This is a genomic window from Lonepinella sp. BR2271, assembly GCF_051851515.1.
In the GTDB taxonomy this organism is placed as follows: domain Bacteria; phylum Pseudomonadota; class Gammaproteobacteria; order Enterobacterales; family Pasteurellaceae; genus Lonepinella.
Map to the genome: position 1 here is coordinate 57,672 of NZ_JBPDVF010000008.1, position 57,671 is coordinate 115,342.

Here is a 57,671-nt window from a genome sequence, read left to right on the forward strand (position 1 = left end):
CCTAAGTGACAAGTGATGACATTCACTTTGTCTTCCGCCACGCCTAAACGTTTAGCGGCTTCACGGCTGACATAGAAGTGGCTAGTGCCGTGAGCACCATAGCGGCGAACGCCATGTTCTTTATAAAGTGAGTATGGCAGGGCGTATAAATAGGCTTCTTCAGGCATAGTGGTGTGGAATGCCGTGTCAAATACCGCCACGTTTTTGTCTTTCAAATGTGGGAAAATTTTGAAGGCTTCTTCAATACCGATAATGTGAGCAGGGTTGTGCAATGGTGCAAATTCAGCCGCTTTTTTGATACCCTCAACCACTTCATCATCAATCACCACGGAGTGGGTGTATTTTTCACCACCGTGTACGATACGATGACCGATTGCAGAGATACTGCTTTTTAATTCTTCATCTAATAAATTGCTCGCAATGAAACTTAACGCTTCGCTATGGGCTGCGCCAGCACCAAGATCGGCATTGCCTTTTTCGCCATGTAATTTCCATTTAATCCGAGCTTCTGGCAGATAGAACGCTTCAGCCAAACCTGATAATTTTTCATCACCAGACACAGGATCTAAGATAGCAAATTTTAAAGATGAGCTACCACAGTTTAAGATAAGAACTAATTTTGACATAAATTAACCTATATTAAGGGTTGAAGTTAGAAGATATTCAGTAAATACTGAACAGACGTTTTAAAAGTCATAATGTGGTATAGAATACACTTTTCTGACGATAAAATAAATTATTAAACAGAGAAAAATTGCATCTTTATCAAAAAAAGTTGAAAGTTTAAACATTTTTTATAAAGTGCGGTGTAAATTTATGGAATTTACCCCTTAAAATTGATATTAATCAATGAATAGGTGAATTAGACTTTTTATTTGTAAGGTTTTTGTATATGATTTCCTCCGTCAAGATGAAACGCTTGATAATTCATAAAGTTCCTAAATAAATATAACTAGATAATAGCTAAACTACTTTCCTACCACCCAAAATTTGGGTGGTTTTTTTTGCCTATAAGGTTGCCATCAAAAGCTGGATAAAAAAGATCAGTGAAATCGCCATTTCAGTTAATCCCACCTGTTTGGTAGAGAGCTTTTTCGTTGGCAATATAATCGCTCTGATTAATGGAATAACAAACGCCTGTGCTAATAAAAATTGTTGAAAAGGCAGAAAAATCATCACGCATGCGGTATGGTGAAGAATAGAAGTAATTAAATAATAAGGATTTTTCCGCTCACGTAATACCGATTTGACATAAAGTGTCACGCCAATAAAAAATAGGCTAGGTAAAACCGCCACCCACCAAATCTGTTGATCAAACTGATTTTCCGCAAAATAATAGGCCATCATTCCCGCTATCGCAAAAATCACAATGGCATTGAGATCATTGAATAAAGCACGTTCATTTTTTTGTTTTGCATAGTAGATACTGATGAAAGTGAATGGAATAAATAAGGTAGCAAAATATAAAATTCTCCAATTATGCAAAAGTGCGGGAATCACAAAAATGAAACAGGCGATAGCGTAAATAAGGGTCCATTTTTTATATAAGGCGAGATTTCTTCCTTTAAACAAATTGAGAAAAGGGTAGCTCATTAGATATAAGGAAAACCAAGCGAGCAGCAGAAAAGCATGTTGCCAAATGGGGTGTGAAAGCAACATACCGTATAAAAAGGGCACTAACGCCATTACAATGGCGCCGTGTTGGTTGGAGATTAATAATTTCATGCTTAAATAATTGATTGACAAAATAAGAAATTTTCGTTTATTTTAGCTTTCCCTTATTTAAAACACAATCCAAAGGAAGTAAACATGACAATTCAACGTTTTCACATTAGCAAGCGTTTATCCGAAGTAACGGTATACAATGGCGTTGCCTATTTGGCGGGACAAATTCCAGCCAATACGCCAAATCAACCTATCTATGAGCAAACGAAAGATGTATTAGCTGAAATTGATCGTTTATTGGCGGAAGTTAATTCCGACAAAAGCCGTATTTTACGGGCTGAAGTGGTATTAGTGGATATGAATGATTATGCCGAAATGAACCGTGCTTGGGACGAATGGGTGGCCGACAATAATGCGCCACCACGAGCGACGATTCAAGCAAAATTAGCCAATGAGGCGTGGAAAATTGAAATTGTGATCACCGCTGCAACAAATTAATCACCCTTAAAAAACAGGTAATGTGCATAACCAATAGCATATTACCTGTTTTTATTTTCAGATAAAAACAAAATAAAATGCTTGCCTTTTAGGCAAAAATGCGTATTATAGCCGTCTATACTTCTAAATGAAAAAATTAAGGAACATTATGTCAAGCTATTTGTTTACTTCTGAAAGTGTATCAGAGGGACATCCTGATAAAATTGCCGATCAGATTTCAGATGCGGTATTAGATGAAATTTTAAAACAAGATCCTAAAGCACGTGTCGCTTGTGAAACCTATGTAAAAACAGGGATGGCTTTGGTGGGCGGTGAAATTACCACTTCTGCTTGGGTAGATATTGAAAACTTAACCCGTCAAGTGATTTGTGAAATTGGTTATGAACATTCTGATATGGGATTTGATGGCCATTCTTGTGCCGTATTAAATGCCATTGGTAAACAATCTTCCGATATTAATCAAGGGGTTGACCGTGATAATCCACTCGATCAAGGGGCGGGTGACCAAGGCATTATGTTTGGTTATGCCACTAACGAAACCGATGTATTAATGCCGGCTGCGATTACTTACGCTCACCGCTTAATGGAACGTCAATCCCAAGTGCGTAAAAATGGTACATTAGATTGGTTGCGTCCCGATGCGAAAAGCCAAGTCACCTTGAAATATGATAATAATAAAATTGTCGGTGTGGATGCTGTGGTACTTTCTACGCAACATAGTGATGCGGTGAGCCAAGCCGATTTAATTGACGGCGTGATGGAAGAAATTATTAAGCCGATTTTGCCAGCAGAATGGTTAAATAAAGACACGAAATATTTTATTAACCCAACAGGACGTTTTGTGATTGGCGGTCCAATGGGCGACTGCGGTTTAACCGGACGTAAAATTATCGTGGATACCTACGGCGGTGCTGCTCGTCACGGTGGCGGTGCATTCTCGGGCAAAGATCCATCTAAAGTCGACCGTTCCGCCGCTTATGCCGCACGTTATGTGGCAAAAAATATTGTGGCTGCCGGGCTGGCAGATCGTTGTGAAATCCAACTTTCTTATGCCATTGGCGTAGCAGATCCCACTTCTATTATGGTGGAAACCTTTGGCACAGGCAAAGTGAGCAATGAATTGTTAGTTAATCTTGTGCGTGAGTTTTTTGATTTACGCCCTTATGGTTTGATTAAAATGTTAGATTTAATTCAACCCATTTATCGCCAAACCGCCGCTTATGGGCACTTTGGACGTGAGCAATTCCCGTGGGAAAAAATTGATCGAGCGGAAGAATTGAGAAAGGCGGCTGGGTTGTAATAATTTTATTAATAAGAAATGGGCTAATTAGCCCATTTTTGTTATATAATTTCACTATAATTTTCTTTCAAAAAAAGACTTACCATGAAAAAACAAAACCTTGTCATTCTCGGCTCAACAGGCTCAATCGGTACCAGTACACTTTCCGTTATCGAACATAACCCCGAACAATATCAAGCATTTGCCTTAGTCGGCGGTCGTAATGTGGAGTTAATGGCTCAACAATGCGTGAAATTTCAACCGCAGTTTGCCGCCTTAGATGATGAAAGTGCGGCGAAAAAATTACGAGAAAAATTAACCGCACTTGGGAGTAAAACGGAAGTATTAAGCGGACAAAAAGCGATTTGTGAATTGGCGGCTCATCCTGATGTGGATCAAGTAATGGCCGCGATTGTGGGGGCGGCAGGATTGTTGCCAACGCTTTCCGCTGTACAAGCCAGTAAAAAAGTGTTGTTAGCCAATAAAGAAAGTTTGGTCACTTGCGGACAGATTTTTATTGACGCGGTGAAAAAATCACAGGCTCGATTATTGCCCGTGGATAGTGAGCATAATGCCATTTTCCAATCTTTACCGCCCGAGGCTCAGCAAAAAATCGGTTTTTGTCCGCTAAAGGAATTGGGTATTAGCAAAATTGTGCTAACAGGTTCTGGCGGTCCTTTCCGTTATACGGATTTAAGTGAATTTGATAGCATTACGCCAGCCCAAGCGGTGGCTCACCCGAATTGGTCGATGGGGAAAAAGATCTCGGTGGACAGTGCCACTATGATGAACAAAGGGCTGGAATATATCGAGGCTCGTTGGTTGTTTAATGCCAGTGCCGATGAAATGGAAGTGATTATTCATCCACAATCTATTATTCATTCTATGGTGCGTTATATTGATGGTTCGGTGATTGCACAAATGGGTAATCCTGATATGCGTACGCCGATTGCGGAAACCATGGCCTATCCAAATCGTATTATTTCAGGGGTTACACCGTTGGATTTTTATCAGCTTAACGGCTTGACCTTTTTAGCGCCTGACTTTAATCGCTATCCGAATTTGAAATTAGCCATGGATGCCTTTGCTGCTGGGCAATATGCCACTACTGCCATGAATGCAGCCAATGAAATCGCGGTGGACGCTTTTCTAAATGGGCAAATTAAATTTACCGATATTGCCAAGGTCAATCAACAGGTGGTGGAAAAAATTCAACCACAACAGATTTTAGCGATTGATGATGTCTTGGAAGTGGATCGCTTGGCTCGGGAATTTGCAAGGAATGTGGTAAAAACTCAATGACATATGGCTTGGAAATATGCTATATTCACGCCCAAATTTTCAATTCACCTTTGTGATTTAGGATTAAATGAAAGAATTAGATCCGCATAATATACCGAAACACGTGGCCATCATTATGGACGGCAATGGGCGTTGGGCGAAAAGCCAAGGTAAAATGCGTATATTTGGGCATACAAATGGGGTAAAAGCGGTACGCCGTGCGGTGTCTTATGCTCGCCAAATCGGGGTGCAATCCTTGACCATGTATGCTTTTAGCAGTGAAAACTGGAATCGTCCTGAGCAGGAAGTGTCGGCCTTGATGACGCTATTTATGCAAGCCTTGGATTCGGAAGTGAAAAAGCTGCATAAAAATAATATTCGGTTAAATATTATCGGCGATACCTCCAAATTCAGTGAAAAATTACAACAAAAAATTATCAACGCAGAAAAATTAACTGAAAAAAACACCGCACTTTGCTTAAATATTGCAGCTAATTATGGTGGCTGTTGGGACATTGTACAAGCCGCACAGAAATTGGCATGGCAAGTGAAAGAGGGAGAACTCGCTGTCGATCAGATTGATGAAAATTTGTTTCAGCAACATTTGGTCACAGCACAGCAACCGCCCGTAGATTTATTAATTCGCACCAGTGGCGAACAGCGGATCAGTAATTTTTTACTCTGGCAAATTGCCTATGCCGAATTATTTTTTTCACCGGTATTATGGCCAGATTTTAGTGAACAAGAATTTAACCAAGCTATTTGGGCTTATCAACAACGAGAACGCCGTTTTGGCGGGGCTTAAAGAGGGAAAACACGTGCTTAAACAACGTATTTTATCGGCAATCGTGATGATTGCACTGGTCTGTGCAGCGTTATTTTTATTCTCGCCATTTTATTTTACTTTGGCGTTGGGCGTGATTGTCACCGCCGGTGTTTGGGAATGGACGCAATTTCCACGTTTAAAAATTGTCTGGCGTTTTGTGGCGACCTCGATTGCTTTGGCAATGTTATTTGTTTGGATTTTTAGTCAAGCGGATTATCTCAATGCTGGGCGTGTGTTTGCGGATTATGCAGAACCTTTATTGTTGGTTGCGGTGATTTGGTGGGCAGTTGCACTGGGTTTGGTGATCACCTATCCGACCTCCGCCAATATTTGGGGTAAATCGGTCATTTTGCAAATTATTTTCGCTTGTGTGACGTTGGTGCCGTTCTTAATTGCGGTGGCTGCCTTACGTTTAGAAAATTACAATGTTGACAGTTTACACGGCATTAAATTATTGCTTTATGTATTTGTGTTAGTCTGGGCGGCCGACAGTGGCGCCTATTTTGCAGGGCGGAAATTTGGTAAACATAAATTAGCCCCGAAAGTGTCGCCGGGGAAAACTTGGCAAGGGGTGATTGGCGGTGTGATTACCGCTGGCGTGTTGTCAGAATTATTTATTTATTTTGTTGGCGATCATTTCTTTATGCACGGAAATACCTTAAGTTTAACCGCACTTTCCATTGCGACCGTAGCGGTTTCGGTGTTAGGCGATTTAACCGAAAGCATGTTTAAACGTCAAAGTGGCATTAAAGACAGCAGTAATTTAATCCCTGGGCATGGTGGTATTTTAGATCGTATTGATAGCTTAACCGCCGCCGCGCCATTTTTTGCGTATTTCTACTTTTTCTGGCTTTAACAGGCGGTATTGATGTCATTTTTGTGGTCGTTGGTTTCGTTTATTATTGTGATTGGTGTACTGGTATCGGTACACGAATATGGGCATTTCTGGGCGGCCAGAAAGTGCGGTATAAAAGTCCATCGTTTTTCCATTGGTTTTGGTAAAGTCTTGTGGTCAAAAAAAGATAAGCAAGGTACCGAGTTTGCCGTTTCCTTAATCCCTTTGGGGGGGTATGTGAAAATGCTAGATGAACGCAATGAAACCGTACCAGCAGAGCTAAAATCACAATCGTTTAACAGTAAAACCGTGTTACAACGCATGTTTGTGATTGTAGCCGGCCCTTTGGCCAATTTTATTTTTGCTATTTTAGCCTATTGGGTGGTGTTTGCCGTGGGGATCCCGAGTGTAAAACCGGTGATTGATAGCGTTAAACCCAACAGCATTGCGGCACAAGCACAACTTGCCCCCCATAGCCAAATTTTGGCGGTAGATGGGACGGAGTCACCAGATTGGGAAACCATTAATATGTTGTTGGCGACCAAGTTAGGCAATGAGCAAGTCACATTAACCGTCACGCCGTTTGGGGAAAATCGTCCACAACAAAAAACCTTGAATATCCAAGCATGGACATTTGATCCCGATAAACAAAGTGCCTTTGGTGCCTTAGGTATTCAACCCGTAGGCAATCAAGTGGAAATGAAAATTGCCAAAGTGGTGGAAAATTCGCCGGCTGAAAAAGCGGGTTTATTGGTTGGCGATGAAATTTATACTGCACTGGGTGAAACCTTTGCATGGCAAGATTTTGTTAAACAAGTGCAACAAGGTTATCCGTTATCGTTGCAAATTCATCGTGATGGGCAAATCTTGGCGGTGACCTTAATCCCAGAACAGCAAGAAAACCGTTATGTGGTAGGGATTGCACCGACCATTCATCCGATGAATGAACAGTATCGTACGGAATTAAAATATGATATGCTTGATGCCTTGTGGAAAGGAGCGGAAAAAACCGCACAACTTTCTTGGCTAACCCTGAAAGTGATCGGCAAATTATTGACTGGCGATTTATCGCTGAATAATTTAAGTGGTCCAATTTCGATTGCCCAAGGTGCGGGGATTTCCTCACAAATCGGTTTCGTGTACTATCTTGGGTTTATGGCGTTAATTAGCGTAAACCTCGGGATGATGAATTTATTTCCGTTGCCCGTGTTAGACGGCGGACATCTGGTCTTTTTGGCAGCGGAAGGCATTAAAGGCAAGCCTGTTTCTGATAAGGTGCAAAATGTGTTTTATCGCATTGGTGCCACCCTTTTATTGATGTTAACAGTCTTTGCTTTGTTTAATGATTTTTTACGTTTATAGAACGTTTTAAAATTTTAGCAGTCTGTATAGATTGTATGGATGTGTATCCTATTTGTAAACGAACGCTTAAGATTTCCAATGTGGACATTTTATTCGCGTTACTTTAATTTAATAAGGTCATTGTAAGATGAAAAAACTTTTAATAGCTAGTTTATTATTCGGTTCTGCGAGTGTTTATGCGGCCCCTTTTGTGGTACAGGATATTCGTGTGGAAGGCGTACAGTCCGGTACAGAAATTAATGTGTTATCAGGATTACCGGTACAAATTGGTAAGCGTGCAACGGATAATGATATTGCTAATGCGGTAAGAACCCTTTATTCCCGTGGGTATGATAATGTCCGCGCGGACAGAGAAGGCAATACCTTAGTCATTTCTGTCACTCAACAGCCGATTATTACTGAAGTGATCTTTGAGGGTAATAGCTCCGTGCCGAGTGAAGCGTTAAAATCGAATTTGGAGGCAAATGGATTTAAATCAGGTGAAACCTTAAATCGTGAGAAATTAGAGGCTTTCCGTCAGAGTTTAGAGGAGCATTATGCCAGTACAGGTCGTTACAACGCCAAAGTAGAAACCATTGTTAACTCGTTGCCAAATAATCGTGCTGAAGTTAAATTACAAATTAAAGAAAATGATGTAGCCTTGTTAAAAGAAGTGACCTTTGAGGGCAATAACCATGTGTCGAGCAGTAAATTAAAAGAACAAATGGAACTGCAAGAAGATTCATGGTGGAAACTCTTTGGTAATAAATTTGCAGCGGAACAATTCAGTAAAGACTTAGGTGCAATCCAAGATTATTATGGTGAAAATGGTTATGCTAAAGCCAAAGTGACCAATACCGACGTGCAAATTAGTGATGATAAAAATGAAGCGCGAGTGAAAATTGTGGTAGATGAGGGTGAGATTTATACTGTCACCAATGCCAGAATTATCGGGGATGTCGGTGGTATGCAAGAGGCGTTAGCCCCTTTACTCAAAAACATTCATCTCAATCAAGAATTTCAACGCAGTGAAGTAAAACGTGTTGAAGATAACATCAAGGACAAACTGGCTGAACAAGGTTACGCCAATGCGCAAGTGAATATTCACCCAGAATTTGATGATACCAATAAAAGCATTGCATTAACCTATATTGTGGACGCGGGGCGCCGTTATTCTGTACGCCAAATTCGTTTTGAAGGTAATACGGTGAGTGCAGACAGAACCTTGCGTCAAGAAATGCGTCAACAAGAGGGAACATGGTTATCTTCCCAATTAGTTGAGCTAGGTAAAATTCGTTTGGAACGTACGGGCTTTTTTGAAACCGTGGAACAGCGTACGGAGAACGTAAAAGGGACGGATGATGAATTAGATGTTATCTATACTGTTAAAGAACGTAATACGGGGAGTATTAACTTTGGTATCGGTTATGGGACAGAGAGTGGTTTCAGCTATCAAGCCAGTGTCAAACAAGATAACTTCTTAGGTATGGGTTCGTCTATTAGCTTGGGCGGTCGTAAAGATGACTATACTACCAGTGTTAATTTAGGTTATACCGAACCCTACTTCACCAAAGACGGTGTCAGTCTTGGTGGAAACGTGTATTATGAAAAATATGATAACTCTGATGATGATACGACAGCCAGTTATGCACGTACCACTTACGGAATCGATTTAACCCTCGGTTTCCCTGTAAATGAAAATAACTCTTACTATTTAGGTGTGGGTTATGCCTATAATAAACTGAAAAATGTGACGTCAGAATATACTCGCCAAAAATATATTGATTCCATGGGGTATAGCGGTACCTCATTTAAGTCACAAGACTTCACTTTTAAAGCGGGTTGGAACTACAACAGTTTAGACCGCGGTTATTTCCCAACCAAAGGGGTAAGAGCGAGTTTAGGTGGTTCCGTGACCATTCCGGGGTCGGATAACAAATTCTATACCTTAAGTGCAGATGCACAAGGTTATTACCCATTAGATCGTAACCGTACATGGGTGCTTTCTGCCCGTGCAGGTGCTGCTTATGCCAATGGCTTTGGCGGTAAAACTTTACCGTTCTACCGTAACTATGCCGCGGGTGGTATTGGCTCCCTACGTGGTTTTGCCTCTGGTGCCGTGGGACCACAAGCGATTTATCTTACCCAAGATGGTCCTCGTTGGGACGACGATATTATCGGTGGTAATGCCATGGTGACGTCCAGTATTGAATTGATTGTGCCAACGCCATTCGTCGCAGATAAAAACCAAAATTCTGTGCGTACCTCTTTATTCCTTGATGCGGGTAGCGTGTGGAATACCAAATGGTCTAACGCAGATAAAGATAAATTTAAGGCCACCTACCCAAATATGCCAGATTACAGCGATCCAAGCCGTATTCGGACTTCTGCGGGGATAGGATTCCAATGGCAATCACCGATTGGGCCATTAGTTTTCTCTTATGCGAAACCGTTGAAAAAATATGAGAACGACGATATTGAACAATTCCAATTTAGTATTGGTGGCTCATTCTAATTTGATTTAGATTGAACTAATAACCATTCATTTCGTCTAAACAATACCTGTGCCAAATAGAGATTATTTGGCACGTAACTAAAATGATAATTAAAAAGGAAATTTATCCCCATGAAAAAAATCGTAAAAGCAACCGCACTTTCTTTAGCCTTAGCTTTCGCCTCATCAGCAGCTATCGCCGCTGAAAACATTGCCTTCATTAATGCCGCTTATTTATTTGATCATCACCCTGATCGTGAGGCAATTACGAAAAAATTAGATTCAGCGTTCAAAAAACAAACTGATGAATTAACGGCAAGCAAAAAATCCATTGATGGCAAGATTGCCGCGTTACAAAAAGAAGCTAAAAATTTACGTAGCGCAGATATTAAAAAACGTGAAGATGAAATCAATAAATTGATGAAAGATCACGATGCCAAAGTGCAAAAATATCAACAAGAAGCACAAAAACAAGAAATGGCAGAACGTGCGAAATTGTTAGAATCTATTCAAAGCGCCACCAATACATTAGCAAAAGAAAAAGGCTATACTTATGTGCTTGACGCCAATTCAGTCGTGTTTGCGGTTGACGGTAAAGACATTAGTGATGAAGTGTTAAAAGCCATTGGTGGTAAAGTGCCAACAGATAATTCTGCGGACAAACCTGCCGACGCTGAAAAGAAAGAAACTAAATAATCTGTTACAGGTTAATTAATTATGCGTTCTTATACATTAAAAGAATTAGCAGAACATATCGGCGGTGTCATGCGTGGCAACGCCGATGTTTTTGTGACGGCCATTGCGCCTTTAGATAAAGCGAGCAAAACCCATCTCACGTTTATTTCCAATGTGAAATATCGTCCTTATTTATCCCTTTCGCAAGCTGGCATTTTGGTTGTGTCAGAGGCAGATGTGGAATTTTGTGCCGAGCAAGCAAACCTTATCATTGTGAAAAATCCTTATGTAGCCTATGCCTTACTGGCTCAATATATGGACAGCACGCCTAAAGCAGCGACAGATATTGCGTCAAGTGCGGTGATTTCTAGCACGGTTTCTTTAGGTAAAAATGTCAGCATTGGCGCAAATGCCGTTATTGAAGATGGGGCGGTGATCGGTGACAATGCGGTGATTGGTGCCGGTTGCTTTATTGGACAACACGCCCAAATTGGTGCGAACACGCAATTATGGGCAAATGTGTCGATTTATCATCATGTGCAAATCGGTGAACATTGTTTAATTCAATCCGGTGCGGTGATTGGGAGTGATGGTTTTGGGTATGCGAACGAACGGGGACGTTGGATCAAAATTCCACAAACGGGAACGGTCGTGATTGGTCACCATGTTGAAATTGGCGCTTGCACTTGTATTGACCGTGGTGCATTAGATAACACGGTGATTGAAGATAATGTGATCATTGATAACCTCTGTCAAATTGCCCACAATGTGCATATTGGGACAGGCACTGCTGTCGCAGGTGGCGTCATCATGGCGGGCAGTCTCACCGTCGGACGTTATTGCCAAATTGGCGGAGCCAGTGTGATCAATGGTCATATGGAAATTTGCGATCAAGCGGTCGTGACGGGGATGAGTATGGTTATGCGACCGATTACTGAACCGGGTGTTTATTCTTCTGGTATTCCATTACAGCCCAATAAAGAATGGCGTAAAACTGCAGCGTTAACCATGGATATTGACAAGATGAATAAACGGCTTAAAGCCTTGGAAAAGAAATTAGCCGACTAAATTAACGCATTTCGATAAGCTCATCTTCATGGTGAGCTTTTTTATGATTAAAAATTGGCTTAAATTTCACCGCACTTTACCTATTCATGAACTCAGCGGATCACTGTTTTATGACGGTTTTACTACAATCTATTTTTTAAATCATGTATAATTAAGCAAGACATATTAAAAATTGAAAAACATTGAAGGTAATTATTGTGACAACAGAAACTAGCCCATCTCGTATTATTGAAACAAAAGAAATTATGACATTATTACCCCACCGCTATCCATTTTTATTAGTGGATCGTGTGTTAGATTTCAAAGAGGGTGTGTGGTTAAAAGCGATTAAAAATGTGAGCGTGAATGAACCTTGTTTTACTGGTCATTTCCCGCAAGAACCGATTTTCCCAGGTGTATTAATTCTCGAAGCGCTCGCACAATCCATGGGCTTGTTAGCCTTTAAAACCCATGAATTACAAGGCGGAGAACTTTTTTATTTTGCCGGAATTGATGACGCTCGCTTTAAACGTCCCGTGTTACCGGGCGATCAACTTGAATTATATGTCGAAGTGATTAGAGAACGTCGTGGTATCACGGCGTTTACAGGGATCGCTAAAGTCGATGGCGAAGTGGCTTGTGAAGCTAAACTCATGTGTGCAAGACGTTAATCATTAAGCATAAGGAGCAGATATGATCCATTCAAGTGCGAAAGTCCATCCCTCTGCCATTGTGGAAGAGGGGGCTAAAATTGGTGAAAATGTGGTAATCGGACCATTTTGTGTGATTGGTTCACAAGTGGACATTGGTAAAGGTACCGTTTTGCATTCACATGTTGTGGTGAATGGTATCACCACGATTGGCGAAGATAATCAGATTTTTCATGGCGCCACCATTGGTGAAGTCAATCAAGATTTAAAATATAATGGCGAACCCACTAAAACCATTATTGGCAACCGTAACCGTATTCGTGAAAATGTCACCATTCACCGTGGTACCGTACAGGGTGGCGGGGTGACACGTATTGGGGATGACAATTTATTTATGGTCAACGCCCATATTGCTCACGATTGCCAAATCAAAAACCGCTGTATTTTAGCCAACAATGCAACGCTTGCTGGTCATGTGGAATTAGATGATTTTGTGATTGTTGGCGGTATGTCTGCCATCCATCAGTTTGTGATTATTGGTGCGCATGTGATGTTAGGTGGCGGTTCCATGGTCAGTCAAGATGTACCACCTTATGTGATGGCACAAGGCAATCATGCTCGTCCATTTGGCGTCAATCTTGAGGGCTTAAAACGCCGTGGTTTTGAAAAGCCGACGTTACACGCCATTCGCAACGTCTATAAATTAATTTATCGGAGCGACCGAACCTTAGAAGAAGTGATGCCAGAAATTGAACATTACGCCAAAACAGAATCGGCGATCAGTTTCTTCTTAGCCTTTTTCAAACGCTCCACACGTGGCATTATTCGCTAGAAAAAAGTCGACGAATTTACACCGCATTTTTGAACATAAAGTGCGGTGATTTTTTATAAAGGACAGTGAAGTGGAAAATCAAGTAAATCCTCCGCAAATTACGCCGACTATTGCCATTGTCGCCGGTGAAGTCTCGGGTGATATTTTGGGGGCGGGGTTAATTCGTGCGTTAAAAAGTCATTACCCACAAGCCAAATTTATCGGGATAGCGGGCAAAAATATGCTCGCTGAGGGCTGTGAAAGCCTGATTGATATGGACGAAATCTCGGTAATGGGATTGGCAGAAATTTTAAAGCACTTGCCTAGACTATTAAAAATCCGCAAGAACACGGTACAAACCTTGTTAGCCCAAAAACCGGATATTTTTATTGGTATTGATTCCCCTGAATTTAATTTATATGTCGAACAAAAACTGAAAAATCAAAGTATTAAAACCATTCATTATGTCAGCCCGTCCGTGTGGGCGTGGCGACAAAAACGGATTTATAAAATTGCCCGAGCGACCGATCTTGTGCTAGCCTTTTTACCGTTTGAAAAAGCCTTTTATGATCGTTTCAATGTGCCTTGTCGTTTTATTGGGCATACCATGGCGGATGCGATTCCGTTAAAGCCAAACCGTACCGAAGTATGCCAACTCCTTAATCTCGATCCAACACAACAATATCTGGCGATTTTAGTCGGAAGTCGGGGTTCAGAAGTTGAGTTTCTCACCGAACCTTTTCTAAAAACCGCCGTATTGTTAAGACAGCAATATCCTCATTTGCAATTTTTAGTGCCTTTAGTCAGTGAAAAACGCCGTGATCAATTTGAACGAATTAAGGCGCAAGTTGCACCTGAACTTGATGTGATTATCTTGGATGGCAACGCTCGCCAAGCCATGATGATCGCACAAGCGACTTTACTTGCGTCAGGTACAGCGGCATTAGAATGTATGCTGTGTAAATCACCTATGGTGGTGGGTTATCGCATGAAACCACTCACTTATTTTTTAGCCAAACGCTTAGTGAAAACACCCTATATTTCCTTACCAAATCTGTTAGCCAATGACATGTTGGTGCCAGAAATGATACAAGCGGATTGTACCCCTGAAAAATTAGCCGAAAAATTATCGGTTTATTTAGACCAATCCGAAAGTGCGGTGCAAAATCGTCAAGTTTTAATTCAGCGTTTTACTGAATTACATCAATTTATTCAATGTGATGCCGATAGCCAAGCCGCCAATGCCGTGATTGATTTATTGGAGGGAAAATAACCATGTCAGATTTTGAATATCCGCAAGGCGTTGAGTTGATTGCGGGCGTGGATGAAGTCGGGCGAGGCCCTTTAGTGGGGGCAGTGGTGACCGCTGCGGTCATTTTAGATCCTCATCAGCCCATTGACGGGTTGGCCGATAGCAAAAAACTGAGTGAGAAAAAACGCTTATTATTAGCGGAAGAAATCAAGCAAAAAGCCTTAGCTTGGGCGTTAGGCCGTGCGGAACCCGAGGAAATTGATGAACTGAATATTTTGCATGCCACCATGCTTGCCATGCAGCGAGCGGTAAAATCCTTGAAAATTCCACCGCAGTTTGTGTTAGTCGACGGTAATCGCATTCCTGATTTACCTATGCCGGCACAAGCCGTAGTGAAAGGGGATAGCCTTGTGGCCGAAATTAGCGCAGCCTCTATTTTGGCCAAAGTGGCACGGGATCAAGAAATGGTGGAACTGGATCGACAATTTCCTCAATATGAATTTGCCAAACACAAAGGGTATCCTACGAAAGCCCATTTAGAAAAGCTAGCGGAATTTGGCGTGTTACCACAATATCGCCGTAGTTTTTCACCGGTGCGTCAAATACTCGAGCAACATACCCTTTGATTTCAGGACATATTGTGATGAATGCTGACTTATTTACTGCGTTACACACCCCATTAACCGCTGTGATCGTTTTGTTATTGGGGGCGATCTTTTTGTTTATTCAAAATAAATTGCGCATGGATACGGTCGCATTGGTGGTCATGCTTGCCTTTTGTCTGAGTGGCATTTTAACCGTTGAAGATGTATTTGCAGGGTTCAGCGATCCCAATATTATTCTCATTGCATTATTGTTTATTGTGGCAGATGGTTTAGTGCGTACCGGCGTGGCCTATCAAGTGAGTGAATGGCTCATGCACGTCGCCAATAACAGTGAAACGAAAGTCCTTATTTTATTAATGTTATCCGTTGCGGGCTTGGGATCCTTTATGAGTTCTACGGGTATTGTAGCGATTTTCATTCCGGTGGTGTTGGTGATTTGTCAGCAAATGCACATTTCACCCAAACGTTTAATGATGCCGTTAAGTATGGCGGGCTTAATTAGTGGCATGATGACCTTGATTGCCACGGCGCCGAATTTGGTGGTAAATGCCGAATTAGTCCGCACACAAGCGGGACGTTTTGATTTCTTTTCGTTTACGCCTATTGGCTTAATTGTGTTGGTGTTAGGCGTATTCTATATGTTATTAGCTCGTCGTTGGTTAGCCTCGCCAGAGCAACATAATCCGCAAGAAACCGCCCGTTATTCTTTTAATGATCTTATTGAAAGTTATCAGTTACACCGCCGAATTAAACGTTTTGTGGTGTTAGCGGATTCCGATTTTATTGGGCAGAATGTCGAAGAATTACATTTACGAGCCAATTATGGTCTAAATATTTTAGCTATTGAGCGTTGGAAACGCTTTCGACCGATTTTTATGGCCGCCTCCCTTGGCAAAGAAGAAATTCGCCATAAAGATTTATTGATGATGGATATTAGTCAGCCAGACTTGGATTTGAGCGAATTTTGCCGTACACATCATTTAGAATTGGCCCCTATTCGTAATGTTCATTTTAGTGAACAAGCTAAATCCATTGGCATGGCAGAAATTACCCCGATTCCCGACGGCAGTGCAGTGGGGAAAAGTGCGGTGCAATTACGCTTTCGATCCCATTATGGGTTGAATATTATTGGGATTAAACGTAACGGCGAGTTATTGCAAGGCAATCTTGCGGAAGAAATATTGAAAGTGGGCGATCTCTTGTTGGTGGTGGGGCAGTGGAAACTGTTACAACAATTACGGGATAAAACCAAATCTTTCTTTTTATTAAGTTATCCCAGTGAAATTGACAAAGCCGTTCCCGCAGCGAGCCAAGCATGGCATGCGATTTTTGCCATTGCGACCATGGTGTTGTTAATGGTCACGGGCGTCGTGCCGAATGTGGTGGCCGCTCTTATCGCTTGTTTAATGCTCGGTAAATTCCGTTGTATTGACGCCAAAAGTGCTTATGCCAGTATTCATTGGCCGAGCTTGATTTTAATCGTTGGCATGATGCCTTTTTCCATTGCGCTACAAAAAACGGGAGGGGTGGACTTAGCCGTGGATTTTATGATTCATACCGTGGGAACCATGGGTAAACACTGGATGTTGATTAGCTTATTTATGCTTTGTGCGGTTGTCGGTTTGTTTATTTCTAATACGGCGACCGCCATTTTAGTGGCACCCATTGCGATTAGTATGGCGCAGCAATTACAGCTTTCGCCCATGCCTTTTGCTATGACCGTAGCTATTGCCTCGTCGGCGGCGTTTATGACCCCAATTTCTTCCCCAGTAAATACCATGGTGTTAGGACCGGGTGGCTATAAATTTGCGGATTTTGTTAAAATCGGTGTGCCATTTACATTGTTAGTCATGTTAGTCACGGTATTTTGTATTCCGTTGTTATTTCCATTTTAAAAATAAGGTAAAAAATGACCGCAGTTGATGAAAAAATTTTAAAAATTGGCTTGGTTTCCGTTTCTGATCGAGCCTCGCAAGGTGTCTATGCCGATCAAGGCATTCCCGAATTAACCGCTTGGTTAGAACGAGCATTAGTGGATAAATTTTTAGTAGAAACCCGTTTAATCCCCGATGAACAGGATAAAATTGAGCAAACCTTGATTGAATTAGTCGATCAACAGCAATGCCAGTTAGTCTTAACTACGGGCGGTACGGGGCCGGCAAAACGTGATGTGACACCGGAGGCGACACTGGCCGTGGCGGATCGTGAAATGCCGGGATTCGGTGAACAAATGCGTCAGGTGAGTTTACATTTTGTGCCTACCGCCATGTTGTCACGACAAGTCGGGGTGATTCGCAAAAACAGTTTAATTTTAAATTTACCTGGGCAACCCAAAGCCATTAAAGAAACCTTAGAGGGCGTGAAAGATGAACAAGGGAAAGTGCAAGTAAAAGGGATTTTTGCAGCTGTGCCTTATTGTTTACAGTTGATTGATGGGATTTATATTGATACGGATCCTGCTGTGATTGAAAGTTTCCGTCCAAAATCCGCTAAAAAATAGGAGCAAATGATGAAAAAAATTGAGGCGATTATCAAACCGTTCAAATTAGATGATGTCCGTGAGGCTTTGTCGGATATTGGTATTACCGGCATGACAGTGACGGAAGTGCGAGGCTTTGGCCGTCAAAAAGGGCATACTGAACTGTATCGTGGCGCCGAGTATGCGGTGGATTTTTTACCGAAAGTCAAACTGGAAATTGTGATCGCAGATGATGTGCTGCAACAATGTATTGACGCCATTGTGGAAACGGCTCAAACCGGTAAAATCGGTGACGGCAAGATTTTTGTGTATGATGTGGCTCATGTGATTCGTATTCGCACCGGCGAAGAAAATGAAGAGGCGATTTAACTAAGTGCGGTACATTTTATGATAAAAAACAATCCATTACATCAATTTATTTTTGTGAGTGCCGCCTTGGTGATTATTTTGGCGGGCATTAAAGTGTCCTCTGTGATCGTGGTGCCATTTTTGCTTTCTCTCTTTATAGCGATTATTTGTTCACCCTTGATTCGTTTTATGACTAAGCGACATGTGCCGCATTGGTTAGCGATTGCCTTATTATTGCTGTTGATTTTATTGGTGTTTTTCTTTTTAGTCGGCTTGATTAACGGATCGGCGCAAGAATTTACGCAATCCATTCCACAATATCGGCAATTAATGACCGCTCGCTTGAACGATATTCAGGCCATTGCACAAAAATGGCATATTCCTTTTTCTGTCAAACCCGACGCTATTGTTAAGCATTTTGACCCGAGTTCAGTGATGAATTTCGCTAGCAGTCTGCTGATGAATTTCTCCAATGTGGTGTCCAATGCCTTTGTGTTAATTTTAGTGGTCATTTTTATGTTATTAGAGGCACCCACCGCTAAACATAAATTCGCGTTGGTGTTTAGTCGTCAAGATGGCGAGGAAGAAAACCATTTAGAACGCGTGTTAGAAAGCATTATTGGTTATTTGGGCGTCAAAAGCATGATGAGCCTGTTGACGGCGGTGGCGATTTGGACGTTACTCACCGTAGCAGATGTACAATATGCGATTTTATGGGCGACCTTAAGTTTTCTGTTTAATTATATTCCAAGTATCGGCTCGATTATTGCCACGATACCGATTATTTTACAAACGTTCTTATTAAATGGTTTTACCACCGGATTTGTGGTCACCATTAGCGTGATTGTCATTAACGTATCGATTGGTAATGTGCTAGAGCCGAGAATTATGGGAAAAAAATTAGGACTTTCTACTTTAGTGGTATTTCTTTCTCTTTTATTTTGGGGGTGGTTATTAGGCACCGTGGGCATGTTGCTTTCAGTTCCTCTGACGATGGCATTAAAAATTGCCTTAGAATCAAGCCCAAGTACAGAACGTTATGCCATTTTATTAAGTGATCGATTGCCGAATAAAGGAAAAATACCGTCATAATTTAATGCAATTTAGTTATAAAATAGAACAAATAGCTATTTTTTTATTATTAAATATTATGTTACAAATAGCATCAACAATTAAATCATTCTTTCAAGGAGAAACACAATGACGATTTTTGCAGATAATTCCTATTCTATTGGTAACACCCCATTAGTTCGCTTAAACCATTTTGGTCAAGGCAACATTGTGGTGAAAGTTGAGGGCCGTAACCCGAGCTTTAGCGTAAAATGCCGTATTGGTGCCAACATGGTATGGCAAGCGGAAAAAGATGGCACCTTAACCAAAAATAAAGAAATTGTTGATGCGACCAGTGGTAACACCGGTATTGCTTTAGCCTATGTGGCCGCCGCCCGTGGCTATAAAATCACCCTCACCATGCCAGAAACCATGAGTACCGAACGTAAACGTTTATTACGTGGTTTAGGGGTGAATTTGGTGTTGACCGAGGGCGCCAAAGGCATGAAAGGGGCGATTGCCAAAGCCGAAGAAATTGTGGCAAGCGATCCAAACCGTTATATCATGTTGAAACAGTTTGAAAATCCGGCTAACCCAGCCATCCACCAACAAACCACAGGTCCTGAAATCTGGCAAGGCACAGAGGGAAAAGTGGATGTTATCGTGGCGGGTGTGGGGACAGGTGGTACCATCACGGGTATTAGCCGTTATATCAAACAAGATCAAGGCAAAGCCATTACGACCGTTGCGGTTGAACCAGCGGAAAGCCCTGTGATTACGCAAACCTTAAAAGGCGAAGAAGTGAAACCGGGTCCACATAAAATTCAAGGTATCGGTGCCGGCTTTATTCCGAAAAACTTAGATTTGAGCTTGGTTGATCGTGTTGAGCCAGTGGACAGTGAAACTGCCATTGCCACCGCACGCCGTTTAATGGCAGAAGAAGGTATTTTAGCCGGTATTTCCTCAGGCGCCGCCGTTGCCGCCGCAGAGCGTATTGCGAAATTACCCGAATTTGCTGATAAATTAATTGTGGTGATCCTCCCATCTGCGTCAGAGCGTTATTTAAGTACCGCTTTATTTGAAGGTGTAGAGGCATAAGCCCAATTTAATCCGAATCCCCTAAATAAAAATAATAAGTATAGATAGTATTTGACCAACTCAACTGAGTTGGTCTTTTTTGTCTGGGAATAGAAAATAAAAGCATGGGAAGTCAATGATTGATAACCTGTTGTTTGGCGTAGTTTTAGTTTATTTCGGCAGTTTATTTTGGCAGTTTATTTCGGCAGTTTATTTCGACACATAAAAAAAGACGGCATAAACCGTCTTTTCTTGTTGATTGGTGCGCTGAGCGGGACTTGAACCCGCACGCCGTGAAGCACTACCCCCTCAAGATAGCGTGTCTACCAATTCCACCACCAGCGCATGTTGTTTTGAGGTTAAATTAATGATTAGTTTTGCGGAATATCTGCGTTTTTATTTTCTTCAACGGCTGGTACGACGGCTTTTTGTTGTTCTAACTGTTGTGCAGCTTGAGATAAGTCGTCAAATTTCCCCTCTTTTACTTTATCATGGTGAGAGTTTAAGTTGCCAAGCACGATACTTGAGGCGAAGAAAATAATCGCTAAGATAGCCGTGGTACGAGATAAAAAGTTACTTGAACCCGCAGAACCAAATACCGTACCAGAGGCACCGCCACCGAATGAGGCACCTGCATCAGCGCCTTTTCCTTGTTGAATCAGGATAAAACCGATCATCACGACGGACACGATAAGGTAAACAAATAATAATGCGTTGTACATTGTAAATTCTTCTCTGTTATCAATTTATAATTTAAAAAACGTGTGGATATTACCGAATATTTCGTGTTTAATCAAGGCGTTTTTATTCGGTTGATGAAAATCTAAGCGGAATTCACCGCACTTTCTGCTTTATTTTTTGTTTTTGCTTTTCCTTTGTTAAATTTCGGCTTGGCAGGATTGTTTGCCACCGTACTTAATTGGCGTAATGCAGAGAAATTCACGTAATGCACTAAATCCGGTAACATTTGTGTGAGTTGCCACATAAAGTGTTGATAATTCGTTTCTTTTTTACTAATACTGGTTAATTGTGATTCCCATTGTGCGGTCATGTCGGGCTGGGTTGCCATATCGGGTAAGGCCTGAATTAAAATTCGTCCAGTGTCGGTGCTGTGGATATTTTTGCCTTTTTTAACTAAAAAACCGCGTTTAAATAATAATTCAATAATGCCCGCTCTAGTGGCCTCGGTGCCTAATCCATCCGTTTCACGTAGGATTTTTTTCAATTCTTTATCTTGCACAAAACGTGCAATGCCCGTCATGGCGGAAAGCAAGGTGGCGTCCGTGAACGGTTTGGGGGCTTGCGTTTTTTTACTGACAATTTCCCCGTGATGACAAAAAAGTAATTGCCCTTTTTTGACGACGGGCAATGGTGGGGATAATTGTTCCTCGTCATCTTCTTTGCCGATTAACTCTTTCCAACCGGCAATTTGTAAGTTGCGAGCTTGGGCAATAAAGGTGCCGCCCGCAATGGTTAAGGTGATTTTGCTTTTACGATATTCCGCATCAGGACAAAATTGCATGAAATATTGACGAGCAATAAGTTGGTAAATTTGCTGTTCTCTTAAATTTAAATTGACGGGGCGGTTTTTGGCGGTCGGAATAATGGCATGGTGAGCCTCGACTTTTTTATCATTCCAACAACGATTTTTTTGTTCTAAATTCACCGCACTTGGCACATTTTGATATTCGGCACAATGCGTGGCAATGGCTTGTATGACTTTATGGCGGTCAGCAAAATGCTCATTGGGTAAATAACGGCAATCGGAACGGGGGTAAGTAATAATTTTGTGTTTTTCATATAAATCTTGGCATGTGTCTAGCACTTCTTGGGCGGACAGGCCAAAACGTTTTGCCGCATCAATTTGCAACGCCGAAAGGGAATAGGGCAGTGGGGCGGTTTCTTTTTCCCGTTTATCTTCATAAGCCGTGACTTCGGCGGGTTGTTGGGTGATTCGTTTCACCACATTTTCAGCTAAACCTTTTGATAGCACTCGGCCGTCATCATCTTGATAATCTTCGCAGGCTTTGCTCGGTTGCCAAAGTGCGGTGAAATTTGCCGGTGTTTGTTCATCATGGGAGAGATGGGCTAATACTTCAAAAAAATCTTTTGGTTGAAAATGTTCGATTTCTAAATCACGGCGAACGATCAAGCCTAACACGGGCGTTTGCACCCGCCCAACAGACAGTACGCCATTGTAACCCGCTTGACGACCTCGAATGGTGTAGGCGCGGGTCATGTTAATGCCATACAGCCAATCGGCTCTGGCTCGGGCTAAAGCTGATGTGGCAAGGGGAATGAAATTACGATTGGGTTGCAATTTATTGACCGCTTTTTCCACCGCACTTGGGTTTAAATCACTGATTAAACAACGTTGGATTTGCGGGTATTTGTCGGCCGGTAAATTGGCGTAGTTAAATACTTCATCCACCAATAATTGCCCCTCTCTATCGGGGTCGCCTGCGTTAATTAGAATATCGGCTTGGTGAATGAGTTTTTCCACCGTTTTTAACTGTTTGGCCACTTCTTTACGTGGTATTAATTGCCATTTTTCCGGTATGATCGGCAAATGCTCCAACCGCCATTGTTTAAAATTAGGGTTGTAAGCATCCGGTTCGGCTTGCTCAAGCAAATGACCGACACACCAAGTGACATAATCCTGTTCGCCACAGCGAATAAAACCGTCGCCACGTTGATGTGGTTTGGGTAAAATATCCGCAATGGCACGTGCCAAGCTCGGTTTTTCAGCAACAAATAAACGCATTCAGTAAAAAATTAAAACACTTTTTTGAACGGTTTGATGATCACATCACCATATACGCCTGCGTCCACATAAGGATCTTCGCTGGCCCATTGTTGCGCTTGCTCAATAGAATCGAATTGCGCAATAACCGTGGAACCGGTGACGCCAGCGCCATCAACGGTAGGATTTGGGCCGGCCGTTAAGAGGCGATTTTCTTGTTGAAGTTGTTCTAAACGAGCCAAATGTTGTGCACGCACAGCCAAGCGTTTTTCTAACATATTGGGTTTGTCTTGCGCAAAAATCACATAATATTCCATATAAAACTCCTTAATTACACATTTTCGGTCATAGCCAGCGCTTGATCTAATTCGGGATTATCCTCACGCGGAATGGCTTTGGGCTTCCCATTTTTGTCAATGGCCACATAGGTAAATAACGCCTCGGTGACACAATAGCGATCACGTAATCCTTGGTACACTTTTTTGATCCAAACATCCACTTTCACTTGTAAGGAGGTTCGTCCCACTTTGACCAGTTTCCCATAGCAACACACCACATCACCGACCGCAATGGGTTGTAAGAAACTCATTTTATCGACACAAACCGTGACCACAGGGCTTTTCGCAATTTCTTTGGCTAAAATCGCCCCGCCAATATCCATTTGCGACATAATCCATCCGCCAAAAATATCCCCATTGGCATTGGTATCAGAGGGCATGGCGAGGGTTCTTAATAAGAGGGTGCCATGGGCTCTTGCGTCGACGGGTTGCTCGGTTACGGTATTACAACTCATATATCACTCCTTGTCTTTCGGTAAATAACGATAAATATAAACGCCTGTGCCAAGGGTGGCAACAAAGGTCATGGCTAAAATGCCAAAGGATTTAAATTCCACCCAAACTTCTTCGGAAAAGGCTTGGCTAATATAAATATTCACCAACATACACAGGATAAAAAAGATGGCCCAAGCAAGGTTAAGATTATGCCAAACCGCTTGTGGCAGTTCAATTTCTTTACCCAATAATTTTTGAATCAGCGGTGTTTTGAAACCAAATTGCGCCACCAATAAAATCAGCGCAAACAAACCATAAACAATGGTCACTTTCCATTGTAAGTATTTTATTTCATTAAAATAAGCGGTGAGTAAGCCGAAAAAAACGACCGCACTTCCCATCACGATTTGTTGTTTTTCAATTTTGCCGTATTTCCATTTTAAAATAATCAGTTGCAAAAGCGTGGCAATCACCAAGGTAATTGCAGCCTCACGCACGCCAGCCAATTTATAGACGACGAAAAATAAAATAAGTGGAATAAATTCTAAAAGCTGTTTCATATCAAGCCTGCTGATTGAATACGCTGTAAAAGCGATAAGTAAATACAATGGAGAACACATTAATCAATGACATAATGATTAAGGCAATCACAGTTAACAGAAAATTTTGCGCGAGTAAGGCCAGTTGAAAGCCAATCAGCGGAAAGAATAAATAGCTGATTGTACAATAGAAAAACAACACAGAGGTGCGTCCTTTGGCAGAATTCAGACTATTTTGCACCGCACTTTTTAAGGTTTCATTGGCCACTAAATAACGAACCGGTGCCAAGCACAAGCGAATTAAAATAAAAATCCCCGACACCATTAAAAACAGGCTCACAAAAGAAAGTGACGATTGACTTAACACCCCCGCAATGGTGCCGATTGCGCCGATAAAAAACGGCAAAAAGCACAGCACAGTGAGCAGAATAATGCCAATTAAGCGGCTAAATGTAATGCCTGCTGTGTGAGCTAATTGTGGCGATTGGCGTTGACTAATGTGATGAACGGTTAAAGTACCCCAATAGACAATAAACACGGTGGCAAGGCCTTTTGCGAGGGTGAACCATAAAAAGGTTAAGTCACTGCTTTGTTGGAGTAAGACGTCCATTTGTTGTTCTTCAGTCAAACTGTCAACATTTTCCAGAACAGGAAAAATCGCCTGTTGCAACAGGCCAAAACCCGCCGAGGCTAACACAAAGAGAGAGAGAAAGATGAACGCAAACTTTCGTTCATTTTGTAAAAAATGCCAACTGTCTTTAAAAAGTTGGGTAAAATTGATCGGCATGGCTTTTCCTTTTCGCACATCACAAATTCTTCGCCTAATTATACCGATTTTAAGGATAAATGTATAAAAAAGTGAGAAATTGATTTTCATCAACGTAGCGGGTTTGTTTAAAAAATTAACAAATAAGTAAAAACAATAAAAATTTTTTAACAATCTTTCAATTTTATGATCTAGATCACAGTTTTTATTTTCAAAAAGGGGTATATTTCTTCTCGTGTTAAACACATATTTTTTTTATGGGTATAATCTAGGGAATAAACCCCCTAATAAATAATCAAGGAGATCAATATGAAAAAATCAGCATTAGCAATCGGTTTAGCCACAGCGTTATTAAGCAGTGTGGCCATGGCTCACCAAGCAGGTGATGTGTTAATTCGTGCCGGTGGTATTTTTGTTAACGCCAACTCTCATTCTAAAACCACAACTGCAACTGAAATTGGCTTAGAAGTGAATAATAATGCACAAGTCGGTTTAACAGGAACTTACATGTTCACTGATAATATCGGTTTAGAATTATTAGCAGCCACACCGTTCTCTCACCGTGTGACAGCTAATGTGCCTGCATTACATGATAGTAACGTACCAGGGTCAGGTAATTTAGGTAATGTTGTTTCCCTTAAACATCTTCCACCAAGCCTTTATGCACAATATTATTTCTTAGATAAAGATGCAGGTTCTCGCCCTTATGTGGGTGTGGGTATTAACTATACTCGTTTCTTTGATGCGGAGTCAACCAACCCTGCCATTACTAATTTAAGAGTGAAAAAACACTCTGTTGGCCCAGTGGCTAACTTAGGTATTGACATTAAATTAACTGATGACCTTTCTTTGAATGCGGCAATGTGGTATACACATATTCGCACCAAAGCGAATTTCACTGCATTAGGTGCAGAACATGAAGTGAAAATCAAATTAGATCCAGTTATTTACTTCGCTGGTTTAACTTATCGTTTCTAACTAACTGATTTAATCGCTAACCTCGTGCATTCGTACGAGGTTTTTTTATGCCCTGCACTGGCGTACAGGGCTAGGCAAATCACGATGCTTCGCATCTTAAAGTATATGGAAAGCTACGGCGTAGCGACACTATGTTAACCACGTCAGTGTGGGGTATTTTAGTGAGCTATTTACCCTTGCTTTCTACTCTTAACTCGCCAAATCCAACATTTCTTGTGCATTCGCTAAGGCAGAATCCGTAATTTTACTTCCGCCCAATAACTTCGCTAAGGCTTTAACCCGTTGCGAGGCAGAAAGTGCGGTCATTTTTGTTTCGGTTTTTTCATCAACGGTAAATTTTTCTACCACAAAATGATGATTACCATAGCTCGCTACTTGCGGTAAATGGGTGACGCAGATCACTTGGCATTTTGTGCCTAAACGGCGTAAAAGTTTGCCTACCACGCTCGCTGTAGCCCCGCTAATTCCCACGTCAATTTCATCAAAAATCAAGGTTGGAATGGCACTTTTATCGGAAGTGAGTACCTGGATAGCTAAAGCGATCCGTGATAATTCCCCGCCAGAGGCCGTTTTTGCCAAAGATTGTGCGGATTGTCCCAAGTTACTTTGTAAATCAAATTGTACATTATCCGCACCATTTGCCCCAATTTTACTGTAATCGGTATTTAATTTAATAAAAAATTGGGCGTTTTCCATGGCTAATTGCTTAATGGATTTTGTTACTTGCTCGGCTAATTTACTTGCGCCCATTTCACGGCTTTGATGTAAGGCGGTGGCGGTCGCTTGCATTTGGGCAAAGGCCTGTTTTTCCTGTTTAATCAGTTCATCTTCACTTTCAGAATAATCGATCAACTGTTCCAACTCTGTTTTTAAAGTGCGGTGAAATTCCACTAAGTTTTCTGGCGAAATATAATGTTTCTTGGCTAAATGAATCGCTTGGCTCATGCGTTGTTCGATTTCTTCTAATAAATACGGATCTTGCTCAATATCAGAGGCCAAATGTTGCACTTCACTACTGGCTTCTTGTACTTGAATTAACGCATCTTGCAACATGGTTTGAATTTCCCCATAGCGAGGATCGAGTTCTGCCAATTCATCCACATATTGGGTGGCTCGATAGAGTAGGCTATCCGCACTCACCGTATCATTTTCACTTAAGATACCAAGCAAAGACTGGGAAAGCGAAGTCAGTTCTTCACTATTAGAAAGCCGTTTATGATCTTCTTCTAATTGCTCAAATTCATCTTCTTGCAGATTAAATTCATCCAGTTCATTAACTTGATATTGGAGTAATTGTTTTCTAGCCTCATTTTCTGCACATTTTTGTTTAAATTCAGCCACTTGTTGTTGCAAGGATTTCCAACAGTGGTAATCGGTTTTCATTTGTGCCAATAAAGGCGCATGAGAACAGAACGTATCTAAGGTTTGTAATTGATACTCGGGTTTTAATAATAATTGTGAGGCATGTTGCCCATTAATATGAATAAGATAGGTACCCAATTCCTTTAATTGGGCCACCGACACCGGCGTGCTGTTAATAAAGGCTTTAGAACGTCCATCTTGATTAATAATACGGCGTAAAATACAGTTCTCAGGATTATCCTGATCTTCTAATTCTTGCTGTTGTAACCAATGGGCTGCGGCACTTTGGGGATCAATTTGAAAGGTTGCACATACGTCTGCCCGTTCTTGCCCCTCACGTAGCATAGCAAGCTCGGTACGTTGGCCTAAACAAATCCCTAAGGCATCAATGGCAATGGATTTACCGGCCCCCGTTTCACCGGTGATCACCGACATACCTTGGGCTAATTCAATATCTAAATGACGAACAATGGCAAAATTATTAATAGTGAGTTGAGTAAGCATAAAAAAATCCCCTTTACTGTATGGAATGCAGTATAATTCATAATAAATTTACAGTAAAGGATTTTTTTACAGTTTTTAGAAAAGTTTTTTTAGCCAACCTAATTTTGAACTTAACACATTGTAATAATTGTAATTATGCAAATGGAGCAAACGGAGCTTATAGGCGCTTTTTTGTACGGTGACTACATCATCACTGGTTAAATTTAAAGCTAATTGGCTGTCACAGCTCACTTCTAATTGCGGTGTGTTGTAATCGGCAAAACGCAGTGAGATCTTGCTGTCACCGTCAATAACCAAAGGACGAGATGAGAGCGTATGTGGATACATAGAGACCAACGTGATTGCATTCATATTCGGGGTTAAAATCGGGCCTCCGGCAGAAAGCGAGTAGGCTGTGGATCCGGTTGGGGTGGCGATAATTAACCCGTCTGAACGTTGCGAAAAAGCAAATTTATCATCAATATACACATGGAAATCAATCATATGGGCTATTTGCGCAGGATGAATGACCGCCTCATTAATGGCGTTACCGTTATTGATCACCACGCCGTTATGCTCAATATTAACCTCTAATAAAAAGCGTTCTTCGACAAAAAACTCACCGTCCAGACAAGCCTGTAATTGGGCGTAAGCATTTTTCGGGTCAATATCGGTTAAAAAGCCCAAGTTGCCACGGTTAATGCCGATTAACAACAGATCGTATTTCGATAAAATCCGAGCACGCCCAAGCATATTGCCGTCGCCGCCAATAACGATAGCCAGTTGTGCTTGTTTGCCGATTTGTTCTAATGACGCAATTTGTTGCTCGGGCAGTGCTAAGGCTTGGCCCACTTCGGTTTCCACTAAGACGGTATAGCCCTTTTCTTGCAACCATAAAAAAATATTTTTGTGCATTTGCAAGGTCATATCATTGCGTGGGCGACCGACTAACCCAATGGTTTTAAAGGTTTTATGTAGCGGGTTAATATGATTATTGATAAATTCCATGATCCTGATGACTTGAATTTTAAAAAAACGCCTTTATATTACATTGAAAATGACTTGGAGCAAAGGTTAACATTTGATTATTCCTTTGTTACAATGCGCAACCGCTCAGATTTTATCATATTTTTAATGGAGTACATGATGACAGAACAAGAAAAACAACCTACCGAAGACATGATCGGAGAAGAAATGGTCAAAGAAGAAACGCAGCCAGAGCAAGTGGAAACAGCAGAAGAAATCGCCGAGAATGCAGAAGCCAATGAAGAAACAGATGCCTTGGAAGAAACCATTTTACGTGTGCAAGAATTAGAGCAACAACTGGTTGAGGCCGCTCAAAAAGAACAAGAAAGTTTGTTGCGTGCCAGAGCAGAAATGGAAAACGTTCGTCGTCGTGCGGAACAAGACGTGGAAAAAGCCCATAAATTCGCTTTAGAAAAATTTGCCAAAGAGATTTTGAATACCATTGACAACCTTGAGCGAGCCTTAACTACGCCAGCAAATAAGGAAGATGAATGTGTGAAAGGCTTATTTGACGGTGTAGAATTAACCCTGAAAGATTTATTGGCCACCGTTGCTCGTTTTGGTATTGAGCCAGTGGGCGTGGTGGGTGAAACCTTTAACCCAGACTTGCACCAAGCGATTTCCATGCAACCCACCGAGGGATTTGAAACCAATCAAATTACCGTGGTATTACAAAAAGGCTATTTATTAAATAGCCGTGTGATTCGTCCCGCCATGGTGATGGTCGCGGCGTAATTTCACTAAAACGCCCTCTTTATTGGCGGGCGTTTTGTTCTCTAAGATCGGGCCGTGTAGTCCCCCACAGCAACCCATTTATAGGTAGTTAACGCCTCTAGTCCCATCGGCCCTCGAGCATGTAATTTTTGTGTACTTACAGCGACTTCTGCTCCTAAACCAAATTGTCCGCCGTCAGTAAATCGGGTGCTGGCATTAACATAAACTGCCGCCGCATCCACCTGTGCCACAAATTGTTGAGCCAGTTTTTGTGATTCTGTCAAAATCGCCTCAGAATGTTGACTGCCGTATTCACGAATATGATCAATGGCTTGTGCCATATCTTTCACGATCACCACGTTTAAATCTTTGGATAACCATTCTTGGCGTAATTCTTGATCCTGCACCGCTACCACGTCAGCACCGGCTTGTTGCAAAATAGAAAGTGCGGTGGAATCAGCGTGAAATTTTACTTGTTTCGCTTTTAAATGTGCGGCCAATTTAGGTAAAAATTGGCTAGCAATGCTTTCTTGTACTAACAGCGTTTCTAAGGTATTACAGGTGCTAGGGCGTTGAGTTTTGGCATTATCAATCACAGAAAGTGCTTTATTTTGATCCGCACTTTGTTCTACAAAAGTGTGACAAACACCAATCCCACCGACGATCACAGGAATGGTGGCGTGTTGTTTACAAAGCTCGTGTAAACCTGCACCACCACGAGGGATTATCATATCTACATAACGATCAAGTTTGAGTAATTGCATGACTAAATCACGATTAGGATCCGTAATTGCTTGCACTGCAGTTTTCGGTAAACCGGCTTGTTCAAGGGCCGATTGTACCACTTCTACTAGTACTTTATTAGAATGTTGGGTTTCTTTGCCACCACGTAAAATCACCGCATTCCCCGTTTTTAAACAGAGACTTGCCACATCAATAGTCACGTTAGGACGGGCTTCATAAATGGTGCCAATCACGCCGAGTGGCACACGTACTCGTTCGAGTTTTAAACCACTATCCAATATGCCACCGTCAATTAATTGCCCCACCGGATCGGCAAGGGAAATCACATGACGTACATCATTCGCAATGCCTGTTAAACGTTCTGGCGTGAGCAATAAGCGGTCAATAATCGCCTCACTTATGCCCGCCTGTTTAGCCAATGCAATATCTTGGGCATTGGCCGTTAAAATACGTGCTTGCTGTTGTTCTAGCTGATCGGCAATAATCGCCAAAGCCTGATTTTTTTGTGGTTGAGAAAGTTGAGAAAGAATAAAGGAGGCTTGCTTAGCTGCTTTACCCATGGCAATTAAATCGGTCATGATATTATCCTGTTAATTTGTGCATTGAATTTGTTGCCAAAGCTGACGTTTTGCTTTGGTATCTTGTTGTAATGTGGTTAAATCTGGGCTTTGCCATAAATGAGATGATGTTTCACATAATGGTAAAGTGCGGTCTATTTTTTCAGAATTTTCACTGAGTAACCAATAAGTGACTTGCTGTGTTACATTGAGATGATAGATTTGTTCAAAATCAATAAATAAACAGTCATTGGATTCAATTTGAGAACTTCGCAACACATCTTGTATAAAATCGACATCAGCGGAGAGCGGTGTTTCTGAAATAATAATCAAGCGGACATGTTCAGCCACTGGAATATATACCGCCCCTTTTAAGGTATCCGGACGGCGTAATTTCCACTGGCTAATGCCCATTTGTTGTAACAGAAGATCGCGGCGGTTCAAAATGGTATCCACAAAAATAAAAAATTGGCTTTATTGTAAATAGGTTTTAGAGTTTCGTAAATAGATTGCGTATAATAGTGAAAATTTTATATAGGATTATTACCATGCTCAGTCTTGAAAGCCAAGTTTTACAGCGCCATTTGCCTTTTTTTGAAAATAAATCTGTGCTATTTGCCGGGGGAATCAATGATGATTTTCCAACTCAAATTCGTTCGCAAGCTAAATCGGTGCAGATTTGGTCTTGTTATTTTGATTATGTGAACCGTTTGCAAGACAAAAGTGCGGTGCATTTTGGCGAAATTTTTCAGGATCAAGCAGATTTGATGGTTTTTTATTGGACCAAAAATAAGCAAGAAGTGCAATTTCAGTTAATGCAATTATTAGCCCATTCGCCACTCAATCAAGAAATCTTGATTATTGGGGAAAACCGTTGCGGTGTGCGTTCGGTGGAAAAAATCCTCGCACCATTTGGGGATATTGGCAAGATTGATAGTGCAAGACGTTGTGGCTTGTATCATTTTTGCTTAAAAAAAGCACCGCAGTTTGAGATTAAGCATTATTGGAAAACCTATCAAAATGCAAAATTAGGTGAGCTAAAAATTCAAAGTTTACCAGGGGTGTTTAGTGCCAATGAACTGGATATGGGAACGGATTTATTGCTTTCAACTTTGGCTCACAAAATAGCGGGTGACGTGTTGGATTTAGGCTGTGGGGCGGGGGTAATTGGAGCGTTTATCAAGCAACATCATCCACAAATTAATTTAGTCATGAGTGATATTCATGCGATGGCGATTGCTTCGGCTAAACGGACGTTAGCTGAAAATGGGTTGGCTGGTGAGGTAATTGCAAGTGATGTCTTTTCTCATATTCAAGGTAAATTTGATTTGATTATTTCCAATCCTCCTTTCCATGACGGCATTGATACGGCTTATCAGGCGGTCATGACGTTAATTGAACAAGCCAAACAACATCTTAAATCGGGTGGGGAATTACGCATTGTCGCCAATGCGTTTTTGCCCTATGCAGATTTGTTGGATCGATATTTTGGTCGGCATCAGGTGTTGGCGAAAACAGGGAAGTTTAAGGTGTATTCGGTGTGTTTGTGATGGTAGCCCCGTACTCTCGTACGGGGTAAATAAATTAAATCCCTTTAATCGAATTAATCACTAAGTCCCAAAAACGATCTTTATCCAATTTTTTAGCCACAAACGTATTGCTAGGTTTGGGCGGATAGCGGAAATCCGCAACTGTCATACCTAGCGTATGCGTGCCTGTGAGTTCAATATTGACCGGCACATTTTGCACTTCAATCAATGTAGGATCAATCACATAAGCCACCGCACAAACATCATGCACCGGTGGGGAATCAAAGTTTTGGTTCTTTTTGTACATTCGCCCGAAGAAGTCTAATAATTCCACCACAAATTGAGAAACAGGCGTGCCAATATCAGCAATGCGTTGTACTACATCAGGCGTGGCTAAGGCCTGATGGGTAAGATCTAAGCCGACCATGGTGACTTTCCAACCCGCATTGAACACAATGTGAGCCGCCTCGGGGTCAATTTTAATATTAAATTCTGCCACTGCTGACCAGTTGCCCGTATGATAACCACCGCCCATTAATACCACTTCTTTCACCCGATCAATAATTCGAGGTTCAAGGCGAGCGGCTAAAGCGATATTGGTTAATCCCCCTGTTGGCACTAAAGTAATGGTTTTTTCAGGGTGCGACATAATTAAATCAATGATTAAATTGACCGCATGCTTTTCGCTTAATGATTGGCGAGGATTCGGCAAAACGGGACCATCTAAGCCTGAATCACCATGAATACTCGGTGCATTTTCCACTTCTCGCACTAACGGACGGGTTGCCCCTTTGGCAATAGGGATGCCACGAATGTTGGCAATTTCTGCCACCGCTAGAGCGTTGCGAGAAACTTTGTCAATGGTTTGATTGCCGACTACCGTGGTGATCGCCAATAAATCAATGTTTGGATTACCGTGAGCCAGTAAAATTGCAATCGCATCATCATGGCCAGGATCGCAGTCGAGAATGATTTTTTGTGCCATAATTTTTCCTTTTTAGGGTAGTTCTCTCAAGTGCGGTTAAAAAATATCATTATTTTTCACCGCACCTTTACAAACAATTATTCTTTTCTCAATAAAAACACCCCATGTTCACTTAAATGCACAAAGGCATTTTCCGCATTAGGATCAAAATCTTCTGGATTACAATTCACCAATAAATCTTTTCCGCCCCAATTCGCCACAATTTCCCAATGGTTACCCATATATACCGCCGTTTTAATTTGGCATTGTTGGCTAGGATCGCCACTGTGTTTTAAGTGAATGGCTTCAGGACGTACACCGACCAAACATTCACCATCTGGTAAACCAAATTGAGCGGTGTTCGGTAAATGGAATTGATAACCGTTAATGGTCACTTGATCTTGTGTAACTGTTCCCTCAAAAATACTACTTTCGCCCATAAAGTTAGCTAAAAATAAGGAATTAGGGCGTAAATATAGTTCTTTGGCTGGGGCTTTTTGCATAATTTTGCCTTTGTGCATGACGATCACTTCATCCGACACCGCAAAAGCCTCGGTTTGATCGTGGGTCACATAAAGGGAGGTAATGCCCAAACGTTGTTGCAATTCACGGATTTTTTCACGCATAGAACGGCGAAGATTGGCATCCAAGTTACTCAAGGGTTCATCAAATAACAGCACTTTTGGCTTTAACACCAAAGCACGAGCCAAGGCGACACGTTGTTGTTGACCGCCTGAAATTTGATCCACAAAACGATCTTCAAAACCGCCTAAATCCACTAATTCCAAGGCTTCTTTCACACGCTGTTTGCGTTCTTCGCCGCTCACACCTTGCATCCGCAAGCCATAGCCCACGTTATCGCCGATAGACATGTGTGGAAATAACGCATAGGATTGGAATACGATACAAATATCCCGATTTTGGATAGACGATTTGGTCACATCTTCGCCATCAATAAAAATTTGCCCAGAAGTCGGGTTTTCTAATCCTGCCACTAACCGCAACACGGTAGTTTTACCGCAACCAGATGGACCAAGTAATGTCACCATGGTGCCACGTTTAATGGTTAAATCTAAATTATCAATAACAACCGCTTTGCCAAAGGCTTTGGTGATATTTTTTAATACTAAGAAATCTTGACTCATAATTTACAACCTTAAAATTAATTCATTTTTTTCGCTTTGGAACGAGAAATGCGAGTGTCGCCCACGATCCAGTCAAAGAATAAGATAATCGCCATCATCACCACGATTAAAATCGATCCATACGCAATGGCAATGCCGTATTCACCGTCTTCGACACGGTTTAAAATATAGGCAGTTGCCACACGAGTATCGGCGGTGACTAAGAAAATAATCGCACTCACGGTGGTCATTGCACGCACAAAACTGGTGACCAGAGCGGACAATAACGCAGGTTTCAACAACGGAAACACAATATACCAAATGGTTTTGAACGAGCTGCCTTTCAAGGAAAGCGATGCTTCATCAAGGGATTTATCCAACTGCCCTAAACCTGCAATCGCCGCACGCATCCCGATTGGCAAGTCACGCATGACCATAGAAATAATCACGATAATGCTAGTGCCTGTGATGTACATTGGAGCATCATTAAAGGCTAAGATATAAGACACTCCGGCCACTGTCCCTGGCACGGCAAAGCAGAGCATAGTTAGAAATTCCAACGTTTTTTTGCCTTGGAAGTCTTTGCGAACCACCACATAAGCAATCAGTAAACCGAAAAGTGCGGTTAAAGGTGCCGCAATACCAGCATAGAACATGGTATTAAGTAGAGATGGCCATGCGCCATCACTTAAGCCTTGACCAAATAATAAGGCATAGTTTCTCGTGGTTAAGGTGTAATCTACCCCCCAGTTGACGGTGAAACTGCCGTAGAAAATACTGCCGTATAATGCCAAGTTAAACACAATCCAGAACGCTAATATCGCTACGATTGTCCATTTCAAGCCATTTGGTAATTCTTGCACATCGCCACGATAGGATTTGCCTGATACCGTTACATAAGAACGATTGCCGATCCAAATATATTGCACCACGAAAATGAGTAGTGAGAAGATTAATAACATTGAACCCAAGGTACTCGCAGACGCATAATCTAACTGTGAACCTGCAATATAGAAATAAATTTGGGTCGCAATCACGTCAAAGCTACCGCCCAACACCAACGGATTACTAAAATCCGCCAAGGATTGAATAAATACAATCAAAAATGAGTTCGCCAAGGCAGGGCGGAGCAGTGGGAAAATAATGTTATAGAATGTTTGATAGCGATTGGCACGCAAGGTATAAGATGCTTCTTCAATGGACGGATGAATGGATTTCAATGCACCGTCTAACAACATAAAGGACATTGGCGTAAAGGCTAAAATCTGTGCCAACGCAATGCCGTTAAAGCCATAGAGCCAGTTATGATCGGTGAAACCCAAATAGTCGCTCAAAAATTCCGTTACATAGCCTGAACGTCCCAACATCAAGGTTACCCCAAGACCGACCACAAATGGAGGTGTTACAATCGGCAAAATCGAGAAAATTTTACCAATAAATGCAGTTCGTCTGGCAATACGAGTGGTATAAAGGGCAAATGCCAAACCAAAAATGGTGGAAATTAAACCAACAAACGTGGATAACGCAAGGGAGTTGGTGATGACCCGAACAATATAGCTTTGTCCTAAAATTCGCAAAACTTGTTGCGGTGCAAAGGTATCGCCGTCATAAAACATCGAAATAAAAATGGCGACCGTTGGATAGACAATAAAGAAGAAAATCAATAGGACAATTGCCAAAATTGAGCCGATAATAAATTTATCCCCTTGCATCACTTTGAGTTTAGCCAACGCAAAGGTGGCTAACGCTGACAGTGTGCAAATTAAAATTAGCACCGAATAACCCATTGAAACCTTGTAAATCATTGCGGTGATAAACAAAAACAAAAAGGTAAACGCCACTAAAGCAAGTTCGGCTTTGGCTTGTTTTTCGGTGGATAAATTGCATTTTGGAATGATCAAAAAGCCGATTAAGGGCAAAAACCATAAAATCGTCAAATTAACAGACGACCAGCCCATTGCATCATAAAATTCATCGGCGGTACTTTCTAGCAAGCCATAATCCAAGGCTTGTGATGGTAACACCAGAAAGGCGACTAAAGATAGCAACAACCAAAATGGGGTTGTTTGTGTAAAAGGTGTTTTTGCGGAATACATATTATCTCCATTTTTTGTATGAGATACATCATTCAATTTGTATGATGTTGCCGTATAGCACGACATAACTCGCTTAATTCAATGTGAAAAAAACAGGTGCGATGATACTTTATTTTAAAATTTAATTCTGTGATGGAGATCACAAACTGAATAACGCAAACATTTTACGAACGCAAATGCCTTATTTGTGTACAATGTATGGCTATGAGTTAGCCATACATTGTAATTGTTAGTTAAAGAATAATGCGTAATAACGAGCAGAACATATTTATTGTCTGAAAAATAAACGTTTAAATTTCCCGGTTGAAACTTCCCCACGTCTCAATTGATCTAAAAATACGGCTAAAACAATAACTAGACCAATAATTAAACGTTGTAAATAAGATGTTACATTTAATAGTGTTAGGCCATTTTGTAGTACGCCCATAATTAAAGCCCCAATAGATGTACTGATAACAGAACCTATTCCACCCATTAAACTTGTCCCACCAATAACTGTGGCGGCAATTGCATCAAGCTCATAACCATTGCCGGCTATAGGTTGAGCGGCATTAAGACGTCCAACTAAAATGATTGCACCAATAGCCGCTAATGCACCGTGAATAGTATAGCTTTTTATTTCTAATTTATTGACATTAATGCCCGATAGTCGAACTGCTTCACGATTCCCACCTAAGGCATAAATTTGTCGTCCAAATACAGTTTGTGTTAACGTATAAAAACTAATCAAAACGACAATTAATGCGATAATTACAGGGACGGGAATATGCAAATTTTCAGTAATTGCTATTTGTCCATTACCAAAGAAACGTAATTGTTCAGGGAAATTATAGATTGTTTTACCATCAGAAAGAGTAAGAGCTAACCCCCTAGCAATTCCCATCATACCTAACGTGGTGATGAAAGGTGTTACTTTGCCATAGACAATAACCATTCCATTAATGTACCCACATAATGCACCTATCACGATAGAGCCAATAATAGATAAACCTACAACCATTGTTATTTGTGTACTTGTAGGATTTTCGCCTAGTTGAGCCATTCCCCAGTGTGTAAACAAGCCCAAACAAACGGCACTCAAGGCGACTATCGAACCCACAGATAAATCAATTCCACCTGTTAGTATAACAAAAGTCATACCAACAGATATGACACAAATGACTGAAACCTGAAGTAATATATTTAAAATATTATTTGTTGATAAAAATGCGTCAGATGAAAGTGACATTCCTATAATCATAAAGAATAGCACTAAAGCAATTCCTAATTTAGACATTATTTTTTTGAATGAAAACATTATTAACTCCTTATTAGATTCCAATCATAAAATGCATTAAATTTTCTTCATTAATTTCTTGACGATCAGATATTTCAGCAACCATTTCACCATTTTTCATTACTATAACCCGATCAGATATGGTAATAAGTTCAGGCAGATCGGATGAAACCATAATGATACTTCCACCTTGTTCAGTAAATTGATACATCAAGTCATAAATCTCTGATTTTGCCCCAATATCTATTCCACGAGTAGGTTCATCAAAAAACAAAATGTTAGCACCACTTTCTAGCCAACGAGCAATAATCACTTTTTGTTGATTACCGCCTGACAATGTTTTTGTTTGTTGATCTTGACTTTTTGACATTATTCGTAATTTTGAACGGTGTTTTTCTGCAATTTCTCTTTCTTCAGATTTATTCAACTTCCAAATATTCCAAAAACGTTTTAATATGGGGAGTGTAATATTCTCTCGTATATTCATTCCTAACACTAAACCTTGAGATTTACGATCTTCAGTGATAAATCCAATATTATGTTTTACAGCATCTTCCGGAGAAGATATTTTTACCAATTTTTTATCAATAAAAATGTTACCAGTGCTTTCGTCTGCTCCATAAATTGCTCGTAAAATTTCAGTTCTACCTGAACCCACTAGTCCAGCAAAACCTAGAATTTCGCCTTTGTTGACTTTAAATGAAAGTGGTTTAATATATTGATTAGAAAGATTTTCTACTCGTAACTTTTCTTGTGAAAAATGATTTTCTCGCTGATATTGAGAAAAATCTACATTTCTTCCCACCATTAATTTAACAATTTCTTCTGGTGATGTATCGTTGTAATTCATTGTTCCCGTAATACGTCCATCTCGTAAAACGGTTACTCGATCTGAAATAAATTTAAATTCTTCTAAACGATGAGAAATATAAATCATTGCTACACCTTTGGCTTTAAGTTGATGAATGATTTTAAATAAAACTTCAGTATTTTTACGAGAAATAGAGGATGTAGGTTCATCAAAAATAATAATTTTGTAATTGCCTAAAATAGCTTTCGCTATTTCTACCATTTGTTGTTGGGCAATTGATAAATCAGCAATTTTATCATATGGATGAATATCAAGTTCCAATTCATTAATAATGGACTGAGTCTTACTTTCCATCATATTCCAATCCATTTTGCCAAATTTTGTTTGCTCTTCATTACCCAAAAACATATTTTCTAATACAGTTAGTTGAGGTACTAGCATTAACTCTTGGTGGATAAAGCCTATTCCCATAGTTTGAGCTTGTTTGACTGAAATAGGATGATATGTTTTATTATAAATCTCCATATTTCCACTATCTGCTTGATAGATTCCTGCAATAATTTTACACAAAGTTGATTTGCCAGCCCCATTTTCACCAATCAGACAAAGCACTTCACTTGATTTTATATCAAGGCTAATATCTTCGAGTACTGTAACACCAAAGAATTGTTTAGATATATTTTTTATTGAAAGGATTGTATTGTTGTTCATTTTTTCAACCTCTTACAGTTCAGGTATCCAATGAGTTTATAATAAATTATATTTTGATCAAAAACTGTGATCTTGATCACGGTTTTAAAAAATAGAATGGTTTAAGATATCATAAATATTATCCCAAACTTACATAAGGAGTTATTTATGAAATCTAAATTTTTAACAAAGGTGCTAAAATTGACAGCAATAGCAGCATTGTTTCCAGCGATAAGCTATGCAGCTGAAAAACCACAAATTGCGTTGTTAATGAAAACATTGAGTAATGAATATTTCATCTCAATGAAACAGGGAGCAGAAGAAACAGCGAAACAGAAAGATGTTGATTTAATCATTCAGGTTGCTGAAAAAGAAGACTCTACCGAGCAATTAATTGGTTTGGTTGAAAATATGATAGCGAAAAAAGTAGATGCTATTATTGTGACACCAAATGATTCTATTGCTTTCATTCCAGCTTTCCAAAAAGCAGAAAAAGCAGGTATTCCTATTATTGATTTGGATGTGAGATTAGATGCCGATGCAGCCAAAGCAGCAGGATTGAATTTTAATTATGTTGGTGTTGATAATTTCAATGGCGGTTATTTAGCCGCTAAAAATCTTGCTGAAAAATTAGGTGGTAAAGGTAATGTTGCTATTGTAGAAGGTATTCCTGGTGTTGATAACGGAGAACAACGCAAAGGTGGAGCATTGAAAGCATTTGCTGAATACCCTAATATTAAAATTGTGGCATCACAATCAGCTAACTGGGAAACAGAGCAAGCTTTAAACGTTACAACCAATATGTTGACAGCGAATCCAAATATTAACGGTATTTTTGCTGCCAATGATAATATGGCAGTAGGCGTAGTGACCGCCGTGGAAAATGCAGGTTTTGGCGGTAAAGTATTAATTACGGGTTATGATGGTATTCCTCTTGCTATTGAATATGTAAAACAAGGTAAAATGCAGAATACGATTGATCAACTTCCTAAAAAACAAGTTGCAATAGCGATTGAACATGCATTGAAACAAATTCATAAAGAGCCAATCCCCGCAGTCTATTATGTCGATCCAGTTGTTGTGGACAAAAATGAATCTAAAAATTATTAATATTTTTTAAAGGTAAAGTGCGGTTAAATTTAACCGCACTTTTGTTTATTTATTGGGAGAAATAATGAATTATTATCTTGGCATAGATTGCGGTGGCACATTTATTAAAGCTGCCTTATTTGATCAAACTGGAAAAATTTACGCTATTCAGCGGAAAAATATAGCGGCTATTAATGAGCAAGCGGGTTATGTTGAACGAGATATGGAAGCGTTATGGGATACTTGTGCTACGGTTATTCGCCAAACCATTCAAGAAAGCAATTTAGATCCTCGCCACATTAAAGCGTTGGGGATTTCAGCTCAGGGAAAAGGTGTATTTCTACTAGATCAAGACAATATACCTTTAGGGAGAGCGATTTTATCATCTGATCAACGTTCTTTAGATATTGTGACAACGTGGCAAAAGGATGGTATTGCTCAGAAACTTTACCCTATTACTCATCAATCTTTATGGACTGGACATCCTGTTTCTATTTTACGTTGGATAAAGGAAAATGAACCTGAACGCTATTCTAAAATAGGGGCTGTTCTAATGTCACACGACTATTTACGTTTTCGTTTGACAGGAAAATTAAATTGTGAAGAGACCAACATTTCAGAATCTAATTTATATAATCTGCATACAGGCCAATATGATATTGAATTGGCTAAATTATTAGAGATTGAAGAAATTTTTAATTATTTACCATCAATTGTCAAAGCAAATGAAATTGCAGGTTATGTAACAAAACAAGCTGCCGATCTTTCAGGATTGATGGAGGGAACGCCTGTTGTTGGTGGGTTATTTGATGTGGTATCCACAGCACTTTGTTCTTCATTAGATGATGAACAAAAATTAAATGTAGTATTAGGTACTTGGACTATAGTGAGTGGTGTGACGGGCCATGTTGAACATTCTCCAAAAGTTCCCCTTGTTTATGGTCGTTATATTAACCCCAATCAATTTATAATTCACGATGATAGTCCTACTTCGTCAGGTAACTTAGAATGGTTTATTAAGCAGTTTGGGGAATTAAGTTATGCTGATATTAATCAGGGAATTAGTGAACTACCACCTGCAGCCAGTTCGGTTTTATTTGTTCCATTTTTGTATGGTTCAAATATAGCACTTGGCATGCAAGCAGGTTTTTATGGTATACAGGCACATCATACCAAAATGCATTTATTGCAAGCCGTGTATGAAGGTGTGTTATTTAGCCTTATGTATCACTTAGAACGAATGTTACAACGTTTTCCCAAAACGCATATTTTAAGAGTTACAGGGGGAGCGACACGATCTACGGTATGGATGCAAATGTTGGCTGATTTATCAGGATTGCGATTAGAAGTATCGAATATAGAAGAAACAGGTTGTCTAGGGGCTGCATTAATGGCAATGCAAGCTGATGGGGTGATTGAACAACCTGATTTAGTATCAGAAATGCAAATTTATCACCCTAATCCTGAACATTATGTTGCATATCAGCAGAAATACCAACGTTATCAGAAGTTTGTTGATACGTTAAAAATGTTACTGTAGATATATGTATAGTGCTAATAGGGAAACTTTCCATAGATAGGGTTGATTAATGGTAACTTTATCTATAAAAACAATACCTAATTCCCCCATATTCTGTTATCATATGTCCAGTTTATTATATAAAAAACTGGACATTGTTTATGTTAAGAAATAATACCGATTCAAAAAATCAAGTGCTACAAGAGATTCCAAAGGGCATTGTTTTTGGATTCAATGAGCTGGAAAAAAGCTCAAGCACACAGGCTATGATAAAAATGCTTAATAGAAAAGTGGCTAAAGGTGAACTGGTGAAATTATCCAAAGGTCGCTTTTATAAGCCTGAGAAAACGATTTTTGGGCAGTTGCAAGCTCCGATTAATGAAGTAGTAAAAGACTTTTTATACAAAAATGGAAGCTGTATTGGTTACCTAACAGGTTTGAGCATATACAATCAATTTGGGCTAAGCTCACAAGTGAGTTCTGTCATTCAAATTGGACGAAATAGCTTACGTCCAGCATTACAACGATTACAGTATAAGATCCATTTTGTTCAGCAGAAAAATGTCATTACGCAACAAAATATTCCGTTGTTGCAATATTTGGATTGTATTCGTTTTATAAAGAAAATCCCTGATATCACCGTGAGCAAGGCAGTTTCTTGTTTATTGAGCCTATTAGATGATTTTTCGGATGAACAAAAAGAGGCAATGGCAAGCCTTGTATTACAATATCCTCCATCAACAAGGGCATTATTCGGGGCAATGCTTGAATATTGCCAACAATATTCGCTCGCAGATAGCCTATTTGATACCTTGAATCCCATTACAACATATCAATTTATTGATGTTGATAAGATTTTACCGAATACGAATAAATGGAATATAGTATGAAATTACATGAAAATCCTGAATTATTTCAGCAAGCGATTCGATATACTGCGGATAGTTTAAAGATACTTCCAATCTATGTAGAAAAAGATTATTGGGTTACCTATGCTTTGTGGGTTTTATTTTCTAGTGAAATGACTGCGAAAATTGTGTTTAAGGGCGGTACGTCACTGGCAAAATGTTATGGACTGATTGATCGATTTTCCGAAGATATTGATTTAGTGATCATACGAGAACAAAATGAATCCGATAATCAAGCGAAACAAAAACTAAAAAAGATTGAGCAAATTATTTCAGAAAAATTGCCAGAAATGCCAATTGAGAATTTAACTCATAGAACAGGAAAAATTAGGAAAACGGCACATAGTTACCAACACTATTTTAGTGGTGATTATGCTCAAGCCAGAGATTTTATTGTATTGGAATCTACTTGGTTGGGCTATTTTGAACCCTTTGAAAGTAAGAAAATATCTTCACTTATTGGTTCAATTTTAGCTAAGAATCATCAATCGGAGATAATAACGCAATATGACCTTGGCGATTTTCCAGTTAATGTGTTAATGCCGAGCAGAACACTTTGTGAAAAAATAATGAGCCTAGTTCGTTTTTCTTATGATCCCAACCCTATTACCGCACTAAGAAATAAAATACGTCATATTTATGATATTCATCAATTATTGAGCAGGGCAGAATATCGGCGTTTTTTTGATGGGCCTGAATTTGAAAAAATGCTAGTTAGAGTGGCTCGAGATGATATTCATAGTTTCAAAAATAATAACCAATGGCTAAGTCACCATCCTGTGGAATCTCTGGTATTCAAAGATGAAACAATATGGGAGCAATTAGAATTCCCTTACCAAAATGAATTTGGTAAGTTAGTCTATGGGAATTTACCGAATTTTAATGATATTAGATTTACGCTTGAGCAATTAAAAAATCGTCTTGCTTTGGTGAAACAATGGGATATTCATTTTTAAAAAACAAGGCTAAGTCCATACAAACTTAGCCCTAATTCAAAACTGCGGTGTTTTTGCAGCAAGTTTTATCACTTCGCCAATTTCACTTCATCCACCCATTTTGTAATCAAACGTTTACGTAAATCGCTTGCACCATATTTATCAAAATCATAATTAATTAAATTAATAGATTTGAAATCTAAAGAATAAGGCGATTGTTTGGCTTGGCTATTGGTTAAAATTTGATGCGTTTCACCTTTTTGCCAAGAGAGTTCTTGCGCCTCGGCAGACAATGCCCAGTCCACAAATTTTTTCGCATTTTCAAGGTTTCTTGCACCTTTAATCACGCTTACGCCGCCAATTTCATAGCCAGTTCCCTCGCAAGGAACGATCAGCTCAACAGGTGCGCCTTTTTCTTTCTCAATAGAATGTTCGTGTAAGAACCCTACACCAATAGCAGCCTCACCACGAGCGGTGTTGCGAGTAGCAGTGTTGCCTGATTTGGTATATTGCGATACATTTTTATGTAAATCTTTCAAATATTGGAAAGCCTGATCTTCGCTCCATAGTTGTACAAAGGTGGCTAGGGCGGTGTAAGCCGTTCCTGAACTTTGTGGATCGGCCGCTTGAATTTCATTTTTCAAACGTGGATCGGTTAAATCTTTCCAGCATTTTGGGATAGGAATACCGAGTTTGGCAAGGCGTTCTGTATTCACACCAAAGCCTAAAATGCCTAAGTAAATGGCGGAGGTATAATTACCTTTGACTTTAGCTGGATCTTTTAATTCATCAGGAATAAATTGCAAGTTAGGGGATTTATATTGAACCAATAAGCCCATTTCACCCGCTTGAGAGTGCGGATCTAGCGTTCCACCATACCAAACATCGCCTTGAGGATTGGCTTTTTCTGCATCAATTTTGGCTAAAATACTGCCTGTGCCGCCACGAATAAAACTGGTTTTAATCCCTGTTTTCTTTTCAAATGCCAAGGTTTCTTGTTCACACATGGTATTTTGAGCGGAACAATACACCACTAAACGCCCATTATCTGCTATTGCATTTTGGCTTAATGCTACGCTACCTAATAAAAAAGTCGAGAGTGATACGGCAAGTTTAGATATTTTCATCGGATTTTCCTTTCATTATTAATGTGTTAATAAACATCAGGGCGTACAAATACGCCCTGAGAATACTTTTAACGAGAAATTATTTCGCCAACTTCACTTCCTGAACCCATTTCTCAATCAAGCGTTTACGTTCGGCACTGTCGCCATATTTTTCAAAATCATAATTGATTAAGTTTAATTTGGTTGGATCGAACGCTACTGGGGATTGTTCAGCAGTGGTGTTGGTTAAGATTTGTAGGCTGTTGCCTTTTTTCCATGCCAACTCTTGACCTTCTTTAGATAAGGCCCAATCCACGAACAATTTCGCATTATCAAGGTTTCTTGCGCCTTTGATAATACTTAAACCGCCCAATTCATAGCCTGTTCCCTCGCAAGGAACGACCATTTGGATTTTGGCACCTTGTTGTACTTGTAACGCATAGTCATGTAAGAAACCGATACCCACCGTGGCCTCACCACGTGCTGCACTGTTAGACGGCGTGATCCCCGATTTTGTATATTGGGAAATATTCGGATGTAATTGTTTGAAATAGTCAAACGCACCTTGTTCGCCCCAAAGTTGTACGAAAGTCGCAATGGCGGTGTAAGCGGTACCGGAGCTTTGTGGATCAGCGATTTGAATTTCGCCTTTTAAGCGTGGATCGGTTAAATCTTTCCAGCATTTTGGCACTTCTTTAATGCCTAATTTTTCTAAGCGTTCAGTGTTGACCCCAAAGCCCAAAATCCCCATATACACAGCAGACACATAATGTCCTTTGACTTTACCTGGATCTTGGAATTTTTCTACGATTTCTTTAATGTGTTTGGATTCATAAGGTTGTATTAAACCCATATCTGCCGCTTGGGCTTGTGGGTCAAATGTACCACCATACCACACGTCAGCTTGCGGATTGTTTTTTTCCGCCTCTACTTTAGCAAACGTGGAACCAGAACCGTTACGAATAAAGGCGGTTTTGACACCATATTTTTCCCCAAAGGCTTGGGTTTCGGTTTCACACATTTCATTGGTGGCGCTACAATACACTACTAAGCGTCCTTTGGCGAGAACTTGTGTTGATAGCATTAAACCTGCACCTAAGAGTGCGGTGGAAATGGCAAAAGAAATTTTATTGAATTTCATAGAATACCTCATTTTGTTGAATGTCATGTTAAAATACTCGCATATCATAACGGTTTTATGGATTCAATTCTGTGAGATAAGTCACAAAAATGAAAATTTGTCTTGTCAGATTTAAAAGTTTGGTTAAAAACTGTTAAATAATCCCATTTTTCTTTATAATCACACAAATCGTTTTATCGTCGAGATTACTATGTCTGAAAATTCAAATTGCATTATTATTGCTATTACGGGTGCCTCTGCCTCGGGGAAAAGTCTGATTGCCTCTACGGTTCATAAAGAGTTGTGTGAAGAATTGGGTTGTGAGGATATTGGCATTATTGCGGAGGACAGTTATTACAAGGATCAAAGTCATTTAGATTTTGAAACCCGCATTAAAACCAACTATGACCATCCCAATTCCATGGATAGAGCATTACTCATTGAACATTTGCAAGCCTTGAAAGCGGGGCAAGCGGTGGATATTCCCGTGTATAGCTATGTGGAGCATACCAGAACGCAAAAGGTGACACATTTTACCCCGAAAAAGATCGTGATTTTAGAGGGCATTTTATTATTGACAGATGAAAATGTGCGTAGGGAAGTGTCCATGTCGGTGTTTGTGGACACGCCGTTGGATATTTGTTTTATCCGCCGTTTACAGCGAGATATGGTGGAGCGTGGACGCTCGATGGAATCAGTGATTGAGCAATATCGTAAAACCGTGCGACCAATGTTTTTGCAATTTATTGAACCGTCTAAGCAATATGCGGATGTGGTCATTCCTCGTGGCGGTAAAAATCGGGTCGCCATCAATATGCTAAAAGCACAAATTCTGAATTTATTAGGGAAATAGGAGCAAACCAGATGCGATTATGTGATACCGATATTGAAAAATACCTTGATGAGGGCGTGATTTCCTTAACGCCACGTCCAGATAACAGCAAAATTAACGGCGCCACCATTGATGTGCGGTTGGGCAATTCATTCCGTGTGTTTCGTGAACACAGCGCCCCCTTTATTGATGTGAGTGGCCCAAAAGAAGAAGTGGCGGCTCAACTGGATTTGGTCATGAGTGATGAAATTATTATCGGCGAGGGTGAGGCTTTTTATTTGCACCCTGGTGTGTTAGCCTTGGCCACCACGTTGGAAAGTGTGAAATTGCCGGCTAATGTGATCGGTTGGTTAGATGGGCGTTCTTCCTTGGCGCGTTTAGGGTTAATGGTGCATGTCACGGCGCACCGTATCGACCCCGGTTGGGAGGGAAAAATTGTGTTGGAATTTTACAATTCAGGCAAACTTCCTCTTGCGTTACGTCCAAATATGGTGATTGGCGCCTTGAGCTTTGAGATTCTAAGTGGCCCTGCGGCTCGTCCTTACACGAGCCGTGAAGATGCCAAATATAAACATCAACAAAGTGCGGTGGCGAGCCGTATTAATCAGGATTAACGCCATGCTAAAAAAAATAAGTGCGGTACTTTTTTTGATTATTTTGGCGAGTTGTGCATTGATTTATGTGCAAAGCGAAAAAATTCGCCAAAATTTCACCGCACTTTTAGCGGAAAATGCGGTGCAAGTAGAAAATCTTCACGTCAACTTATTTCCACGTCTAACGTTGCGTTTAGACAATGTGCATTATACCTTGACAAATCAACAACATATTCAGGCAGAAACGATAACATTTTGGTTTAATTGGCAAGGTTTATTTACGGGTGATCTTCAACTTTCCAACCTAGGCATGCACCAAGTGGAATTTGTTCAACCATCTTCCACGATAAAGTCTGATATTATATTAGTTGATTTGCTACTTACGCTCAGAGGAAAACAATCCGTTTCTACTCTATTGGATCAAATCAAGGCACAAAAAGGGGATTTCCCACCTGTGATTTTATCGGCAATGTTAAAAAATCATCAAGGTGATCAATGGATAATCACTAGTGATTGGCAATTACAAGGCAACAGTATTCTTTTATCCTATGTCAACCTTGAGCTAACATTACAAAATAAAAAAATACTTAATACACAACATATTGATTTTTTAGGGGAAAATGGGGAAGTTCATTGGTCTGAAAAAACTGGGTATCTATTTCATTTTCAACAAGGTAAGCTGAACCAGATAGATTTAGGGCATTTACTGGGTAATTGGCAAGCTGGTTTAGCGCCAATTACGCCACAATTTACCTTGCATGGTCAACGAGGTGATGCACAATTTAGATTACAACTACAATCCCCAACTAAGACCTCACCGCAAACATGGCAAATTCAGGCAGAAAAAGTGGCGATAGCACCATTGTTGACCAGTTTTGGGTTAACTGAATTGGTAAGTGGCAAGGCCAACGTGGATATACAGCTTGTGTCCGATAACTTCATTCCTCGTACAGGCGAGTTTGCGTTTGATGTGATTGATGGCAAAGTAAAAGGGTTGAATTTGTTAACCTTAATTAGCCAATATGTGCCATTGAATATTGATGAAAGTATGAAAAATATAGATACGACTTTTGATTTTGCTCATGCTAAATTTCATTGGTTGCCTGATGAAATTGAAGTAGAGCAAGCGAAATTAGCTCATCAATATTTTACCTTACAAAGTCAAGGTAAGGTGGATTTAATTCATGGTCGTTGTGATTTTCTAGCCCATATTGCGGTGCGAGATCCTCGCTATCAATCCTTATCCTTGCCCGTGCATTTTTTTGGCAACTGCCAATCGCCAGAATACAAAGTAGACATTCAGCGCAATTTTCGTGATCAGCTCAAAAATTTCATTAAAGAGAAATTAAAATAATGTTATCCCCTAAACAAGCCGAACGTATCGGCTATTTTCGTGTGGTGGCCATGGCCTTTGCCGCCTTTGTATTTAATACCACCGAATTTGTACCCGTCGCCTTGTTATCAGATATTGCCAACAGTTTTGCCATGGATGTGGCAGAAACGGGGTTGATGATCACGGTTTATGCGTGGATCGTCTCTTTGGCCTCTTTGCCGTTAATGTTAGCCACCGCCAAATTAGAACGGCGAAGTTTATTGCTCAAAGTCTTTGTGTTATTTGTAGCAAGCCACGTGTTATCCGTGTTAGCTTGGAATTATTGGATCCTATTGTTGGCACGTATGGGCATTGCTTTTGCCCATGCCATCTTCTGGTCAATTTCCGTGGCCATGGCCATGCGAGTGGCTCCAAAAGGCAAACAAACTCAAGCCTTGGGCATGATCGCTATGGGATCTGCCATGGCCATGGTATTAGGTTTGCCGATAGGGCGAATTATTGGTCAATGGTTAGGTTGGCGAGCCACTTTTGCGGTGCTTGGTGTGGTGGCATTTGCGATCATGTTGGTATTAGCAAATTTATTACCCCGTTTACCGAGCCGTAATGCGGGTTCCTTGTCAAGTTTACCATTATTAGCAAAACGCCCGTTGTTAATTGCGACCTATATTGTGGTGATGTTGATTGTCACCGCCCATTTTACTGCTTATAGTTATATTGAACCTTTTGTGATGAATATCAGTCAGTTAAGTGAGAATACAGCCACCCTGATTTTGTTAGTTTTTGGCGTGGCGGGCTTTATTGCCAGCTTTTTATTCAGCCGTCTTTATCGCTTTTTCCCAACGGGTTTTGTAATCGTGGCACTCACCATTATCACTAGCGCATTGCTCACTTTTTACCTTGTGAGCGATTATGTTACCTTGCTGTTCGTGCAAATCTTCATCTGGGGTATTGGCATTTCCGCCATGACTTTGGGCTTACAAATGCGAGTATTGCAGTTAGCCCCCGATGCCACGGATGTTGCTACCTCCATTTTCTCTGGGATTTATAATATTGGGATTGGTGCAGGGGCGTTAGTGGGTAATCAAGTCATGCAACATTGGGGTTTAGCGAATATTGGATTTGTAGGATCGGCTGTGGGTGGAGGAGCGGTGTTAGTGTTTGTGTTGAGTTATTTGAAATATCGTACAAAAAATTGATGAAAAAAAACCGCACTTTTTCACTAGCTCATTAAAAGTGCGGTTAAAATTTTTGCGTTTTTATTGATCATATTTCTTATACGCCAACCACCAAACCGCCACCGCAAACAGCGTAGAAATCAAATAAACCCCATGATAATCAATCACATCAATTAATCGGAGAGAGAAAAATCCACTGATATAAGTGCCTAATAAAATCATGGTAAATTGCAAGGCGGTGTCCACGGTTGGGAACACGGCTTTGTCCATTAACATGGTTAACAGCAAGGCGAATAAAATGCTGTATCCTGCACTTAATAAAATAATCGGCAAGGAAAACAGGTAATCCTGATAGATTAAAGAGTCCTCAAAATAGAAACTGAGTACTACGGGAATTTGTAGAAATAAGCCCCATGTTAACAAGGTTCGGCGGGACAGTTTTTTCAGTAACGGCACACTTAACGGCGTGAAAATAATGGACACCACAGGAATCACAATGCTCAACATAAAGCCGATTTGTTGCGGTTGCCAGTTTAAGCTGGAAAGCTTAGGCACAAAACTCGTGGCGAGCAGGCTGTAAGGCACGCAAGACAAAAATAAAATCACTAGCCAAGCATAGCCTGTATTCGGTGCTTTCCAGAATTGGATCAGGCGTTTAAAGAAAAAGCCGAGGCTGTATTGGTTGGCGGAAATGGTTTCCGTGTTGGTTTCCCGATAAAATAGCACTTGCAGAAATACGATTAAGGAAAACAGGCAAATAAATAAAATTGCCATATTCCAGCCATCGTGTTGATAAATAAACAAAAATAAGCCACCGCCCAGCATTCTGCCTAATCTTGTGCCGATAATTTGGAAAACCCCACCGTAGCCACGTTGATTTTCGGGGAGCAAAATCACGGTTAAGCCTAAAGTAGCACAGCCGAAGATGACACTCATTAGGCTTAAACAGGCACAAATTAACATCAATAAGCCAAAATTCTGTTGCGGATCAATAAAATACAGCCACAAAAAGGACGCAAATAACAAACCGCTGGACAACAATAACCATGTTTTAAATTTGCCGACCGATTTGAGATAAAATTTTTCTAATAACGGCGTGATGACCACTTTAATCACTTCAAAAATGGATAACAAATAAATCCAGCTAATCAGTTTGAGATCCATATTTTGGTCTTTTAACACCGTAATCAGCCCGATCATATAAAAGCTGATAATAATAAATTTAAAATTAGAGGCGTTAAATAATAATGCCCATTCTTGCCAGCTACATTGTCTATTTTTGTTCAGAGTATTCTCCATCTTTTGTATCCTTATTCCTTAACCTGTTTCCGCCAAAAATCCGCATAAATGCCTTGTTGGGCTAATAATTCCTGATGTGTGCCATGTTCGGCAATGCCGCCGTTATCCAACACATAAATCTGGTTGGCGGCCACAATGGTGGATAAGCGGTGGGCGATAATCAAAATGGTTTTGTCTTTGACCAACGCATTCAAGGCTTGTTGTACGGCGAGTTCGTTATAGGTGTCCAGTGCGGCGGTGGGTTCGTCTAAAATCAAAATCGGGGCATCTTTTAAAATCGCTCGGGCAATGGCTAGGCGTTGTTTTTCACCGCCTGAAAAATTCGTGCCAATATCAGCGACTTGGGTGTGGTAGCCTTGCGGTAGCCGCATAATAAAGTCGTGGCATTGGGCAAGTTTGGCGACTTCAATGACGGTGTCGTCATCGGCATCAGGTTTTGCCATGCGAATATTGTTCAAAATACTGTCTTGAAACAAATACACATCTTGAAACACCACGGAAATTAGGCTCATTAACTGGCTTTGGCTCATGTGGCGAATGTCCATGCCACCGATTTTAATGCACCCTTGTTCAGGATCGCCATGTCGGAGCAATAATTTTAACAAGGTGCTTTTGCCACAACCACTACTGCCCACAAAAGCCGTCAGTGTTTTTTCGGGCAAGGTGAAATCTATCTGATTTAACACCGCACTTTTTTGCGTTGGATAAGTAAAACTGACCTGTTCGTATTGAATACCATAGTGGGTTGGCAAGGTTTCGGCTGTTTGTTCAGGCAGTTCGGGCAGGCTCATTAAGGCTTGTAATTTTTCACTGCTGATCATAAAAATTTCCAGCAACGAGGCCATTTGCACAAAGAAATTCAATACATCCGCAATGCGGGCAATCATCACCATCACGGTGGCTAACATTAACCAATGCACCGATCCTGTGGTCACCCAAATCGCCCCGAGCAATAAAATCACCAGCAAGCCGAATTGCACGGTGGAGGTGATAATCAAATTGGGGATTTCGCCTTTTTTCGTGCCAATACGTTGAATCACTGCCACATCTTGCGCCACTTGATTAAACAGATTTTGTTTATCCGCCAGTTGCAAGGTGGATTTCAGTACGGTCAACCCTTGAGTAAATTCCACCGCCTCGCCTTTGAGTTTGCTATTTGCCTCGGCTAAAATGCTGAACCCTCGCCGAAAGGCTTTTCTACGCCATAAATAAAGGGGAATAATTAACGGGAAAATTAGCACAATCAACAGGGCAAATCGCCAACCGCCCTCAAAAAAGCACAGGCTTATCGCCGTTCCCAAGGGAATCAGCATGGCGTACAGAATAATCGTCATCAACATAAAGGCGAAATTTGCCGCTTCGTTGATACTTTGTACTAACACCGCATTAATTTCACCTGAACGCAAGGCATTTAAAATAATCAACGGCACACGGCGGAGTTTTTCGCCCAGTTCGGTGCGTAATTGATACACGGCTAAATGAGAATAGCCTTTGGTGTCGTAGGTTTCCGCTTGCATGCGTAACAACATGGCAAGCAATAATAACAGCATGATAACGCCTAGATAGCCATAGGTTTGCGTTTTATCCGCTTGTTCTAGGCTAAGAAAAAACGGATAGAGTAGGGCAATGCTAACCCCAAATAGTAAGGCGGAAATGGCGGTTAAGCCCAAGCCGATAAATAATTTTCCTTTTTGATCCGCAGCGCTATTCAGTAAATGTAACAAAGAAGTGCGTAAATCTTTGCTGTGGAATGTATCTTGATTAATGTAGCTGTCTAATTTCATGCTTTCGCCTCTGAACTTGCCCCTAAAACCCAATGGCTGGCTTGTTGGTAAGATTGCCATAATTGCTGATAAATGGCAGATTTCTCAAGCAAATCCTGATGTGTTCCCTGTGCCACAATTTGCCCTTTTTGCAGATAAATAATTTGATCGGCGTTGACCACATTATTTAACCGATGTGCCACCATGAGCACGGTTTTGTTGTGCATTAAGTTTTTAAACGCTTGCATTAATTTGATTTCATTTTCCACATCAGAATACGCTGTGGGTTCGTCTAACAGCAAAATCGGACGGTTTTGCAAAAAGGCTCGGGCAATGGTTAAACGCTGTTTTTGTCCGCCTGAAAGCAGTTGCCCACGTTCGCCCACGGAGGTTTGATAACCTTGTGGCAGGCTCATAATAAAATCGTGAATATGGGCTTGTTGGGCAGCGTTGATCATGTCCTGTTCCGACACCTTGTCTAAGCCGTAACAAATATTTTCCGCAATCGTGCCTGAAAATAAAAAATTATCCTGAAACACCACGGAACACAGCGACATTAATTGTTCAGGGGCAATTTGTTTAATATTCACGCCACCAATACAGATTTCACCACTGCTGACATCCCAAAATCGTAACAATAAACTAAGCAAGGTGGTTTTTCCTGAACCTGATTCACCGATAATCGCCGTAAAACTATTTTGTGGCACGGAAAAGCTCATATTATTCAAAAGTGCGGTGTTTTTTTCGAGAGTTTTTTCTGTTTCATAAGCAAAATTAACCCCTTTAAACGCAATATCAAAGTGGCTGGGTAACTGTGGATTATCACTCACGGGTAAACTTGCCATGGTTTCAATGTCGTTAATTCGTTCAATGGAGGCACGGGATTTTTCCATTAAATGAAACAAGCCCATATAAGGGTGCATGGTTTCAATTAAGCCCGTGGCTAGCACAAAAAAGGCAAACAAGGTGAAAATGGAAATCACGCCTTGCCAATATAACATTGTGCCGAAAGCGAGCAGGAAAATCATAATCGGCATGGGTGTGAACAAAATACGGTTGAGGCGAGCCGCCCATTTCATGGACTGCAACCAAGTTTGAATCACCTGATTAAAGTGAATCAGCGATTGTTGAAAACGCCCGTAAGAACTTTCGCCTGCATCAAAGGTGCGAACCGTTGCCATGCCTTGCACATATTCAATAATGGCACGATTCACTTGGGTTAACGCCACGCCGTATTGACGGCGAAAAGGCTGACTGCGGGACACCATGAGTTTCAAAATGAACAACATGGCTAAACAGAACAATAATACCGACAAGGCAAATTGCCAGTTCAGCCAACTGAGGGCGAGCAAGACAAAAATCGGCGTGCTGTAGGCTTCCGCTTTTAAGGGCGGTGCATCGGCGACAAAAGCATGTAGTGCTTGCACATCATCAATTAAGACTTTGGATAATGCCCCCGATCCCATGGTTTGTACCTCGCCCAATGGCAGGCTACCGATTTTTTGGGATAAACGTTCACGCAAGATTTTTTCCAGTTGGAACGCCGAATAATGAGATTGATCGTGAGCTTTGATTTTACAACTGTAATGTAATACCGTCAGCACAAACAAACCGAGCAAATAAAACAGCGGAAATTGTTGCTGTCCCACGTCGTACACAATGCCAATCATTAACAACCAAATTAATAATTTCATTAGTTGGGCGAGGCTCGCCAACAGCATGGAAATACGCAGTTGTTTTTCCACTGGACGGCAAATTTCCGCGTGTTTTATGCTCATATTTTCCCCTTAGTTAAAAGCGTAATTCGGTGGAAATGCCGTATAAATGGGGCTGTAATTGTTTTGCTCCCGTGTATTGATCTACAAAAACAGTGGAGTGATCGTTAAAGATATTATTAGCAAATAACATCACTCGTCCTAGCTTGAAGTTATAGGCTAGATAAGCATCAGTATGGGCATAAGATGACACTTTACCTGTTGCCGTGTTGCTAGTGTTAGAGTAATAACCGTCGGTAAAACGTGCATCTACGCCCATTTCCCAACCTTTCGGCAAGGTATATTTTGTGCCTAGGCTCAAGGTGTAATTTGGTGAACGGCTTAATTTGTTGCCCTCATAGGCTTGATGTTGGCTATATTGTTTAATTTTGGTTCTTAACAAACCGAGTGAGGCGTAAAGATCCCAATTTTCAGTGGCGTGCCAATTTAAACTCATTTCTGCCCCGTAAGTGATCGCTTTTTCAGCATTATCAATTTGGCTACCATAGAGTAATTGCATATCTTTATAGCGGTTGTAGAACACATTAGTGTTGAGTTCAAAGCGTTTATCAGAACTTAACCAACGGTGATAAAGCTCGTAGTTCCACACATATTCAGGATCGTATTGATAGCTGACAATCGGTGGGAAAAAGGTAACTGCCGCACCGCCTGGGTTATAGCCACGTCCCACTTTTACGCCTAAACGATGTTGTGAGTTTGGTTTCCATGCCACATCAATTTTCGGTAAAAAGACTTTATCAGTTTTATCACGATTAATCACAAATGGATTGTTACCGCCGTGGCGAGTATGGTGTTCTTGTTCATAACGAGCGGATAGGGTGGCATCAAACCAATCTTGCGAATAGGTGATTTCACCGAAAACCGCTTTGGTGGTGCTTTTGTCGTCAAAGTTATGTCTGCCGCCATAAAGTGGGTGCATATCGACCCATTCATCATGTTTGGATTGGAAATAATAGGCCCCAATCAAACCAGAATAAGGGTTGTCTGGAGATTTAAATTTGAATACAGGTTCAATTTGAATATCATGTCCTTCAAGGTAAGCAGGGTTGCCTCGTCGTGTTGGCGGAGCGGATAGGCGGTCATTAGTGTATTTGGTGTATAACACTTTATTTTCCCATTTCCAACTGTCGGATAGTTGTAAGCCTGTATCAAAACTAAAATGATGCGATGAATTTTCCCATACTGGCATTTCGCCAGTACCGCTTTTCCCCTCGGCTTGCGGTGAGCGGGAATCAATGTAGTTATAAGTGAATTTGGCATAAAAATCAGGGAAAGCGGACGGCAACCACAATAATTTAGCACGAATGGTATCGGTTTTAAATTTGCGTGGATCACCAGCCTCGGCATAATTCGGCATATCTGCAAAACTCGTCCGCCCTTGACGTTCCGCCGACAAACGGAATAACAATTCATCTTTCACCAATGGACCTGATAGCATTACCGCATATTGACGATAATTTTGATTACCGAAACTCAGTTTGGCAGCGCCCTCAAACTCATTGGTTGGATCGTTGGAGGTCATAATCACTGCTCCTGCAATGGCATTCCGCCCTTGTGCATAGCTTTGCGGACCACGATAAATTTCCACCTGTTTCATATCCCACAAGGATTTTGTACCGAACGCCAATTCGTTGTAATTGGTAGAACGCCCGTCAATAGACACATTCAAACGTGGACGAGAACCACCGAAAAACGCCACGCCACCCGTGGCTTCGCCAGCACTGTTAATCCCCCGAATGGTCGGCAGTTCATTGCCGACTCCCGTATCTAAAATATTAGCCGTTTTTTGCAATAATGAGGCAATGGAAATTTGATTGGCTTTTTCTTTGAAATCTTTATCGGTATGCACCGCAAGGCTTGAGCTTGTTTCGTGGGTAGAGCGTTCAAATTTTTCGCCCGACACCACAATTTGCTCTAATTGATTTTCATTGCTGACTGTCTTTTCTGCCCCAAGTGCGGTATGATTAAACGCCATAGAACAGACACTAACAAGCAATATTGGATGTGTTTTAGATGATCTACTCATAATTAAAGTTCCTTCTGAAAAGTTGATCTGAGATTTAACGTTTACAAATTTAGTTGATAATTACGAATATTGTAAACTTAATACAAATTTTGTAATTTTGCAAATGATAATTCATATCATTTATATATTTTTTATTGGAACAGTGATATTTCAAATAGGGTGGGGAAATGGATAAACAAAATTTGATTAAAAATTGTACTATAAGACTTTTTTCTCAATATGGCTGGGAGCGTGTTTCCGTAGGGGATATTTGCCAACAAGCAGACATTAGCCGAGTGACATTTTATAAATATTTCAAAAATAAAAGAGAGTTAATCAAGCAACTTTTCTTAGATCAAATTGTTGAAATGAATCAACAATTTGAACAGTTAATTGTGGATAAATTGCCCCTCGATCAAGTGATTCATGCTATGCTCGACATGCAAAAACAAGCCATGACAAAACTCTATTCGCAACCCATGGTGTATGATTTGCAACATCATAAGGACAAAGAACTCACCGAATTTTTTGCTCAATTAGAACAGCAAAAATACCAATTTATGCACTATTTCTTCGCCCAATTACAGAAAAATCGCATTATTCGTGATGATTTCCCCGTGTTACTGATAGAAGTCTTTATCCGCAAAGTGGACGAACTAAAACGTGATCCCGAACTCGCCGAATGCTATCAAGGCAAAGAGCAGCAATTTTTAAAAGATGTGTTGAGTTTGTTGATGTATGGGATTGCCGCACGGCAAAGGGATGAGTGAAGTGGATTGGATAAAACTGCGGTGCAAAAATGATCTGCACCCCAAAAGTTGGACTAATAAC

At 40.6% G+C, this 57,671-nt stretch carries 53 protein-coding genes and 1 tRNA gene (1 of these 54 only partly in view); 30 read left to right on the forward strand and 24 right to left on the reverse strand.

Features of this window, described 5'->3' with window-relative positions; translation table 11 throughout:
- On the reverse strand, positions 1-626 hold the 5' portion of the coding sequence (locus tag ACTG7X_RS07565) for an acetate kinase (RefSeq protein ID WP_439257899.1). The gene continues 571 nt to the left of window position 1, outside the view; the window shows 626 of its 1,197 coding nt (coding positions 1-626); its start codon is at positions 624-626; its stop codon lies beyond the left edge, outside the window.
- Between the two features lie 382 nt (positions 627-1,008).
- On the reverse strand, positions 1,009-1,725 hold the full coding sequence (locus ACTG7X_RS07570) for a YwiC-like family protein (RefSeq protein ID WP_439257900.1): 717 nt from the start codon (positions 1,723-1,725) through the stop codon (positions 1,009-1,011).
- Between the two features lie 84 nt (positions 1,726-1,809).
- Between ACTG7X_RS07570 and ACTG7X_RS07575 the strand changes: the two genes are divergently transcribed.
- The 18 genes from ACTG7X_RS07575 (at position 1,810) to cysK (ending at position 20,234) form a co-directional block, all read left to right on the forward strand.
- Entirely contained in the window at positions 1,810-2,163 is a 354-nt protein-coding gene (locus ACTG7X_RS07575) for a RidA family protein (RefSeq protein ID WP_439257901.1), read from the forward strand.
- Between the two features lie 148 nt (positions 2,164-2,311).
- Positions 2,312-3,463 (forward strand): methionine adenosyltransferase, encoded by a 1,152-nt coding sequence (gene metK / locus ACTG7X_RS07580; protein WP_439257902.1) that lies wholly within the window; start codon positions 2,312-2,314, stop codon positions 3,461-3,463.
- Between the two features lie 84 nt (positions 3,464-3,547).
- Positions 3,548-4,744 (forward strand): 1-deoxy-D-xylulose-5-phosphate reductoisomerase, encoded by a 1,197-nt coding sequence (gene ispC / locus ACTG7X_RS07585; protein ID WP_439257903.1) that lies wholly within the window; start codon positions 3,548-3,550, stop codon positions 4,742-4,744.
- A gap of 67 nt (positions 4,745-4,811) precedes the next feature.
- Complete coding sequence (uppS, locus tag ACTG7X_RS07590; protein WP_439257904.1) at positions 4,812-5,528, forward strand: polyprenyl diphosphate synthase; 717 nt, start codon at positions 4,812-4,814, stop codon at positions 5,526-5,528.
- 13 nt (positions 5,529-5,541) lie between these two features.
- Positions 5,542-6,405 carry a phosphatidate cytidylyltransferase gene (locus tag ACTG7X_RS07595; protein ID WP_439257905.1) on the forward strand — a complete coding sequence of 288 codons (864 nt, stop codon included), beginning with the start codon at positions 5,542-5,544 and terminating at the stop codon, positions 6,403-6,405.
- Positions 6,406-6,417: 12 nt separating this feature from the next.
- The gene (gene rseP, locus ACTG7X_RS07600) at positions 6,418-7,746 is read left to right on the forward strand and encodes a sigma E protease regulator RseP (protein ID WP_439257906.1); all 1,329 of its coding nucleotides are present in this window, start codon (positions 6,418-6,420) and stop codon (positions 7,744-7,746) included.
- A 127-nt stretch (positions 7,747-7,873) separates the two neighbouring features.
- Complete coding sequence (gene bamA, locus ACTG7X_RS07605) at positions 7,874-10,240, forward strand: outer membrane protein assembly factor BamA (protein ID WP_439257907.1); 2,367 nt, start codon at positions 7,874-7,876, stop codon at positions 10,238-10,240.
- Positions 10,241-10,351: 111 nt separating this feature from the next.
- A complete protein-coding gene (locus ACTG7X_RS07610) occupies positions 10,352-10,915 on the forward strand; it encodes an OmpH family outer membrane protein (RefSeq protein ID WP_439257908.1) in 564 nt (187 codons plus the stop codon).
- A gap of 21 nt (positions 10,916-10,936) precedes the next feature.
- Positions 10,937-11,962, forward strand: coding sequence for a UDP-3-O-(3-hydroxymyristoyl)glucosamine N-acyltransferase (lpxD, locus tag ACTG7X_RS07615; RefSeq protein ID WP_439257909.1), 1,026 nt, complete (start codon positions 10,937-10,939; stop codon positions 11,960-11,962).
- A gap of 197 nt (positions 11,963-12,159) precedes the next feature.
- The gene (fabZ, locus tag ACTG7X_RS07620) at positions 12,160-12,612 is read left to right on the forward strand and encodes a 3-hydroxyacyl-ACP dehydratase FabZ (RefSeq protein ID WP_439240993.1); all 453 of its coding nucleotides are present in this window, start codon (positions 12,160-12,162) and stop codon (positions 12,610-12,612) included.
- A gap of 22 nt (positions 12,613-12,634) precedes the next feature.
- The gene (gene lpxA, locus ACTG7X_RS07625; protein WP_439257910.1) at positions 12,635-13,423 is read left to right on the forward strand and encodes an acyl-ACP--UDP-N-acetylglucosamine O-acyltransferase; all 789 of its coding nucleotides are present in this window, start codon (positions 12,635-12,637) and stop codon (positions 13,421-13,423) included.
- Positions 13,424-13,493: 70 nt separating this feature from the next.
- Positions 13,494-14,675 carry a lipid-A-disaccharide synthase gene (gene lpxB, locus ACTG7X_RS07630; protein WP_439257911.1) on the forward strand — a complete coding sequence of 394 codons (1,182 nt, stop codon included), beginning with the start codon at positions 13,494-13,496 and terminating at the stop codon, positions 14,673-14,675.
- Positions 14,676-14,677: 2 nt separating this feature from the next.
- Entirely contained in the window at positions 14,678-15,280 is a 603-nt protein-coding gene (gene rnhB, locus ACTG7X_RS07635; protein ID WP_439257912.1) for a ribonuclease HII, read from the forward strand.
- Positions 15,281-15,297: 17 nt separating this feature from the next.
- Positions 15,298-17,154, forward strand: coding sequence for an SLC13 family permease (locus ACTG7X_RS07640; protein ID WP_439257949.1), 1,857 nt, complete (start codon positions 15,298-15,300; stop codon positions 17,152-17,154).
- Between the two features lie 14 nt (positions 17,155-17,168).
- Positions 17,169-17,759 (forward strand): molybdopterin adenylyltransferase, encoded by a 591-nt coding sequence (gene mog, locus ACTG7X_RS07645; protein ID WP_439257913.1) that lies wholly within the window; start codon positions 17,169-17,171, stop codon positions 17,757-17,759.
- A gap of 9 nt (positions 17,760-17,768) precedes the next feature.
- Complete coding sequence (gene glnB, locus ACTG7X_RS07650; protein ID WP_439257950.1) at positions 17,769-18,107, forward strand: nitrogen regulatory protein P-II; 339 nt, start codon at positions 17,769-17,771, stop codon at positions 18,105-18,107.
- An 18-nt stretch (positions 18,108-18,125) separates the two neighbouring features.
- Positions 18,126-19,178 (forward strand): AI-2E family transporter, encoded by a 1,053-nt coding sequence (locus ACTG7X_RS07655; protein ID WP_439257914.1) that lies wholly within the window; start codon positions 18,126-18,128, stop codon positions 19,176-19,178.
- Positions 19,179-19,286: 108 nt separating this feature from the next.
- Positions 19,287-20,234 (forward strand): cysteine synthase A, encoded by a 948-nt coding sequence (gene cysK / locus ACTG7X_RS07660; protein WP_439240979.1) that lies wholly within the window; start codon positions 19,287-19,289, stop codon positions 20,232-20,234.
- A 239-nt stretch (positions 20,235-20,473) separates the two neighbouring features.
- Here cysK and ACTG7X_RS07665 read toward each other — a convergent pair.
- From ACTG7X_RS07665 to ACTG7X_RS07695, 7 genes are all read right to left on the reverse strand, one after another.
- A tRNA-Leu gene (locus ACTG7X_RS07665) sits at positions 20,474-20,558 on the reverse strand.
- Positions 20,559-20,584: 26 nt separating this feature from the next.
- Complete coding sequence (secG, locus tag ACTG7X_RS07670; protein WP_439257915.1) at positions 20,585-20,935, reverse strand: preprotein translocase subunit SecG; 351 nt, start codon at positions 20,933-20,935, stop codon at positions 20,585-20,587.
- Positions 20,936-21,036: 101 nt separating this feature from the next.
- On the reverse strand, positions 21,037-22,977 hold the full coding sequence (locus ACTG7X_RS07675) for a DNA topoisomerase III (protein ID WP_439257916.1): 1,941 nt from the start codon (positions 22,975-22,977) through the stop codon (positions 21,037-21,039).
- An 11-nt stretch (positions 22,978-22,988) separates the two neighbouring features.
- Entirely contained in the window at positions 22,989-23,273 is a 285-nt protein-coding gene (locus ACTG7X_RS07680) for a YciI family protein (RefSeq protein WP_439257917.1), read from the reverse strand.
- A 14-nt stretch (positions 23,274-23,287) separates the two neighbouring features.
- On the reverse strand, positions 23,288-23,749 hold the full coding sequence (gene yciA, locus ACTG7X_RS07685) for an acyl-CoA thioester hydrolase YciA (RefSeq protein ID WP_439257918.1): 462 nt from the start codon (positions 23,747-23,749) through the stop codon (positions 23,288-23,290).
- A gap of 3 nt (positions 23,750-23,752) precedes the next feature.
- Positions 23,753-24,289 carry a septation protein A gene (locus tag ACTG7X_RS07690; protein WP_439240835.1) on the reverse strand — a complete coding sequence of 179 codons (537 nt, stop codon included), beginning with the start codon at positions 24,287-24,289 and terminating at the stop codon, positions 23,753-23,755.
- A gap of 1 nt (position 24,290) precedes the next feature.
- Positions 24,291-25,055, reverse strand: a complete 765-nt coding sequence (locus tag ACTG7X_RS07695) for a hypothetical protein (protein WP_439257920.1) — start codon at positions 25,053-25,055, stop codon at positions 24,291-24,293.
- A 288-nt stretch (positions 25,056-25,343) separates the two neighbouring features.
- On the opposite strand from ACTG7X_RS07695, the gene ACTG7X_RS07700 reads away from it, so the two are divergent.
- Complete coding sequence (locus tag ACTG7X_RS07700) at positions 25,344-26,012, forward strand: OmpW/AlkL family protein (RefSeq protein ID WP_439257921.1); 669 nt, start codon at positions 25,344-25,346, stop codon at positions 26,010-26,012.
- A 189-nt stretch (positions 26,013-26,201) separates the two neighbouring features.
- On the opposite strand, the gene recN is transcribed toward ACTG7X_RS07700, so the two are convergent.
- Together recN and ACTG7X_RS07710 are read right to left on the reverse strand one after the other, a co-directional pair.
- Positions 26,202-27,878 (reverse strand): DNA repair protein RecN, encoded by a 1,677-nt coding sequence (gene recN, locus ACTG7X_RS07705; protein WP_439257922.1) that lies wholly within the window; start codon positions 27,876-27,878, stop codon positions 26,202-26,204.
- A gap of 75 nt (positions 27,879-27,953) precedes the next feature.
- A complete protein-coding gene (locus ACTG7X_RS07710) occupies positions 27,954-28,865 on the reverse strand; it encodes an NAD(+) kinase (RefSeq protein WP_439240827.1) in 912 nt (303 codons plus the stop codon).
- 138 nt (positions 28,866-29,003) lie between these two features.
- On the opposite strand from ACTG7X_RS07710, the gene grpE reads away from it, so the two are divergent.
- Complete coding sequence (gene grpE, locus ACTG7X_RS07715) at positions 29,004-29,618, forward strand: nucleotide exchange factor GrpE (RefSeq protein ID WP_439257923.1); 615 nt, start codon at positions 29,004-29,006, stop codon at positions 29,616-29,618.
- A gap of 41 nt (positions 29,619-29,659) precedes the next feature.
- Here the strand turns inward: grpE and proA are convergent, their stop codons facing one another.
- Complete coding sequence (proA, locus tag ACTG7X_RS07720; protein ID WP_439257925.1) at positions 29,660-30,919, reverse strand: glutamate-5-semialdehyde dehydrogenase; 1,260 nt, start codon at positions 30,917-30,919, stop codon at positions 29,660-29,662.
- A gap of 12 nt (positions 30,920-30,931) precedes the next feature.
- Positions 30,932-31,342 (reverse strand): DNA polymerase III subunit psi, encoded by a 411-nt coding sequence (locus ACTG7X_RS07725; RefSeq protein WP_439257926.1) that lies wholly within the window; start codon positions 31,340-31,342, stop codon positions 30,932-30,934.
- Between the two features lie 104 nt (positions 31,343-31,446).
- Here ACTG7X_RS07725 and rsmC point away from each other — a divergent pair, with 104 nt between their 5' ends.
- A complete protein-coding gene (gene rsmC / locus ACTG7X_RS07730; RefSeq protein WP_439257927.1) occupies positions 31,447-32,448 on the forward strand; it encodes a 16S rRNA (guanine(1207)-N(2))-methyltransferase RsmC in 1,002 nt (333 codons plus the stop codon).
- A gap of 34 nt (positions 32,449-32,482) precedes the next feature.
- Here the strand turns inward: rsmC and uriH are convergent, their stop codons facing one another.
- The 5 genes from uriH to ACTG7X_RS07755 all read right to left on the reverse strand — a co-directional run bounded on the left by uriH (position 32,483) and on the right by ACTG7X_RS07755 (position 39,409).
- A complete protein-coding gene (gene uriH, locus ACTG7X_RS07735) occupies positions 32,483-33,412 on the reverse strand; it encodes a uridine-preferring nucleoside hydrolase UriH (protein ID WP_439257928.1) in 930 nt (309 codons plus the stop codon).
- Between the two features lie 77 nt (positions 33,413-33,489).
- Entirely contained in the window at positions 33,490-34,536 is a 1,047-nt protein-coding gene (fbpC, locus tag ACTG7X_RS07740; protein WP_439257929.1) for a ferric ABC transporter ATP-binding protein, read from the reverse strand.
- 17 nt (positions 34,537-34,553) lie between these two features.
- Positions 34,554-36,611: an ABC transporter permease gene (locus ACTG7X_RS07745; RefSeq protein ID WP_439257930.1), complete on the reverse strand. Its 2,058-nt coding sequence runs from the start codon at positions 36,609-36,611 to the stop codon at positions 34,554-34,556.
- A gap of 268 nt (positions 36,612-36,879) precedes the next feature.
- Complete coding sequence (locus ACTG7X_RS07750; RefSeq protein ID WP_439257932.1) at positions 36,880-37,908, reverse strand: ABC transporter permease; 1,029 nt, start codon at positions 37,906-37,908, stop codon at positions 36,880-36,882.
- A gap of 13 nt (positions 37,909-37,921) precedes the next feature.
- Positions 37,922-39,409, reverse strand: coding sequence for a sugar ABC transporter ATP-binding protein (locus ACTG7X_RS07755; protein WP_439257934.1), 1,488 nt, complete (start codon positions 39,407-39,409; stop codon positions 37,922-37,924).
- A 147-nt stretch (positions 39,410-39,556) separates the two neighbouring features.
- Between ACTG7X_RS07755 and ACTG7X_RS07760 the strand changes: the two genes are divergently transcribed.
- The 4 genes from ACTG7X_RS07760 (at position 39,557) to ACTG7X_RS07775 (ending at position 43,860) form a co-directional block, all read left to right on the forward strand.
- The gene (locus ACTG7X_RS07760) at positions 39,557-40,498 is read left to right on the forward strand and encodes a sugar ABC transporter substrate-binding protein (protein WP_439257935.1); all 942 of its coding nucleotides are present in this window, start codon (positions 39,557-39,559) and stop codon (positions 40,496-40,498) included.
- A 64-nt stretch (positions 40,499-40,562) separates the two neighbouring features.
- A complete protein-coding gene (locus tag ACTG7X_RS07765) occupies positions 40,563-42,017 on the forward strand; it encodes an FGGY-family carbohydrate kinase (protein WP_439257937.1) in 1,455 nt (484 codons plus the stop codon).
- 140 nt (positions 42,018-42,157) lie between these two features.
- Entirely contained in the window at positions 42,158-42,886 is a 729-nt protein-coding gene (locus tag ACTG7X_RS07770; RefSeq protein ID WP_439257938.1) for a DUF6088 family protein, read from the forward strand.
- Positions 42,883-43,860, forward strand: coding sequence for a nucleotidyl transferase AbiEii/AbiGii toxin family protein (locus ACTG7X_RS07775; protein ID WP_439257939.1), 978 nt, complete (start codon positions 42,883-42,885; stop codon positions 43,858-43,860). Before ACTG7X_RS07770 ends, ACTG7X_RS07775 begins: the two co-directional genes overlap by 4 nt.
- Positions 43,861-43,928: 68 nt before the next feature.
- Here ACTG7X_RS07775 and ACTG7X_RS07780 read toward each other — a convergent pair whose 3' ends face one another.
- Positions 43,929-44,966, reverse strand: coding sequence for an ABC transporter substrate-binding protein (locus ACTG7X_RS07780; RefSeq protein WP_439257940.1), 1,038 nt, complete (start codon positions 44,964-44,966; stop codon positions 43,929-43,931).
- A 79-nt stretch (positions 44,967-45,045) separates the two neighbouring features.
- Positions 45,046-46,086 (reverse strand): ABC transporter substrate-binding protein, encoded by a 1,041-nt coding sequence (locus ACTG7X_RS07785; RefSeq protein ID WP_439240808.1) that lies wholly within the window; start codon positions 46,084-46,086, stop codon positions 45,046-45,048.
- Between the two features lie 190 nt (positions 46,087-46,276).
- On the opposite strand from ACTG7X_RS07785, the gene udk reads away from it, so the two are divergent.
- The 4 genes from udk to ACTG7X_RS07805 are packed head-to-tail and all read left to right on the forward strand — an operon-like array spanning position 46,277 to position 50,019.
- Positions 46,277-46,918, forward strand: a complete 642-nt coding sequence (udk, locus tag ACTG7X_RS07790) for a uridine kinase (protein WP_439241886.1) — start codon at positions 46,277-46,279, stop codon at positions 46,916-46,918.
- Between the two features lie 11 nt (positions 46,919-46,929).
- Positions 46,930-47,511, forward strand: coding sequence for a dCTP deaminase (gene dcd, locus ACTG7X_RS07795; RefSeq protein ID WP_439241884.1), 582 nt, complete (start codon positions 46,930-46,932; stop codon positions 47,509-47,511).
- Positions 47,512-47,515: 4 nt separating this feature from the next.
- Positions 47,516-48,844 (forward strand): hypothetical protein, encoded by a 1,329-nt coding sequence (locus tag ACTG7X_RS07800; protein ID WP_439257941.1) that lies wholly within the window; start codon positions 47,516-47,518, stop codon positions 48,842-48,844.
- Complete coding sequence (locus ACTG7X_RS07805) at positions 48,844-50,019, forward strand: sugar transporter (RefSeq protein ID WP_439257942.1); 1,176 nt, start codon at positions 48,844-48,846, stop codon at positions 50,017-50,019. The genes ACTG7X_RS07800 and ACTG7X_RS07805 overlap by 1 nt, the downstream gene beginning before the upstream one ends.
- Positions 50,020-50,079: 60 nt before the next feature.
- Here ACTG7X_RS07805 and ACTG7X_RS07810 read toward each other — a convergent pair whose 3' ends face one another.
- The 4 genes from ACTG7X_RS07810 to ACTG7X_RS07825 are packed head-to-tail and all read right to left on the reverse strand — an operon-like array spanning position 50,080 to position 56,861.
- Positions 50,080-51,297, reverse strand: a complete 1,218-nt coding sequence (locus ACTG7X_RS07810) for an MFS transporter (RefSeq protein WP_439257943.1) — start codon at positions 51,295-51,297, stop codon at positions 50,080-50,082.
- Positions 51,298-51,308: 11 nt separating this feature from the next.
- Entirely contained in the window at positions 51,309-53,081 is a 1,773-nt protein-coding gene (locus ACTG7X_RS07815) for an ABC transporter ATP-binding protein (RefSeq protein ID WP_439257944.1), read from the reverse strand.
- Positions 53,078-54,838, reverse strand: a complete 1,761-nt coding sequence (locus ACTG7X_RS07820) for an ABC transporter ATP-binding protein (protein WP_439257945.1) — start codon at positions 54,836-54,838, stop codon at positions 53,078-53,080. Before ACTG7X_RS07820 ends, ACTG7X_RS07815 begins: the two co-directional genes overlap by 4 nt.
- 13 nt (positions 54,839-54,851) lie before the next feature.
- Positions 54,852-56,861 (reverse strand): TonB-dependent receptor, encoded by a 2,010-nt coding sequence (locus ACTG7X_RS07825; protein ID WP_439257946.1) that lies wholly within the window; start codon positions 56,859-56,861, stop codon positions 54,852-54,854.
- Positions 56,862-57,028: 167 nt separating this feature from the next.
- Between ACTG7X_RS07825 and ACTG7X_RS07830 the strand changes: the two genes are divergently transcribed.
- Positions 57,029-57,610, forward strand: a complete 582-nt coding sequence (locus tag ACTG7X_RS07830; RefSeq protein ID WP_439257947.1) for a TetR/AcrR family transcriptional regulator — start codon at positions 57,029-57,031, stop codon at positions 57,608-57,610.
- The last annotated feature ends 61 nt before the right edge of the window (positions 57,611-57,671 follow it).

Excerpts from the sequence above, each read along its gene's own strand:
- ACTG7X_RS07570 (WP_439257900.1), bottom strand. The coding sequence starts at position 1,725 with ATGAAATTATTAATCTCCAACCAACACGGCGCCATTGTAATGGCGTTA.
- ACTG7X_RS07575 (WP_439257901.1), top strand. The coding sequence starts at position 1,810 with ATGACAATTCAACGTTTTCACATTAGCAAGCGTTTATCCGAAGTAACG.
- metK (WP_439257902.1), top strand. The coding sequence starts at position 2,312 with ATGTCAAGCTATTTGTTTACTTCTGAAAGTGTATCAGAGGGACATCCT.
- ispC (WP_439257903.1), top strand. The coding sequence starts at position 3,548 with ATGAAAAAACAAAACCTTGTCATTCTCGGCTCAACAGGCTCAATCGGT.
- uppS (WP_439257904.1), top strand. The coding sequence starts at position 4,812 with ATGAAAGAATTAGATCCGCATAATATACCGAAACACGTGGCCATCATT.
- rseP (WP_439257906.1), top strand. The coding sequence starts at position 6,418 with ATGTCATTTTTGTGGTCGTTGGTTTCGTTTATTATTGTGATTGGTGTA.
- bamA (WP_439257907.1), top strand. The coding sequence starts at position 7,874 with ATGAAAAAACTTTTAATAGCTAGTTTATTATTCGGTTCTGCGAGTGTT.
- ACTG7X_RS07610 (WP_439257908.1), top strand. The coding sequence starts at position 10,352 with ATGAAAAAAATCGTAAAAGCAACCGCACTTTCTTTAGCCTTAGCTTTC.
- lpxD (WP_439257909.1), top strand. The coding sequence starts at position 10,937 with ATGCGTTCTTATACATTAAAAGAATTAGCAGAACATATCGGCGGTGTC.
- lpxA (WP_439257910.1), top strand. The coding sequence starts at position 12,635 with ATGATCCATTCAAGTGCGAAAGTCCATCCCTCTGCCATTGTGGAAGAG.
- rnhB (WP_439257912.1), top strand. The coding sequence starts at position 14,678 with ATGTCAGATTTTGAATATCCGCAAGGCGTTGAGTTGATTGCGGGCGTG.
- ACTG7X_RS07640 (WP_439257949.1), top strand. The coding sequence starts at position 15,298 with ATGAATGCTGACTTATTTACTGCGTTACACACCCCATTAACCGCTGTG.
- mog (WP_439257913.1), top strand. The coding sequence starts at position 17,169 with ATGACCGCAGTTGATGAAAAAATTTTAAAAATTGGCTTGGTTTCCGTT.
- glnB (WP_439257950.1), top strand. The coding sequence starts at position 17,769 with ATGAAAAAAATTGAGGCGATTATCAAACCGTTCAAATTAGATGATGTC.
- ACTG7X_RS07655 (WP_439257914.1), top strand. The coding sequence starts at position 18,126 with ATGATAAAAAACAATCCATTACATCAATTTATTTTTGTGAGTGCCGCC.
- cysK (WP_439240979.1), top strand. The coding sequence starts at position 19,287 with ATGACGATTTTTGCAGATAATTCCTATTCTATTGGTAACACCCCATTA.
- secG (WP_439257915.1), bottom strand. The coding sequence starts at position 20,935 with ATGTACAACGCATTATTATTTGTTTACCTTATCGTGTCCGTCGTGATG.
- ACTG7X_RS07675 (WP_439257916.1), bottom strand. The coding sequence starts at position 22,977 with ATGCGTTTATTTGTTGCTGAAAAACCGAGCTTGGCACGTGCCATTGCG.
- ACTG7X_RS07680 (WP_439257917.1), bottom strand. The coding sequence starts at position 23,273 with ATGGAATATTATGTGATTTTTGCGCAAGACAAACCCAATATGTTAGAA.
- yciA (WP_439257918.1), bottom strand. The coding sequence starts at position 23,749 with ATGAGTTGTAATACCGTAACCGAGCAACCCGTCGACGCAAGAGCCCAT.
- ACTG7X_RS07690 (WP_439240835.1), bottom strand. The coding sequence starts at position 24,289 with ATGAAACAGCTTTTAGAATTTATTCCACTTATTTTATTTTTCGTCGTC.
- ACTG7X_RS07695 (WP_439257920.1), bottom strand. The coding sequence starts at position 25,055 with ATGCCGATCAATTTTACCCAACTTTTTAAAGACAGTTGGCATTTTTTA.
- ACTG7X_RS07700 (WP_439257921.1), top strand. The coding sequence starts at position 25,344 with ATGAAAAAATCAGCATTAGCAATCGGTTTAGCCACAGCGTTATTAAGC.
- recN (WP_439257922.1), bottom strand. The coding sequence starts at position 27,878 with ATGCTTACTCAACTCACTATTAATAATTTTGCCATTGTTCGTCATTTA.
- ACTG7X_RS07710 (WP_439240827.1), bottom strand. The coding sequence starts at position 28,865 with ATGGAATTTATCAATAATCATATTAACCCGCTACATAAAACCTTTAAA.
- grpE (WP_439257923.1), top strand. The coding sequence starts at position 29,004 with ATGACAGAACAAGAAAAACAACCTACCGAAGACATGATCGGAGAAGAA.
- proA (WP_439257925.1), bottom strand. The coding sequence starts at position 30,919 with ATGACCGATTTAATTGCCATGGGTAAAGCAGCTAAGCAAGCCTCCTTT.
- rsmC (WP_439257927.1), top strand. The coding sequence starts at position 31,447 with ATGCTCAGTCTTGAAAGCCAAGTTTTACAGCGCCATTTGCCTTTTTTT.
- uriH (WP_439257928.1), bottom strand. The coding sequence starts at position 33,412 with ATGGCACAAAAAATCATTCTCGACTGCGATCCTGGCCATGATGATGCG.
- fbpC (WP_439257929.1), bottom strand. The coding sequence starts at position 34,536 with ATGAGTCAAGATTTCTTAGTATTAAAAAATATCACCAAAGCCTTTGGC.
- ACTG7X_RS07745 (WP_439257930.1), bottom strand. The coding sequence starts at position 36,611 with ATGTATTCCGCAAAAACACCTTTTACACAAACAACCCCATTTTGGTTG.
- ACTG7X_RS07750 (WP_439257932.1), bottom strand. The coding sequence starts at position 37,908 with ATGTTTTCATTCAAAAAAATAATGTCTAAATTAGGAATTGCTTTAGTG.
- ACTG7X_RS07755 (WP_439257934.1), bottom strand. The coding sequence starts at position 39,409 with ATGAACAACAATACAATCCTTTCAATAAAAAATATATCTAAACAATTC.
- ACTG7X_RS07760 (WP_439257935.1), top strand. The coding sequence starts at position 39,557 with ATGAAATCTAAATTTTTAACAAAGGTGCTAAAATTGACAGCAATAGCA.
- ACTG7X_RS07765 (WP_439257937.1), top strand. The coding sequence starts at position 40,563 with ATGAATTATTATCTTGGCATAGATTGCGGTGGCACATTTATTAAAGCT.
- ACTG7X_RS07770 (WP_439257938.1), top strand. The coding sequence starts at position 42,158 with ATGTTAAGAAATAATACCGATTCAAAAAATCAAGTGCTACAAGAGATT.
- ACTG7X_RS07775 (WP_439257939.1), top strand. The coding sequence starts at position 42,883 with ATGAAATTACATGAAAATCCTGAATTATTTCAGCAAGCGATTCGATAT.
- ACTG7X_RS07780 (WP_439257940.1), bottom strand. The coding sequence starts at position 44,966 with ATGAAAATATCTAAACTTGCCGTATCACTCTCGACTTTTTTATTAGGT.
- ACTG7X_RS07785 (WP_439240808.1), bottom strand. The coding sequence starts at position 46,086 with ATGAAATTCAATAAAATTTCTTTTGCCATTTCCACCGCACTCTTAGGT.
- udk (WP_439241886.1), top strand. The coding sequence starts at position 46,277 with ATGTCTGAAAATTCAAATTGCATTATTATTGCTATTACGGGTGCCTCT.
- dcd (WP_439241884.1), top strand. The coding sequence starts at position 46,930 with ATGCGATTATGTGATACCGATATTGAAAAATACCTTGATGAGGGCGTG.
- ACTG7X_RS07800 (WP_439257941.1), top strand. The coding sequence starts at position 47,516 with ATGCTAAAAAAAATAAGTGCGGTACTTTTTTTGATTATTTTGGCGAGT.
- ACTG7X_RS07805 (WP_439257942.1), top strand. The coding sequence starts at position 48,844 with ATGTTATCCCCTAAACAAGCCGAACGTATCGGCTATTTTCGTGTGGTG.
- ACTG7X_RS07810 (WP_439257943.1), bottom strand. The coding sequence starts at position 51,297 with ATGGAGAATACTCTGAACAAAAATAGACAATGTAGCTGGCAAGAATGG.
- ACTG7X_RS07815 (WP_439257944.1), bottom strand. The coding sequence starts at position 53,081 with ATGAAATTAGACAGCTACATTAATCAAGATACATTCCACAGCAAAGAT.
- ACTG7X_RS07820 (WP_439257945.1), bottom strand. The coding sequence starts at position 54,838 with ATGAGCATAAAACACGCGGAAATTTGCCGTCCAGTGGAAAAACAACTG.
- ACTG7X_RS07825 (WP_439257946.1), bottom strand. The coding sequence starts at position 56,861 with ATGAGTAGATCATCTAAAACACATCCAATATTGCTTGTTAGTGTCTGT.
- ACTG7X_RS07830 (WP_439257947.1), top strand. The coding sequence starts at position 57,029 with ATGGATAAACAAAATTTGATTAAAAATTGTACTATAAGACTTTTTTCT.